Here is a 57142-nt window from a genome sequence, read left to right on the forward strand (position 1 = left end):
CAGCCCGGCCAATAGGCAAAGACGCCAGACTGACGGGAACCATTTCGTTTCGCGGCGATGACGCGTATTGGCAGGCATGGACGAAGTCTTTGTCACAGTTCGGCATCCTCACCCTTGAGCGGATAGTTGGGATGCCAGTAGCCCATCATGGTGACGAACACCTTGACCTCCCCGCTGCGCAGGAAATGCACGGCAAATGCACCGCCTTCATCTGGTCCATACCGTGGCACTTCCACAATGCGCTCCATGGCGTTTTCCCCACCCCAGTCACTCCACCAGACAGTGACCGTCATCCCAGGTCGGTAGGCGCGTGGAATGCTGATGCAACAGGTATGTCCCCCGCCGCCGCGGTGTGCTCCCAGGTAGCCACCGCCATATTCGTTGACGCCAAAACTGTAGATGCTCCTGTTGGTATGGTTGTGGCCCACCAGATTCAACGTCATCCGGTCTTCGGTGCACCCGGTCAGTGGCAGGCACAGCCCGGCCAATAGGCAAAGACGCCAGACTGAGGGGAACCATTTCGTTTCGCGACGATACCGGACATTCGCAGGCATGGACGAAGTCTTTGTCACAGTTCGGCATCCTCACCCTTGAGCGGATAGTCCGGATGCCCGAGGCCCATCATGGTGACGAACACCTTGACCTCRCCGCCRCGCAGGAAATGGACAGCGAACCGGCCGCCCTCGTCGGGGCCATACCGTGGCACTTCCACGACGCGCTTTATGGCGTTCTYYCCATCCCAATCRCTCCCCCAGACCGTTACCGTCATGCCGGGCTTGTAGGCGCGTGGAATGCTGATGCAGCACGTGAAACCCCCGCCGCCGCGGTGTGCCTGCAGGTGGCCGCCGCCATACTCATTGACGCCATAGCGGTGGATGCTCCTGTCGGTATGGTTGTAGCCCACCAGATTCAACGTCATCTGGTCTTCGGTGCATCCTGTCAGTGGCAGGCACAGCCCGGCCAATAGGCAAAGACGCCAGACTGAGGGGAACCATTTCGTTTCGCGGCGATGACGCGTATTGGCAGGCATGGATAGAGTCTTTGTCACAGTTCGGCATCCTCACCCTTGAGCGGATAGTCCGGATGCCCGAGGCCCATCATGGTGACGAACACCTTGACCTCGCCGCCACGCAGGAAATGCACGGCAAAATGTCCGCCTTCATCCGGGCCATACCGTGGCACTTCCACGACGCGCTCCATGGCGTTTTCCCCACCCCAATCGCTCCACCAGACGGTTACCGTCATGCCTGGCTTGTAGGCACGCGGAATGCTCATGCAACACGTAAATTTTCCACCACCGGTGTGTGCTCCCAAGTAGCCGCCGCCATACTCATTGACAGCCGAAGCTGTAGATGCTGCGGTCGGTATGGTTGTATCCAAGAATGTCCAGTCCCATCTGGTCTTCGGTGCACTCTGTCAGCGGCAGGCACAGCCCCGCCAGCAGCGCCAGACGAAGCGTTCCCTTCCACCCTGCAGTACGGCCGATCGCGTGTGCCATCGATGAATCCCCCGGTTGCCATGGCATTGCACCTTAAACGCTGACCGGGGCACTGAAAATGCGTGAACGTTCACTTGCTGCGGRAGATCAGCAAGGRCGTTGATTTCATCGAACTACGATTCCCATTGATGGAGACGTTGTGTAGGCGCGCGCTGCGCTACACTCGAAGGTTGCCGCGCGCCATCCTTGCGCGGGTCCAAGCCACGCAGAAGGAGGGCCCTGATCCCATGTACGACAACCAGAACATCTTCGCCCGCATCCTGCGTGGCGAACTCCCGTGCTTCAAGATCTACGAGGACGCGGACACCATCGCGTTCATGGACATCATGCCGCAGACCGACGGCCACGCGCTGGTCGTGCCGAAGGAGCAGGCAGTGGACCTGTTCGGCCTGTCCGAGGCCGGCGCGGCGGCGGCGATCAAGTCCACGCAGCGCGTGGCGCGTGCCGTGCGCGAGGCCTTCCAGCCGGACGGCATGGTCATCACCCAGTTCAACGGCGTGGCGGCGGGACAGACCGTGCCGCACATCCATTTCCACATCGTGCCGCGCTACGCGGACCAGCCGATTCGCGGCCATGCGCGCGAGCAGCAGGACATGGCCGTGCTCAAGGAGCACGCCGAGCGCGTAATCGCGGCGCTGGCGAASCTGSCGGCCTGATCGGTCCCGATTTCATTCCCGGATACACGTAACGACACAAGGAAGTTCGACATGGCAATCAAGACAGTAGGCATCGTCGGTGCCGGCACGATGGGCAACGGCATCGCCCAGGCCTGCGCAGTAGCTGGCCTGGACGTGGTGATGGTCGATATCAGCGACGCCGCCGTGCAGAAGGGCATCGCCACGGTGGCCGGCAGCATGGACCGGCTGATCAAGAAGGAGAAGGCGACCGAGGCCGACAAGGCGGCGGCACTGGCGCGCATCCACGGCAGCACCGCCTACGACGACCTCAAGAAGGCCGATATCGTCATCGAGGCTGCCACCGAGAACCATGAGCTGAAGCTCAAGATCCTCAAGCAGATCGACAGCATCGTCGGCGCGCACGTGATCGTGGCGTCGAACACCTCGTCGATCTCGATCACCAAGCTGGCTGCGGCGATCTCGCGCCCGGACCACTTCATCGGCATGCACTTCTTCAACCCGGTGCCGATGATGGCGCTGGTGGAACTGATTCGCGGCCTGCAGACCAGCGATGCCACGCATGCSGACGTCGAAGCGCTGGCCAAGCGGCTGGGCAAGTATCCGATCACGGTGAAGAACAGCCCGGGCTTCGTGGTGAACCGCATTCTCTGCCCGATGATCAACGAGGCGTTCTGCGTGCTGGGCGAGGGCCTGGCGTCGCCGGAAGAAATCGACGAGGGGATGAAGCTGGGCTGCAATCATCCGATCGGGCCGCTGGCGCTGGCGGACATGATTGGCCTGGATACGATGCTGGCGGTGATGGAAGTGCTCTACACCGAGTTCGCCGATCCGAAGTACCGTCCGGCGATGCTGATGCGCGAGATGGTCGCCGCCGGCTACCTCGGCCGCAAGACCGGGCGTGGGGTTTACGTGTACAGCAAGTAAGTCGATAGCCTTGCCCCCTCTCCCCAGCGGGAGGGGGACTCACTCCCCGTACTGCCGCAATCCCTCCAGGTCGAGCACCTCGATCACCCCGTAGTCCACCCGCACCAGCCCCTGCTGTTCCAGCACCTTCAGCGCCTGGTTGGCGCGCTGCCGCGAGATGCCGGCGAGCAGGCCGATCTCCTCCTGCGAGATCTCCAGCGTATTCCCCAGCCCCGGATACAGGTGTTCGTTGAACAGCGACGACACCGCGCGCGCCACGCGCGAATCGATGTCCAGCAGCCGTTCGTACTCCACCGCCGCAATGAACTGCCCGAGCCGCTCGTTGAACTGCATCAGCAGGAAGCGCGTGAACGGCAGGCTGGTATCCAGCAGCCACTGAAAAGTCTCGCGCGGGATGAACGCGATGCGCGAGCGGCGCAGCGCCATCACGTCGTATTTGCGGATTTCCGACTTCAGCACCGCGCCTTCGCCGAACCAGCCGCCGGTCGGCACGCCGGTGAAGGTCACCGACTTGCCCGAGGGCGACACCGTGGTGATCTTGATGATGCCTTCCACCACCCCCAGCCAGTGTTCGGCCAGGTCGCCCTTGTGGCAGACATAGTCGCCCTGGCTGTACTCGCGCACGGTAGTCACGCGTTTGACACGCTCGCGCTGGGCCGGGCTGAGGTCCACGGCCCAGGCGCAACGGTCGATGAAATCATGGGAAATCGCCACTCGGTGCTCCCGTAGGGATTAACCCGGAATTGTCATCGGCGTGACAACCCGGGGGGATGGCATCGGCTATCTTACGATCACTACGGAACCGGCCCGGCCTGATGTCACAAGGCCTGGCGGCATGATGCGGTGCGAGAAGCGCCGCTTGGCGCCCAGTATAGCGACCGGTCCGGCGGCTTGATACCCGGCGTGGCCCCTACGCCCCCTGGGGGAGAGGAGACAGCGATGCAGGAATCGTCGGCAACGACCTTCCCGCGATGCCTGCTGGCGCACGCCACGCAGCGGCCGGACCATCCGGCCCATCGCGAGAAGGATCTCGGCATCTGGCAGACATATAGCTGGTCGCAAGCCGCGCGCGAGGTCCGCGCGCTCGCCTGCGGGCTGGCCGCGCTTGGGTTCCGGCGGGGCATGAACCTGGCCGTGGTGGGTGACAACCGCCCGCGTCTCTATTGGGCGATGACCGCCGCGCAGGCGCTCGGCGGCGTGCCGGTGCCGCTCTACCAGGACGCCATCGCCAACGAGATGGTCTATGTGCTGGAAGACGCCGAGATCGAATTCGCCGTGGTCGAGGACCAGGAGCAGGTGGACAAGCTGCTCGAGGTGGAGGCCCAGCTCGCCGCGCGCGGCCGCGCCGTGCGCCATCTGATCTACGAAGACCCGCGCGGCCTGCGCGACTACGACCATCCCTCGCTGCTCTCCTACGAACGCCTCCAGGAGATCGGCCGCGAGTACGATGCCGCGCACCCCGGATTCTTCGATGAGCAGGTGCAGGCCGGCCAGCCCGACGACACCGCGATCATCCTCTACACCTCCGGCACCACCGGCAAGCCCAAGGGGGTCTGCCATTCGCACGGCGGCCTGATCGGCGCGGCGCGCAACGGCTGCCAGTTCGACAAGCTCGGCCCCGCCGACGACGTGCTCTCCTACCTGCCGATGGCCTGGGTGGGCGACAACCTGTTCTCGTACGCGCAGGCGCTGGTCGCGGGCTTCACGGTGAACTGCCCGGAGTCCCGCGAGACCGTGATGACGGACCTGCGCGAGATCGGCCCCACCTACTACTTCGCGCCGCCGCGTATCTATGAAGGGCTGCTGACGCAGGTGATGATCCGCATGGAGGACGCTGGCTGGGTCAAGCGCCGCCTGTACGACTGGGCGATGGGCGTGGCGCGCCGCTGCGGCGCGGACATCCTCGACAAGCGCCCGGTGCCACTGGCGGACCGGCTGCGCTACGCGCTGGGCGAATGGGTGATCTACGGCCCGCTGCGCAACGTGCTCGGCATGAGCCGCATCCGCGTGGGCTACACCGCTGGCGAGGCGATCGGCCCGGACCTGTTCCGCTTCTATCGCTCCATCGGCGTGAACCTGAAGCAGTTCTACGGCCAGACCGAGACCTGCGCCTACGTGTGCCTGCAGCCGGACGGGCAGGTCAAGTTCGACTCGGTCGGCCCGGCCGCGCCGGGCATGGAGATCCGCATCGCCGACAACGGCGAGGTACTGGTGCGCGGCGTGGGGCTGCTGAAGTCCTACTACAAGCGTGACGACGCCACGCGGGAGGCCATCAACGACGAGGGCTATTTCATGACCGGCGACGCCGGCGTGATCGACGCCGACGGCCACCTCAAGATCATCGACCGCGCCAAGGACGTCGGCAAGCTGGCCGACGGGTCGATGTTCGCGCCGAAGTACATCGAGAAYAAGCTCAAGTTCTTCCCGTACATCAAGGAGGCGGTGGCCTTCGGCACGGACCGCGAATCGGTCTGCGCCTTCATCAACATCGATTTCGATGCGGTGGGCAACTGGGCCGAGCGCCGCCACCTGGCCTATGCCGGCTACGTGGACCTGGCCGCCCAGCCGGAAGTGATCGCGATGATCGCCGAATGCGTGGAACAGGTGAACRCCGACCTGGCGGCGGACGCCATGCTGGCCGGCTCGCAGGTGGCGCGCTTCCTGATCCTGCACAAGGAGCTGGACCCGGACGACGACGAACTGACGCGCACGCGCAAGGTGCGGCGCGGCTTTATCGCCGAGAAATACGCGGTGCTGGTCGAGGCGCTGTACGCGGGCAAGCCCGAGCAGTTCATCGAGACGCGCGTGAAGTTCGAGGATGGTCGCGAGGGCAGTGTCTCGGCCACGCTGAAGCTGGTGGACGTCAAGCGTTTCCCGCCCACGGGCGGCGCGCGCGCGGCATGAACAGGGGAATGGCATGACGCAGATGGCATGGCGCGTGGACGCCACGGGCACGATGGCGCCGGCAGGCACGATCACCGCGCCGGGGCACGCCGATGGCGTGCAGCACGAGGGGCTCCGCACCGGCGACGCGCTGGAGCCGGACTCCACCCTGCACACCCGCACGCGCGGCGACGTGATCCTGGACCTCCAGAACATCTCGCTCGCGTTCGGCGGCGTGAAGGCGCTGACCGACATCTCGTTCGATGTCTGCGAGCACGAGATCCGCGCGATCATCGGCCCGAACGGCGCCGGCAAGAGTTCGATGCTGAACGTGATCAACGGCGTCTATCACCCCCAGCAGGGCCGCATCGTGTTCCGGGGCGAGGAGCGGCGCCAGATGCATCCGACCGCCGCCGCGCGGCAGGGCATCGCGCGCACGTTCCAGAACATCGCGCTGTTCAAGGGCATGACCGTGCTGGACAACATCATGACCGGCCGCAACACCCAGTTCCGCACCGGCCTGTTCGCGCACGCGCTGTGGTGGGGCCCGGCGCGCGCCGAGGAGATCCGGCACCGGCACAAGGTGGAGGAGGTGATCGACTTCCTCGAGATCCAGGCCATCCGCAAGACCCCGGTGGGGCGCCTGCCGTACGGCCTGCAGAAGCGCGTGGAGCTGGCGCGCGCGCTGGCGGCGGAGCCGTCGATGCTGCTGCTGGACGAGCCCATGGCCGGCATGAACGTGGAAGAGAAGCAGGACATGTGCCGCTTCATCCTCGACGTGAACCAGCAGTTCGGCACCACCATCGTGCTGATCGAGCACGACATGGGCGTGGTCATGGACATCTCCGACCGCGTGGTCGTGCTCGACTACGGCAAGAAGATCGGCGACGGCACGCCCGAGGAGGTCAAGGCCAACCCCGACGTGRTTCGCGCCTACCTCGGCACCTCGCACTGAGCATCGGACCCCATCATGACCTTCTTCTTCGAAATCCTGATCGGCGGGCTGCTCTCCGGGCTGATGTACTCGCTCGTGGCGCTGGGCTTCGTGCTGATCTACAAGGCGTCCGGCGTGTTCAACTTCGCGCAGGGGGCGATGGTCTACTTCGCCGCGCTGGCCGTGGTGGGGCTGATGGACAAGGGCATGCCGATGTGGGCGGCGTTCATCGGCGCCTTCGTGGTCATGATCATCGTGGGCATCAGCACCGAGCGGCTGGTGCTGCGMAAGCTGGTCAACCAGCCGCCGATCACGCTGTTCATGGCGACCATCGGGCTGTCGTTCTTCCTGGAGGGGCTCGGGCCGCTGCTGTTCGGTAACGAGGTGCGGCCGATCAACCTCGGCATCGTGGACGAGCCGATCGAGGCCATCCTCACCCGCTTCAACATCGTTATCTCGAAGTTCGACCTGGCCGCCGCCGCGATTGCCGCCGTGCTGGTGGCCGCGCTGGCGCTGTTCTTCCAGTACACCAAGGTGGGGCGGGCGCTGCGYGCGGTGGCGGATGACCACCAGGCGGCGCTCTCGCTCGGCATTCCGCTCCAGCACATCTGGGCGATCGTCTGGGGCGTGGCCGGCTTCGTGGCGCTGGTGGCGGGCATGCTCTGGGGCTCGCGCAACGGCGTGCAGTTCGCGCTGACGCTGACCGCGCTCAAGGCGCTGCCGGTGCTGATCCTGGGCGGCTTCACCTCGGTGCCGGGGGCCATCGTCGGCGGGCTGATCATCGGCGCCTCAGAGAAGCTGGCCGAGATCTACATCCCGCCCGTGTTCCAGGCGATGTTCGGCGGCAACTTCGGCGGCATCGAAGGCTGGTTCCCCTATGTATTCGCGTTGCTGTTCCTGCTGGTGCGGCCCGAAGGGCTGTTCGGCGAGAAGCACATCGACCGCGTGTAACCCGTCCGGAGACCGACACCATGCTCTATCGTGAAGCCGGGCAGTTCAAGACCAGCTACATCGCCGACAGCCAGATCTTCCCGATCCGCCAGGACCGCATCGGTTTTGCCGTGCTGATGGCAGTGGCCTTCGTCGCGGTGCCGTTCACCGCCTCGGAATACTGGTTCAACGCGATCCTGATCCCGTTCCTGATCTTCTCGCTCGCGGCGCTGGGGCTGAATATCCTGACCGGCTACGCCGGCCAGCTCTCGCTGGGCACGGCGGCCTTCATGGCCGTGGGCGCGTACGCGGCGTACAACTTCCAGTTGCGGATCGAAGGCATCCCGGTGCTGGCCACCTTCCTCCTGGCCGGGCTGTCGGCGGCACTGGTGGGCGTGGCGTTCGGGCTGCCCTCGTTGCGGATCAAGGGCTTCTATCTCGCCGTGGCCACGCTGGCGGCGCAGTTCTTCGTGGTCTGGGCGCTGACCAAGTTTCCCTGGCTGTCGAACAACAGCTCGTCGGGCGTGATCACGGCGCAGCGGCTGGACCTGTTCGGCTTCACCATCGACACCCCGGTGCGCAAGTACCTGTTCGTGCTCGCCTTCGTCACGGTGCTGGCCTTCGTCGCCAAGAACCTGGTGCGCTCGGCCACCGGCCGCGCCTGGATGGCCGTGCGGGACATGGACGTGGCCGCCGAGGTCATCGGCATTCCGCTGATGCGCACCAAGCTGCTCGCCTTCGCGGTCAGCTCGTTCTACTGCGGCGTGGCCGGCGCGCTCTATGCGTTCTGCTACCTCGGCTCGGTGGAGCCGGACGGCTTCTCGCTCGACCTCTCGTTCCGCATCCTGTTCATGATCATCATCGGCGGGGTAGGCAGCATCCTCGGCTCCTTCCTCGGCGCCGCGTTCATCCTGCTGCTGCCGATCTTCCTCGACAACGTGCTGCCCGGCCTGGCCGCGCTGCTGCACCTGCCGTTCACGAACGCCACGGTGTCGCACATCCAGCTGATGGTGTTCGGCGCGCTGATCATCTTCTTCCTGATCGTGGAGCCGCACGGGCTGGCGCGGCTGTGGCAGATCGCCAAGGAGAAGCTGCGGCTCTGGCCGTTCCCGCATTGATTCATCGTCGTAGCCCATAACAACGCCCGTCTACGAGGCGAAAGGTCAAGGAGACTGTCATGACAACCCTGATTCGCAATGTGCAGCGCGCCGCCCTGGTGGTTGGYGTGGCGGCGGCGCTGCTGGCGCCGTCGCTGCCGGCGCTGGCGCAGGCCAACGAGCAGTTCGTGGCGTTGCCGAGCTACCGCGTGGGGCCCTACGGCGCCAACGGCCAGTCGTTCTACGGYGGCTTCATCGACTACCTGAACTACGTCAACCTCAAGGATGGCGGCATCAACGGCGTGAAGCTGAGCTGGGAAGAGTGCGAGACCGAGTACAACAACGCCAAGGGCGTGGAGTGCTACGAGCGGCTCAAGTCGAAGAACGCGACGACCAAGGGCACCGCGTACCACTCGATGTCCACCGGCATCTCCTACGCACTGGTCGACAAGACCGCCGCCGACAAGGTGCCGCTGGTGATGATGGGCTACGGCCGCACGGACGCCGTGGACGGCTCGGTGTTCCCGTACGCGTTCCCGCTGGTCACCACGTACCAGATGCAGGTGTCGGCCATCGTCAAGTACCTGGCCACCAAGAGCGGCGGCTCGCTCAACGGCAAGAAGATCGTCTACCTGTACCACGACTCGGCCTACGGCAAGGAGCCGATCGTCGCCCTGCAGGCGGAGGCGCGGCTGAACAAGTTCAACCTGGTGGAGATTCCGGTGGCGCACCCCGGCAACGAGCAGGGCGCCCAGTGGCTCAAGATCCGCCAGGAGAATCCGGACTACGTGATCTTCTGGGGCTGGGGCGTGATGAACCAGACCGCGCTGAAGGCGGCGCAGAAGGTGGGCTTCCCGCGCGACAAGATGATCGGCTCCTGGTGGGCTGGCTCCGAGGAAGACACCGTGCCGGCCGGCGACGCCGCCAAGGGCTACATGAGCGCGACGTGGAACGTGGCGGGCCGCAACGTGCCGCTGATCGCCGACATCGACAAGGTGGTGTACGGCGCCGGCAAGGGCAATATGCAGGACCGCAACAAGGTCGGCTCGGTGCTCTATAACCGCGGCGTTTCGGCGGCCGTGGTGACCGTGGAGGCGATCCGCGTGGCGCAGGACAAGTTCGGCAAGGGCAAGATGATGTCCGGCGACCAGATGCGCTGGGCCTTCGAGAACCTGAACGTGACCAACGCGCGCCTGCAGCAGCTGGGCGCCACCGGCCTGCTGCCCGAGATCAAGACGAGCTGCGACAACCACGAGGGCTCCGGCAAGGTGAAGATCCAGCAGTGGGATGGCGCCAAGTGGGTGGTGGTGTCTGACTGGATCGAGGGCAACAAGGCGCTGATCCACCCGCTGTTCAAGGCCAACGCGGCGCAGTACGCGAAGGAGAAGGGCATTACGCCGGCCTGCGCGAAGTCGTAAGCGCGGCCTGCGGTTGTCTCCCCTCTTCCGCAAGCGGGAGAGGGGAGCGCAAAACCAGCGGCATTTGAGGTGTCCATCCATGTCCCTGCTATCCGTCAACAACATCGAAGTCATCTACGACCACGTGATCCTGGTGCTCAAGGGGGTCTCGCTGGAGGTGCCCGAAGGCCGCATCGTGGCGCTGCTCGGCGCCAACGGGGCCGGCAAGACCACCACGCTCAAGGCGATCTCGAACCTGCTCCACGCCGAGCGCGGCGACGTGACCAAGGGCTCCATCGAATATCGCGGTAATCGCGTGGACCAGCTCACGCCCAACGACCTCGTCAAGCGCGGGGTGATCCAGGTCATGGAGGGGCGCCATTGCTTCGCCCACCTGACCATCGAGGAAAACCTGCTCACCGGCGCCTACACGCGCGGGCTGTCGCGCGCAGACACGCGCCACGAGCTGGAGAAGATCTACACCTACTTCCCGCGCCTGCAGACGCGGCGCAAGTCCCAGGCTGGCTATACCTCGGGCGGCGAGCAGCAGATGTGCGCGATCGGGCGGGCGATGATGGCCAAGCCGGCGATGATCCTGCTCGACGAGCCGTCCATGGGCCTGGCCCCGCAGATCGTCGAGGAGATCTTCGAGATCGTGCGCGACCTGAACACGCGCGAGAAGGTCAGCTTCCTGCTGGCCGAGCAGAACACGATGGTGGCGCTGCGCTACGCCGACTACGGCTACATCCTSGAGAACGGCCGCGTGGTCATGGACGGCGAGGCCGAATCGCTGCGCACCAACGAGGACGTCAAGGAGTTCTACCTGGGCGTGGCCGCCAACGATGCCGATGGCGCCGCGCGCAAGTCGTTCCGCGATGTGAAGAGCTATCGGCGCCGCAAGCGCTGGCTGGCCTGAATTCCTACCCCTCCCGCACCATGGCTGACTATTTCGATTCGCTGGAAACGCGCACGCCGGCCGAGCGCGAGGCCGCGCTGCTGGCCGCCCTCGCGCGCCAGGTGGCGCACGCGCAGGCCCACGCGCCTTACTTCGCCGAGGTGCTGTGCGATGTGGACCCGCGCGACCTCACCTCCCGCGCCGCGCTGGCGGCGCTGCCGGTGACGCGCAAGTCGGAGTTGACCGCCCGCCAGCGCACCGCGCCGCCGCTGGGTGGCCTCAACGCTACGCCCATCGGCGGGCTGCGGCATGTGTTCCAGTCGCCGGGACCGATCCATGAGCCGGACGGCCATGCCGATGACTGGTGGCGCATCGCGCGCGCCATGTTCGCGGCCGGTTTCCGCGCCGGCGAGCTGGTCTACAACACCTTCTCGTACCACTTCACGCCGGCCGGCATGATGATGGAATCGGGCGCACACCGGTTGGGCTGCTGCGTGTTCCCGGCGGGCGTCGGCCAGACCGAATCGCAGGTGCAGGCCATGGCGGCGCTGCAGCCGTCCGCCTATGCCGGCACGCCATCGTTCCTGAAGCTGCTGATCGAGCGGGGCGCCGAGCTGGGGCTGCCGTGCGCGAGCCTGTCGAAGGCGCTAGTCACCGGCGAAGCCTGCCCGCCGCCGCTGCGCGCATGGCTGCAGGACCATGGCGTGACCGTGCGCCAGATGTACGGCACCGCCGACGTGGGGCTGATCGCCTACGAAACCGAGGGCGGCGACGGCTGGGTGGTCGATGAAGGCGTGCTGGTGGAGATCGTCGAGCCGGGCGGCACGCAGCCGATGCCCGAGGGCGAGACCGGCGAGGTCGTGGTGACGGTGCTCGGCAACGGCGACTATCCGCTGATCCGTTTCGGCACGGGCGACCTGTCGGCCATCGTCAGCGACTCCTCGCACCGCGCCAGCCCATGCGGGCGCACCAATATCCGGCTCAAGGGCTGGCTGGGGCGCGCGGACCAGACCACCAAGGTCAAGGGGATGTTCGTCCATCCCGGGCAGGTGGCGGATGTGGTGCGCCGCCATCCCGAGATCCGCGCCGCAAGGCTGGTGGTGACCGGCATGGTCGGCGCGGACACCATGACGCTGCACTGCGACGCCACGCGCGAGGACGACGGACTGGCGCACGCCATTGCCGATTCGATCCGCGACGTCATGCGCCTGCGYGGCGAGGTGCGCTTCGTGGCGGCAGGGTCGCTGCCGCAGGATGGCAAGGTGATCGAGGACGCGCGCAGTTACGACTGAGGGGATTGGGGCGGCTCCGCCGCCTCACCATACCCACCCCGGGGCCGGGTCGGCAGCCGCACCATCCAGATGGTCACGGYGGCGCCCACCGCCAGCAGCGTCAGCGAGGACACCGGCCGCCCGCGCAGCAGCCAGGCGGTGGTCCCCATCGAAATCCACATCATCGACAGCGCCAGGCACTTGGCGCGCAGCGGAATGCTGCGATGCGCCTGCCAGTCCCGCACCAGCGGGCCGAAGCGCGGGTGCGAGATCAGCCAGTCGTGGAAGCGCTCCGAGCCGCGCGCGAAGCAGGCGGCCGCCAGCAGGACAAACGGGGTGGTGGGCAGCAGCGGCAGGAAAATGCCGATGAAGCCGAGCACCAGCGACACGACGCCGCAGGTGACCCAGAATGCCCGGATCACGCGCTCGCGGTGCGTGAGCGCGTCGCTGGCGTTGCCTGGGGAGCGGGGCCGGCGGGTGTCGCCGGCGGGGCGTTCGGAGTCGGTCGGGTGCAAAGGAAGGGGCGAAAAGGAGCGAGGGCGAAAAAACGCCCCTATCGTACCAGTCCGAGCCGAGCGCGCGCGGCGTCGTACTCTTCCTTCATGCGCGCGATGATCTCGCCGGCCGTGGCAATGTCCTCGATCTGGCCCACGCCCTGGCCAGCGCCCCAGATGTCCTTCCACGCCTTGGTCTTGGAGCTGCCGCTCGAGAAGTCCATCTTGGTCTTGTCCGCCACGGGCAGGTTGTCCGGGTCGAGCCCCGAATTGCTGATGCTCTCGCGGATGTAGTTGCCGTGCACGCCCGTGAACAGGTTCGTGTAGACGATGTCCGAGGCCGCCGCGCTGGTGATCGACTGCTTGTACTCCGCGCTCGCGTGGGCTTCCTGCGAGGCGATGAAGCGCGTGCCCACGTAGGCGAAATCGGCGCCCATGGCCTGGGCGGCCAGCACGGCGTCGCCGGTGGCGATGGAGCCAGACAGCGCGATGGGACCGTCGAAGATCTTGCGCACCTCGCCCACCAGCGCGAACGGCGAGAGCATGCCGGCATGGCCGCCGGCGCCAGCCGCCACCAGGATCAGGCCGTCCACGCCCGCCTCGATGGCCTTCTCGGCGTGGCGCAGGCTGATCACGTCGTGCAGCACGATGCCGCCATAGCTGTGCACGGCATCGATCATTTCCTTGACCGGCGCGCGCAGCGAGGTGATGAAGATGGGTACCTTGTGGTCGACGCAGACCTTCACGTCGTGCTCCAGCCGCGCGTTGGACGCATGGACGATCTGGTTCACGGCGATCGGGCCGACGCGCTTGCCCGGGTTTGCGGCCTGGAACGCGGCCAGGTCCTCCTGCATCWGCGTCAGCCATTCGTCGAGCAGCTCCGCCGGGCGTGCGTTGAGCGCGGGGAAGGAGCCGACGATGCCGGCCTTGCACTGCGCCAGCACCAGTTCCGGATAGCTGACGATAAACATCGGCGAGGCGATGACGGGCAGGGCCAGGTTCTGCAGGATCGGCGGCAAGGTCGTGGCGGCGGGCATGGGGTCTCCTCTGATCGGGTCGCAAATTGAACGATCGTTCGATTATAGGGACTTTCGCTCCGGATGGCGCCGCCCGGACCGYCGCCCGGCCTAGAGGCCCGCTTCCATTCCGCCAGGAGAGACGGACAAAAAAATGCCCCGCCGGGTAGGCGGGGCAATTACCACGAAGACTGATAAGAAGAGGCAGTGAGACACCTGCCAATGCCTCACCGCGAGACGAAGCATAGACGGTGAATATGACCGTCAGAAGTCAAAACCGAGGGTTTATACCGGGGTGCCCGGGCGCCCTCGGCCCCTGTCACACCTTCTCGAGCAGCAGGCCCTTCAGGTATTCCCCTTCCGGGAAGGCCGCCGACATCGGATGGTCGGTGCCCGCCGAGAGCCGGCGCAGGATGCGCGCGTCGCAGCGGGCATCGGTGGCCGCGCCWGCCACGATCTTCTGGAACAGYTCCATGCTGATGGCGCCCGAGCACGAGTACGTGAACAGCAGGCCGCCCGGCCGCAGCAGTTGCATGCCGACAAGGTTGATTTCCTTGTAGGCGCGCGCGGCGCGGTCGATGTGCTGCGCCGACGGGGCGAACTTGGGCGGGTCCAGCACGATCAGGTCGAACTGGCGGCCCTCGGCGCGGAACTCGCGCAGCGTCTTGAACACGTCGGCGTCGAGCCAGGTCGCCCGTTCGGCGTCGAAGCCGTTCAGCGTGACGTTGTTCGCGGCGATCTTGAGCGCCTCGCCCGACGAGTCGATCGACGTCACCGCCGTGGCGCCGCCCCGCAGCGCGGCCAGCGAGAAGCCGCCCGTGTAGCAGAAGCAGTTCAGCACCTCRCGCCCTTCGGCCAGATCGCCGACGAGCTTGCGGTTGTCGCGCTGGTCGACGTAGAAGCCCGTCTTGTGGCCGTTGCGCACGTCCACGTAGTAGCGCACGCCGTGTTCGGTCACGGACAGCTCCGGGTCCGGCTCGGCGCCAGCCAGCACGCCGGTCACCAGCGGCAGGCCCTCGCGCTGGCGCACGGCGGCGTCGGAGCGCTCGTAGACATTCGGGCAGCCGGTCTCCTTGACCAGCGCCTGCACCAGCGCCTCCTTCCACTGCTCCACGCCGGCCGAATTGAACTGGCAGACCAGCTGGCCCTTGTCGCCGCTGCCGTAATAGTCGACAACCAGCCCGGGCAGGCGGTCCGCCTCGCCGAAGATCAGCCGTACCGCGTCGGTATCGCGCACCCACTGGCGCCGATGGGCCACCGCGGCGGCCACGCGGCGCTTGAACAGCGCGTGGTCGACCGGCTCGTTCTCGTCGAACGTCCACACCCGTGCGCGGATCTGCGACTCGGGGCTGTAGGCGCCGCGTGCCAGGAAACGGCCGTCCGCGGCGCGGATGACCACCGTGGTGCCGGTCTCGCAGCGGCCTTCGGTGGAGGCGATGCCGGTGGCGTACACCCAGGGGTGGCGGCGGAGCAGGGATTTTTCCTTGCCCGGTTTGAGCGTGATGGCGTTCATGCGCTTACAGCACCACCTTCACCATCGGATGCGACGTCAGCGCGCGGTAYAAATCGTCCAGCTGCTCGCGGCTGGTCACCCAGACCGTCACGGTCAGGCCCAGATAATTGCCGTTGCGCGATGGACGCATCTCCATCTTGCCGGCGTGGAAGTTCGGGTCGAAGTCCTGCACCAGGGTCACGATCGCCTCGGCAAAGCCGTCCTGCATCGCGCCCATGACCTTGATGGGGAAGTCGCTCGGGTACTCGATCAGCGAGGCCTGCGGCGGAATGCTGCCGGGCTGCTGACCATCGTTCGAATCGGTCGTCATGTTCGTGCTCTCGCGTGTGTGCGGATTACTTGCGCTTGAACCAGAGGCGGATGGTGTCCCACAGGCGGCCGAAGAAGCCGGCCTCGGGCACGTCCTCGAGCGCCACCACCGGGAACTCGCCCACCTTCGTGGTGCCGTCCATCAGCTTGACCGTGCCGACCTGCTGGCCGACCGCGATCGGGGCCAGCAGCAGTTCCTGGCGCTCCAGCACCGGCTTCAGGCGGCTGCCCGTGCCCTTGGGCACCGTGACGAAGGTCTCGTTGGACACGCCGATCTTGACCGTGCCGGCGGCGCCCTTGTAGATCTCGGGCGTGGCCAGGACCTGGCCCTTGTCGTACAGGCGCAGGGTGTCGAAGAACTGGAAGCCGTAGTTCAGGATCTTCAGGCTTTCCTGCGTGCGCACCTGCTCGCTGGTGGTGCCGATCACGATCGACACCAGGCGGCGGTTGCCGTTCGGCACGTTGGCGAGCGGGCGCTGCGCCGACGAGATCAGGCAGTAGCCGGCCGACTTGGTGTGGCCCGTCTTCACGCCGTCCACGGTGGGGTCGATGTACAGCAGGCGGTTGCGGTTCGGCTGCTTGATCTTGTTATAGGTGAACTCCTTTTGCGAGTACATGCCGTAGTACTCGGGGAAGTCCTTGATCAGGCGCGTGGTCATCGTGGCCAGGTCCACCGCCGTGGTGTAGTGCTCCGGGTCGGGAATGCCGTCCGTGTTCGTGAAGTGCGTGCCCTTGAGGCCCATGCGCTGGGCCTCGCGGTTCATCATCGCCACGAAGCCTTCCTCGGAACCGCCCACGGCCTCGGCCAGCGCCAGCGCGGCGTCGTTGCCGGACTGGACGATCAGGCCCATCAGCAGGTCCTGCACGCTGACCGGCTTGTTCGGCTCGATGAACATGCGCGATTCGTCGCTTTTCACCTTCAGCACGACGTTGGTCGGCACCACGGTCTGGTCCATCGTCAGGCGCTTTTCCTTGACCGCCTGGAAGGCCAGGTAGGCCGTCATGATCTTGGTCAGCGAGGCCGGCTCGATGCGCAGGTCCGCGTTCTGCGAGGCCAGCGCCTGGCCGCTCGTCACGTCGTACAGCATCCAGGACTTGGCGGCGACCTGCGGGGTCGGCACGCCCTGCGCCAGCACGGCGGCAGGGGCGGCGAGCGCGACAGTAACGGCAATAGCGACGGGGGCAAGGGCGGACGCGAAGCGCGGCGTGGCTCTGTTCATAGGTGCGAATTCCAACGGATGAGGGTTGCGCGGACGGGACGGATCACCGGTCCCACGCGTTGACGACAAGCTGCTTGATCAGATGCAGCTTGCGATGAAAAAAATGGTCGGCGCCAGGAATGACGATGATCGGGAGTTCCTGCGGCCGGACCCAGTCCAGCACGCTGGCCAGCGGCACGGTCTCGTCCTGCTCGCCATGGATGACGATGGTGTCGGCCGGCACCGGCGCCACGTCCCAGCGGCTGGTGGCGGTTCCCACCAGCACCAGGCGCTGCGCCGGCGTGCCGGCCTCGGCCAGCCGCCGCGCCACGTGCGTCTGCACGAAGCTGCCGAACGAGAACCCGCCCAGCGCCAGCGGCAGCGTGGCGGCGTCCGGGGACCACGCGGTCTGGGTGCGCATCCAGTCCACCACGGCCAGCAGGTCGTCCTGCTCGCCGATGCCCTGGTCATGCTCGCCCGCCGAGTTGCCCACGCCGCGGAAGTTCGGCCGCACCGTGGCGTAGCCGAGGGCGACGAAGGTGCGCGCCAGCGTCTGCGCCACCTTGTTGTCCTTGGTGCCGGCGAACAGCGGGTGCGGGTGCGCCACCAGCGCCAGGCCGCGCACGGGCATGCCCTGCGGCAGGTCGATCGAGATATCGATGGCGCCGACGGGGCCGGGAATCGTGGTGACCTGGGTATGCGCGTTCATGGTGGCAGGAGCAGGAGTGAAAGCGGGACGAAGACGGGCAACAAAAAAACCGGGCGGACCCGGCGGGCACGGCGGAGGCGGATCAGCGGTCGAGCATCAGGCGTTCGACCGGCTTGCCGTTCACCAGATGGCTGTCGATGATCTCGTCGATGTCCTGCTCGTCGACGAAGGTGTACCAGACGGCCTCGGGGTAGACCACCAGCACGGGCCCGAGTTCACACCGGTTCAGGCAGCCGGCCTTGTTGATCCGCACGCGGCCTTCGGCGCCGGAAATGCCAAGCTGCTTGCAACGCTTCTTCGCGTATTCCTGCATCGCCTTGGCATTGTGGTCGGTGCAGCAGGCTTTGCCGTCGTCGCGCTCGTTCAGGCAAAAGAAGACGTGGTGTTGGTAGTAGCTGCTCATGCTCGGGCGCGCTCGCGGGGGCGGATGCGTCGATGGCGTTAGGGAAGCACGGAATTATACGTCGTCAGACTCCGCGTTCCGCCATGCGGGGCTGCCTGGATTTCCGGAATGGGGCGGGCGATCGGGCCCTGCTGCATCGGCCGATTTGGCTAAATGTGATGCGATATGCCCTTGCAAGGCGATCCCCACGTCGCATCGGCTTCCGGAAACCCGGAGCGGCCCGGTCCGGAATTCCGGAAAGCCGGACCCGTCGGCCGTCCGGAAAATCGAAAGTCATTCCAAATCAATGGCTTGCGGACAAGTGCCTCGGTGGCACGTCTGTTGCAAATAGTTACCTTCAGACGCGCCGCAATCCGCCAGGCGTGCATAGCGGGCGCCCCGAGCGCCCGGCACCGGTCAAAAAACACCGAGGACGACATCATGAGGAAACCCTTCTACAAGATCCTGTACGTGCAGGTGCTGTTCGCGATTGCCGTGGGCATCCTGCTGGGCCATTTCTGGCCCGACACAGGCGTGGAGATGAAGCCCCTGGGCGACGCCTTCATCAAGCTGATCAAGATGATCATCGGCCCGATCATCTTCTGTACCGTGGTGTCCGGCATCGCCGGCATGCGCGACATGAAGAAGGTAGGCCGCGTGGGCGGCAAGGCGCTGCTGTATTTCGAGATCGTCTCGACCTTCGCGCTGCTGATCGGCCTGCTGGCCTCGCACGCGCTCAAGCCGGGCGTGGGCTTCAACATCGATCCGGCCACGCTGGACACCAAGTCGATCTCGCAATACGTGTCCAAGGCCCACGGCCAGAGCACGACCGAGTTCTTCATGCACATCATCCCGGACACGGTCTTCAGCGCGTTCGCCAATGGCGACATCCTGCAGATCCTGCTGGTCTCGCTGTTCTTCGGCTCGGCCCTGGCGGTGCTGGGCGACCGCGCCAAGATCGTGCATGAGATGGTGGACCAGGTCTCGAAGGTGTTCTTCCACATCGTCCACGTGATCACCAAGGTGGCCCCGATCGGCGCGTTCGGCGCCATGGCGTTCACCATCGGCAAGTACGGCCTGGGCTCGCTGGTGCCGCTGCTGAAGCTGATCGGCACGTTCTACTTCACGGCCATCGTGTTCGTGCTGGTGGTGCTGGGTACCGTGGCCAAGTTCACGGGTTTCTCGATCATCCGCTTCGTCGCCTATATCAAGGAAGAACTGCTGATCGTACTGGGCACCAGCTCCTCCGAGGCCGCGCTGCCGCACCTGATGGAGAAGATGGAGCGCCTGGGCTGCTCGAAGTCGGTGGTGGGGCTGGTGGTGCCCACGGGCTACTCGTTCAACCTGGATGGCACCAATATCTATATGACGATGGCGGTGGTCTTCATCGCCCAGGCGACGGGCATCGAGCTGACGCTGCTCCAGCAGCTGACGATCCTGGCCGTGGCCATGGTGACGTCCAAGGGCGCCAGCGGCGTGACCGGCTCGGGCTTCATCACGCTGGCGGCGACGCTGGCCGTGGTGCCGACCATCCCGGTGGCCGGCATGGTGCTGATCCTCGGCATCGACCGCTTCATGAGCGAATGCCGCGCGCTGACCAACATCATCGGCAACGGCGTGGCCACCGTGGTGGTGTCCGCCTGGGAAAAGGAACTGGATCGTGCCCGCCTGAACCGCGTGCTGCGTGGCGAAGATGACACCGTCGGACTGGCCGACGCGGCCCGCTGACCTGTCCCGGCAACGGGTATCATCGGCGCGAGACCCTTCGTGCGCGCCGATGCCTCATTCCGACGATTTTCTAGCCGTACATGACCCTGCGGCGCCGGGTTCCGTGCATGCGCCCGGACCCGGCCCGCGCTGGTATGGCTTTGCCGGCGCCCTGCTGGCCGGCCTGCTGCTGCTCTGCGGGCTGACCTGGCTGCTGTCGGTGCAGCGCGGGATCTCCGCGCTGCAGCAATCCACGGCCATGCGCGCCGAGCGCTACGCCGCCACGCTCGAGTCCACGCTCGACCGCTACGAATTCCTCCCCGCGCTGGTTTCCCTGCATCCCTCGGTGCGCGGGCTGCTGGCCGCCCCCCAGGACCCCGCACGGATTGCCGCGGTCAATGACTATCTTGTCGATGTGAACCGGCGCGCGCGCGCCTCCGCCACCTATGTGATTGCCGCCAATGGCATGGCGCTGGCTGCCAGCAACCACGGCGAGCCGGGCAGCTTCGTCGGCACCGACTACCGCTTCCGGCCGTACTTCCAGCGCGCGGCGCGGGGCGAGGTGGGCCGCTTCTACGCCATCGGCATCACCAGCGACGAACCGGGCTACTACATCGCCCAGCCGATCGAGTCGGGCGGCAAGGTCATCGGCGTGACCGTGGTCAAGCTGAACCTGGAGTGGTTCCAGCGCGCCGGCGCGGGCCGGGCGGAGCCGCTGATGGTGGCCGACGACCATGGCGTGATCTTCCTCTCATCCGTGCCGGCCTGGCAGTACCGCACGCTGCGCACGCTGCCGCCCGAACTCCAGGCCGAGTTGCACAACACCCGCCAGTACCACGATCAGGCGGTCACGCCGCTGCCGCTGCTGGCGCTGGATTCGCCGGTCACGCGCTGGCTCGGCGACACCGTGCTGGGCGAGAACGCGCGGCTGGTGCGGCTGGGCGCCGATGGCGAGGCCGGCAGCCCGGCCGGCGGCATCGGGCTCACCGCCGACCGGGGCGACCGCTATCTGGAGATCAGCCGCGATGTCGGTCCGGCCGGCTGGACCATGCAGGTCATGGCGCCGCTGGACCCGGTGCTGGCCAGCGCGCGCGGCGCCACCGTGGGCGCGGCGCTGGCCTACGCCTGCGTCGGCCTGCTGCTGGTGAACCTGCGCCAGCGCCGCCAGCGCGCGCGCGACATGCAATACAGCCGCCGCATGCTCGAAGCGGCCTATGACGAACTCGAACGCCGCGTGGAGGCCCGCACGGCCGACCTGATGGCGATCAACGAACAGCTCGAAGCCGAGGTGGCCGAGCGTACCCGCGCGGAAGGCGAGCTGCGCGCCACGCAGGACGAACTCGTGCAGGCCAGCAAGCTCGCCGCGCTGGGGCAGATGGCCGCCGGCATCACGCACGAGCTGAACCAGCCGCTGGCCGCGCTGCGCACGTTCTCGGACAACACCCGCGTGCTGCTGGAGCGCGGCCAGCTGGACGCCGCCACCGGCAACCTCGGCGCCATCGCCGATCTCACCACCCGCATGGGCAAGATCACCGGCCAGCTCAAACTGTTCGCCGGCAAGGCGCGGCCCCGGCGCCACGCCGTGCGCGTGCGCGCGGCCATCGACCACGTGCTGCAACTGATGGCGCCGCGCCTGGCCGGCGTGGGGCTGACCGTGCGCGGGCTGGAGGGCGATGAGACCGAAGGGGCCGACGGCGCCGAGATCGCGGTCTGGGCGGACGAACTGAAGCTGGAGCAGGTGCTGCTGAACCTCGTCGGCAATGCGCTGGACGCGATTGCCGGCGAGGGACCGGAAGCGCGGCAGGCCGGCCACATCGACATTACGGTGTACGTCGCCCCCGAGGCGGTGAGCGTGTCCGTGCGCGACAATGGCCCCGGCATTGCGCCCGATGTGCTGCCGCGCCTGTTCGAGCCGTTCTTCACTACCAAGGAGATCGGCCAGGGGCTCGGGCTGGGGCTGGCGATTTCCTCGTCGATCGTGCGCGAGTTCGGCGGCCAGCTGGCGGCGCAGAACGCGGATGGCGGCGGCGCTGAATTCGTGGTGACTTTGCGGCGGGCGTACCAGCCCGCCACCACTGCCTGAGAAGGCGAGCAGGAATAAGGGATGGCGATGCAAGACGGATTGCGCGTGCTGTTTGTGGAGGATGAGCCGCTGGTGCGGCRGGCCACGGCGCAGAGCCTGGAACTGGCCGGGTTCGCGGTACTGGCGCTGCCCTCGGCGGAGGCGGCCATGCCGCACCTCAGCGCCGACTTTCCCGGCGTGCTGGTGACCGATGTGCGGCTGGGCGGCGCGAGCGGGCTCGACCTGCTGCACCACTGCCGCAACGCCGCGCCCGGCGTGCCGGTGATCCTCGTCACCGGCCACGGCGACATCACGATGGCCGTGCAGGCCATGCGCGAGGGCGCCTACGACTTCATCGAGAAGCCGTTCGGGGCCGACCGCCTGACCGACACCGTGCGCCGCGCCCTCGAGCGCCGCGCGCTGGAACTGGAGAACGTGGCGCTGCGCCGCCAGCTGGCGGGCCCGGCGGCGGGCACGCGCATCATCGGCCGCTCGGCGGCGATGGCGCGCGTGCGCGACCTGATCGCCAACGTGGCGCCCACCGATGTGCCGGTGATGATCAACGGCGAAACCGGCACCGGCAAGGAACTGGTGGCGCGCAGCCTCCACGCGCTGTCCACCCGGCGCGACGCGCCCTTCATCGCCCTGAATTGCGGCGCGGTGCCCGAGGCGATCTTCGAGAGCGAGATGTTCGGCCACGAGGCCGGCGCCTTCACCGGCGCGGGCAAGCGCCGCGTGGGCAAGCTGGAGCATGCGTCGGGCGGCACGCTGTTCCTGGACGAGATCGAGAGCATGCCGCTGGCGCTCCAGGTGAAGCTGCTGCGGGTGTTGCAGGAGGGCACGCTGGAGCGGCTGGGTTCGAACACCTCGGTGCCGATCGACGTGCGCATCGTGGCGGCGGCCAAGGGCGACATGGAGGGGCTGGTAGCGCAGGGCGCCTTCCGCCAGGATCTGCTCTACCGGCTCAACGTGGTGACGATTCCGCTGCCGCCGCTGCGCGACCGCCGCGAGGACATCGTGCCGCTGTTCGAGCACTTCATGCTGGTGGCGGCCGTGCGCTACCAGCGCCCCGCGCCGATCCTCTCGGAGATGCAGCGCCAGTCACTGATGCAGCGCCCGTGGCCCGGCAATGTGCGCGAGTTGCGCAACGCGGCGGACCGGCTGGTGCTGGGCGTGCCCGAAGGCGTGAGCGGCAAGCCGGACGTCGCGGACGACTCCGCACCGCTGCGCGAGCGCATGGAGCACTACGAGCGCGCCGTGATCGCCGATACGCTCGCGCGCACCGGCGGCGCGGTGAGCCAGGCGGCGGATCTGCTGCAGGTCGGCAAGGCCACGTTGTACGACAAGATCAAGCGCTACGGACTGTAACGGGCTTGGTACACTCGGGGCCCTTCGCCTCGTGCACCCCTGTGATTGCTGATCCGCCCCATGTCCGAAGTCACCCGCTCCGCCTTGCCTGCCGCCGACATCGACGGCCATCACCTTACCGCGCCCGCCGTTGTCGACGTGGCGCGTGGCCGCCGCCCCGGTCGAGTGCCGGGCGCCGTGCTCGACAAGGTGGGCGAAGCCCGCGCGCGCTTCGAGCAGGTAGCGTCGGCCAATGTGCCGATCTACGGCGTCTCCACCGGCTTCGGCGAGCTGGTCCATAACTGGGTCGATATCGAGCACGGCCGCGCGCTGCAGGAAAACCTGCTGCGCAGCCACTGCGCCGGCGTCGGCCCGCTGTTCTCGCGCGACGAAGTGCGGGCGATGATGGTGGCGCGCGCCAACGCGCTCTCGCGCGGCTACTCGGCCGTGCGCCCGCTGGTCATCGAACAACTGCTGAAGTATCTGGACGCCGGCATCACGCCGGCCGTGCCGCAGGTGGGCTCGCTCGGCGCCAGCGGCGACCTCGCGCCGCTCTCGCACGTGGCGATCACGCTGATCGGCGAAGGCAAGGTCCTGACCGCCGATGGCGGCACCGCGCCCACTGCCGAGGTGCTGCGCGAGCATGGCATCGCCCCGATCGCGCTGGCCTACAAGGAAGGGCTGGCGCTGATCAACGGCACCTCGGCCATGACCGGCGTGTCCTGCCTGCTGCTGGAGACGCTGCGCGCCCAGATCACGCAGGCCGAGATCATCGCCGCGCTGGCGCTGGAGGGCTTGTCCGCTTCCGCCGATGCCTTCATGGCCCACGGCCACGACATCGCCAAGCCGCACCCGGGCCAGATCCGCTCCGCCGCCAATATGCGCGCGCTGCTGGCCGATTCCGACCGGCTGGCCGGTCATGGCGAGCTGTCCGCCGAGATGAAGACGCGCGCCGGCGACGAGAAGAACACCGGCACCGGCGTCTTTATCCAGAAGGCCTACACGCTGCGCTGCATCCCGCAGGTGCTCGGCGCCGTGCGTGACACGTTGGACCATTGCGCCACGGTGGTCGAGCGTGAACTCAATTCGTCGAACGACAACCCGCTGTTTTTCGATGATGGCGCGCTGTTCCACGGCGGCAACTTCCACGGCCAGCAGGTGGCGTTCGCGATGGACTTCCTCGCCATCGCCGCGACGCAGCTGGGCGTGGTGTCCGAGCGCCGCCTGAACCGGCTGCTGAGCCCGCACCTGAACAACCGCCTGCCGGCCTTCCTGGCGGCCGCCAACGAGGGGCTGTCGTGCGGGTTTGCYGGCGCGCAGTACCCGGCGACGGCGCTGATCGCCGAGAACCGGACGATCTGCAGCCCGGCCAGCATCCAGAGCGTGCCGTCCAATGGCGACAACCAGGACGTGGTGAGCATGGGGCTGATCGCGGCCCGCAACGCGCGCCGCATCCTCGATAACAACCAGTACATCCTCGCCATCGAGTTGCTGGCCGCGTGCCAGGCCGCCGAACTGGCCGGCGCTGTGGAGCAACTGGCGCCGGCGGGCCGCGCCGTGTTCCACTTCGTGCGGACACGCGTGCCGTTCCTGGCGATGGATCGCTATATGACCGATGACATCGAGGCCGTGGCCGCGCTGCTGCGCGACGGCGCCTTGCTGGATGTGGTGCGGCAGGCCGGCATCGAACTCGTCTGATCCCGGCCGGCTACTTCCACATATCGCGCATGCGGCTGGCCAGGTCTACCTGGGGCAGGGGGGCCTTGGTCGGCGCGTCGCCGGGCATCGGCGGGGGCGGCCAGGACCGGCTGTAGAAGTTCGGCATCACCCGGTTCGGCAGGAAGCGCGTGCGCGACGCGTAGACGTGGCGGTCGCCAAATCCCACCTGCTGATGAACGTAGAAGCGCTGCGGCACCACGATGTCGAGGTGGTCCTTGGCGCGCGTCATCGCCACGTAGAGCAGCCGGCGTTCTTCCTCGATTTCTTCCGTGGTGCCCGTGGCGAGGTCGGACGGCATGCAGCCATCCACCGCATTGAGCACGTAGACCGCCTTCCACTCCTGGCCCTTGGCCGAATGGATCGTGGACAGGATCAGGTAGTCCTCGTCGCGCGACGGCACGCCGGATTCATCGCTGGACGCGCTCGGCGGATCGAGCGTCAGCTCGGTCAGGAAGCGCTCGCGCGAAGCATAGGTGGCCGCAATCCGCTCGATCTGCTGGAGATCGGCCTGCCGCGCGGCGGCATCGTCGTGAATCCGCTCCAGATGGGGCAGGTACCACGCCACCACCTGCTCGAACTCCGACGGCCACGGCGAGGTGGGCGCCATCAGCCCGCGCGCCAGCGCGATCAGCTCGGCCCAGGCCGGCGCGGCGGCGGGCGGCGGCTCGAAGGCCTCCAGCGCCAGCAGTGGCTCGGTGGCCGCTTCCAGCCCCTCCAGCACGCGCGCGGCGGTTTTCGGGCCCACGCCGGGCAGCAACTGCAGGGTGCGGAAGCCGGCCATGCGGTCGCGCGGATTCTCCAGCCATCGCACCACGGCCATCACGTCCTTGACGTGGGTCGATTCCAGGAATTTCAGGCCGCCGAACTTCACGAACGGGATGTTGCGGCGGGCCAGTTCGATCTCGACCTGCGCGCTGTGGTCGGCCGCGCGGAACAGCACGGCCTGCGCCATCAGCGTCAGCCCGGCCTCGCGCCGCGCCAGCACCTGCTCCACCACGTAGCGCGCCTGATCGGCTTCATCGTTGACCACCACCACGCCCGGCTTCTCGGCCGACTCGCGCAGCGACCACAAATCCTTGGTGAACCGCTCTGCGGCCAGCCCGATCACAGCGTTGGCGGCGGCCAGGATCGGCTGGGTGGAGCGATAGTTCTGCGCCAGCGTCACCTGATGCGCGGGCGGCGAGAAATGCTGCGGAAAATCGAGGATGTTGCGGACGGTGGCGCCCCGGAACGCGTAGATCGACTGGGCGTCGTCGCCGACCACGGTCAGGCCGCGCCCGTCCGGCTTCAGCGCGAGCAGGATCGACGCCTGCAAGGCATTGGTGTCCTGGTATTCATCCACCAGCACGTGGTCGAAGCGCGCGCCCATGTCCTGCGCCAGCGACGGCTCGATCAGCGCCTGCGCCCAGTAGAGCAGCAGGTCGTCGTAGTCGAGCACCTGCTGCTTCTGCTTGGCGGCCACGTAGCCGGCGAACAGGGCCTTGAGCGCGTCCGCCCACATCGCATAGCGGGGAAATTGCGTCTTGAGAATCACTTCCAGCGGGAGCTGGGTGTTGACCACGCGCGAATAGATCGCGAGGCAGGTTTCCTTGCGCGGGAAGCGCGAGGTCTGCTCCGAGAGGCCGAGGTCGWGCCGCACCACGTGCATCAGGTCGGCCGAATCGCTCCGGTCGCTGATGGTGAAGGTGGGCGCCAGCCCCAGCGTTTCGGCGTACTCGCGCAGCAGCCGCGCGCCGATGGCGTGGAAGGTGCCCGACCATTGCAGCGCGGCCCGGCCCGCCCCGGTACTGGTGCCCAGCGCCTGATCGACGATGCGCTCCACACGGCGACCCATCTCGGCGGCAGCCCGGCGCGAGAACGTGAGCAGCAGGATGCGCCGCGGATCGGCCCCGCCCAGCACGAGGTGGGCCACGCGATGCGCCAGCGTATTGGTCTTGCCCGAGCCGGCGCCGGCAATGATCAGCAGCGGCGCATCCCCGGCATGCGACGCCGCCGCACGCTGCTCSGGGTTCAGGCGGGTCAGGTAGGCAGGGACGTCAGCAGGGACGTCGGGGGCGTCGGCTTCGAGAACAGGATCCGGGGACACGGGCAGGGGCAGGGGCGGCTGAGAAAATTCTGGCGCTCACTGTATATCCATACAGCCTGGAGAGGCAAGCGGGTCGTGAGGGCCCCACAACACAAGAGTGCGGTGCTGGGCGCAATTCGCCGGCGCCCTGGGGAATCAGCCCTTGATCGCCTTGCGTTGCCGCTTGAATGCCTTCAGATCCGCTACGGAAAATAACTGGCTACGGCCGACCGTTGCATGCGAAGTCAGCTTCCCATCGCGCACGAAGCGGCGGAAGGTGGCCATCGAGATCTCAAGATATTCCGCCGCTTCGGCTGCCGTGAAGTCGTCCTCTGCCAGGTGGCCGAAGACCTCCTCGTGGCTCAGATTCTCGTCGCGGAACGCACGTTGACCGATCATGGCGAAAAACTTCAGCCGCTCCTGCGCAGGCATCTCGCCAAGATGCCTCATCAGTTCTTCTGCGGTTGCAATATTCACGATTTCCTCTCTGCTTTCAGATACATCTTCAACTCGGCGTAGAAATTCTCGTGCGAGCCCACTTGGTAAAAATCAATCAGCAACAGTTCAATGTCGATGCCGGCACCTTTCTGCGCTTCAGTGGGCGGCCGGTAGGCCATCAAGTATTCCTGGCGGTTGAACTTGAACTTATGGACCCAGATCCCCGCCAGATCCGCCACTTTCGCTTGGCCGACTTCCGGGTTGTTGCAAACGACTTCCACTTCATCCTCGATGGTCAGTTGAAGTGGCYTATGCGCCTTTTTTACAAACTGGCTGAAAGGCTTCTTGTAGTTCGGCGTCATGACCCTTTATTTGATCAGAATTGATTCTATAACGAATCAACCATGGTTGGTGACCGCCCGCGGCGGCGAGGGCATCAGCTTGACCAAACTGGAGTGAATCCGACTTGAGCGGGCGCAGCCGATCGCAAAAAAAGAAAGGCACCCACATGGGGTGCCTTCTGTCAGTCAGCGATGTCCGCCGACGGCGGACGTTTGGGCGCTTCAGGCCGCGCTGGCCAGCGCGCCGTCGAGCAGCTTGTGGAGCGACTCCCATTCGGGCTCGCCGACGTAGCGCTTGAGAATCTTCCCGTTCTTGTCGACCACGAAGGTCGTCGGGGTGAGTTGCACGTCACCGAAGGCCTTGGCGGCCGTGCCGTCGGAGTCCATTGCCACCTTGAACGGCAGGTCGCGGGTCTTGGCGAAGTTGGCGACGTACATCGGCGGGTCGTAGTTCATCGCCACGGCCACGAAGTCCAGGCCCTTGTCCTTGAACTGCTGGTAGGTCTTGATCATGTCGGGCATTTCCTTGACGCACGTGGTGCAGCTCGTGGCCCAGAAGTTGATCAGGTAGACCTTGCCCTTSAGGTCGGCCGTGCTGACCTTTTCGCCCGAGAGCAGCGTGAAGGTGGCGGCGGGTACGGTGCTGGCCGGCGCCAGCGCGCGGAAGCCGAAAAAGCCGAGCACGGCGAGGATGACCACGGCGACGGCGATCGGCACGATCGGGCGGCGCTTCGGTGCGGTGGAGACGGTGGAGTCAGACATGGGAGGCAGTCCCGTGAGATGGATCGGCGGAAAATCGTCGAAGAACGTCGCTATTCTACTTCCGGGCGATCTTGGCGCGCGCGGTGTCCAGCGCCTGCTCCAGGTAGGCGCCGTAGAAATCGCCCTGCAAGCCCAGCAGCGCGTTGGCCACGGGCTGGCCGTTGGCGTCGAGGAACAGCACGGTCGGTGCCACGGACACATTGTGAGCACGCGCCCACTTCTTGGCGGTGGTCATGGTGCCGTCGATGTCGCGCATCGGCGTGTCGGCGGTCATGTCCACTTCCCGCGCGGCGATCTCGCCGGCGGCGGCCTGCGGCGCGAGGTAGTTGCGGCGCACCGTCTCGCAGTAGCTGCAGCCGGGCAGGCTGACCAGCACCACCAGCGGCTCGCCGGACTTGGCGGCGGCGGCGGTCTGGGCGGCCACGTCGGTCACGGCAGGCAGGTGGCCCGCCGCGTTGGCGGCGCCGCTGGCCAGCAGCAGGGCCGCGAGCCAGGGCAGGGCCGCGAGCCAGGGCAGGGCACGAAGGGTGGACAGGCGTGGACGCATAGGGGGGGAACTCGCAGAAAATCGATGCGGCGACGAGCGGTCGCGCGCGGCTTCCCGGATAATACCGGCTTGCGCCAGCGGGCGTGCGAGTGGTCAAAGACGCACCCGTCAGCCCCGTCGCCTGATAAGAATGTTCTCCATGCTCCGCCAACCCCGCCGACCGCTCCGTTCGCTTCCCCACGCCATCCTGCCGTCCCTTGTCCTCGCGCTGCTGGCGGCGCTGGCCGGCTGCTCGCCGCGCTATGACTGGCGCACCATCCAGTCCGACGAYGGCCRGTACGCYGCGCTCTATCCCGGCAAGCCGACCAGCKCCGCGCGYGACGTRGCGATTGCCGGGCGCAAGCTGCCGATGACGATGGAAGCGTCCCGCATCGACGACACGCTGTTCGCCGTGGGCGTGGTCACGCTGCCCGCCGATGACGCCGCGCTGCGCCGCGAGGCGCTGGCGTCGATGCAGGCCGGCCTCGTGGCCAACCTCGGCGCCCATCCCGAGGCCCCGGCGCGCACGCGCGCGATCACGGTGACGTCGGCCGCCAAGCCGCCCRTGGCGCTGGAGGGCGTGGAGCTGACCGTAACCGGCGTCTCGCCGCAGGACAAATCGCCGCGCCGGCTTACCGCGCGGCTGGTGGCGTCCGGCACGCGCGCGTATCAGGCCGTCGTGCTCGAGTCGGGCGACGCCGCCCGTGACGCGCGGCAGGCCGAGCAGGTGGAGCAGTTTCTGACCGGATTCCATCCGTTCTGACCGATTTTTGTGAGTTGACTGACGTTCCAAGGAGAACAAGATGCGTTGGGAAGTGTGGCTGGCGTATTTCGCCGCGTGCTGGGTGATCGCGATTTCGCCGGGGTCGGGCGCCGTGCTGTCGATGAGCCACGGGCTCTCGTACGGGCTGAAGAAGACAACGACGACGATCATGGGCCTGCAAACGGGCCTGGTGATCATCCTGCTGATCGCGGGCGGCGGGCTGGGCGCGCTGCTGCTGGCCTCCGAAGAGGCGTTCGTGGTGGTCAAGACCATCGGCGCGGCCTACCTGATCTACCTCGGCATCCAGCAATGGCGGGCCAAGGTCGAGTCGCAGGGGGAAGGCAATGTTGATGGCGAGGGCGCCCCGGGCCGCGCGCGCGTCGCCGTGATGAGCCGCCGCCGCCGGTTCGCCACGGGTCTGCTGACCAACGTGACGAACCCAAAGGGGATCATCTTCATGGTGGCCGTGCTGCCGCAGTTCATCGACCCGACCCATCCGCTCGGCCCGCAGCTCGCCATCCTGGCCGCGACGATGTGCGGCGTGGATCTGGTCGTCATGCACGGCTACGCGCTGTTGGCCTCGCGCATGCAGGGCCTGTTCCGCAACGCCCGCGCGGTGCGCTGGCAGAACCGCTTCTTCGGCGGCGTGCTGGTGGCCGTGGGCACGGCGCTGTTCTTCGTGCGCCGGCATCCGGCCTGAAGTCGCAGCAAGATGGTCGCGATCCGGCTGGCGCCTGCCGGCCGGGTTTGCTTCAATGGGGAGAGACCGTTGCCGGAGATCCCCGATGCCTGCTGTACTGCGTTCTGCCCTGATCGCCCAGAGCGCCCTGAGCGCCCTGAGCGCCCTGACTGCCGCGCACCGGGAGCCCCCTCCCGAGCCCCCGCCGCCCGGCCACCCGCCTGACCTGCCSCCRATCGAGGAGCCGCCGCCCCCGCCGGTGGAACCCCCGGTCTAACCCGCCCGCAACGCGCGCCGGTACTGGATGGCTTCCGCCACATGCGCGGCGGTCAGTACCGCCGCGTCTTCCAGGTCCGCGATCGTCCGGGCCACCTTCAGCACCCGGAAATACGCCCGCGCCGACCAGCCCAGCTTCTGCATCGCCCCGCGCAGCAACGCCTGCGCGTCGGCCGCCAGCGGGCAGTGATCGTCGATGGCGCGCCCGGACAACTCCCCATTCGGCATGCCTTGCCGCCCCAGCTGCCGCGCCCGCGCTGCCACGGCCCGTGCGCGWACCGCCGCGCTGCCCTCGCCGGGCGGGCCATCGAAAATCTCCTGCTGGCTTTGCGCCGGCACCTCGATCTGCAGGTCCACGCGGTCCAGCAGGGGCCCGGACACCTTCGACTGGTAACGCTGGATCTGGTCCGGCGTGCAGCGGCACGGCCGCGACGGGTGGCCGAGGTAGCCGCACGGGCACGGGTTCATCGCCGCCACGAACTGGAAGCGCGCGGGGAAGTCCGACTGGCCCGCCGCGCGCGAAATGGTGATGTGGCCGGTCTCCAGCGGCTCGCGCAGGACTTCGAGCACGCGGCGCTCGAACTCTGGCAATTCGTCGAGAAACAGCACGCCGTGATGGGCCAGCGAGATCTCCCCGGGACGCGGATTGCCGCCGCCGCCGACCAGTGCCGGCGCGCTGGCCGTGTGGTGCGGGCTGCGGAACGGGCGCCGGCCCCATTGCGCCGGCTGGAAGCCGCCCGGCGTCAGGCTCAGCACGGCGGCGGCTTCGAGCGCCTCGGCAGCCGTCATCGGCGGTAGCAATCCGGCGAATCGTTGCGCAAGCATCGACTTGCCGGTGCCGGGCGGCCCCACCAGCAGGGCGGAATGCTGGCCCGCCGCCGCGATCTCCATCGCCCGCCGCGCCTGTAGCTGGCCGCGCACGTCGCGCATGTCCGGACCGATATTGACGCCATCGGGCCATGCGGCCAGCCCCGGCGGCTCGGCGCGCGGCAGGCGCCGGTCGGGCAGGGGGCCGAGGTGGTCGCAGACATCGCGCAGGGTGGCGCCCGCGTGGACGGTCAGGCCATCGACCAGCGCGGCTTCGGGGCCGTTGCCGTCGGCGACGATAAAGGCGCGCGCCGGCTGGCCCTGGGCGGTGCGGCGGGCGTTGTCGCGGGCGAGCCCCATCGCCATGACCAGCGCGCCGCGCACCGGGCGCAGGTCGCCGGCCAGCGACAGCTCGCCCGCAAATTCGCAGGCATCGAGCCCGTCCCCCGGCAGCTGGCCGCTCGCCACGAGGATGCCCAGCGCGATGGCCAGATCGAAGCGACCGGACTCCTTGGGCAGGTCGGCCGGGGCGAGGTTGACGGTGATGCGCCGGGCTGGAAACTCGTAGGCGCTGTTGAGCAAGGCGGCACGCACGCGCTCGCGGCTCTCGCGCACCTCGGTGTCGGCTAGTCCGACGATATTGAACGCGGGCAGCCCGTTGGCGATGTGGATCTCCACGGCCACCGGCGGCGCCTCCACCCCGGTCAGCGCCCGGCTGCGCAGCACGGCGAGACTCATGGTGCGGGCCGCTCCCGATTTGCGAAAGTGTTAACGAAAAAGGCCGCCGGAGTCCGGCGGCCTTTCTGGCCTGCTGAGGTGGCGCTGGATCGGCGCCGGGGCGTCATACCCCTGCCGTCGGCGCGCCGCCCTGGGGCGCTGCCCCCGGCGTGGCGCGGCGCTCAAGCTCGGTCACGCGGGCTTCCAGCTCCTCGAGCCGGGCGCGCGTGCGGGCCAGCACCTGCGACTGCACGTCGAATTCCTCGCGCGTGACCAGGTCCAGGCGCGCAAAGCCCTGCGTCATCATGCTGCGCACGTTTTTCTCGATGTCCTTGGCCGGCGAGTTGCGCAGCGCCTCACTGACCTTCTGCTGCAGGTCGTTGAACAGATCGGTCGGTTTCATGGTGGAACTCCTCGTGGTGACCAATGCAATGGATTCGGGGTCCGCTGCGCTGCTATCCGCACTCCCGCACCGGAATGGTGCTGACGGACCCGGCGAGCGCCGGGATCGACGCATGCCGGTGCACCCGACTGGGGCGCGGTGCGTCCTGGCACCCATCTTGTGTCCGTCATGCGTCCGCCGGCCGCCTTCGCGCCTGGGGGATCGCGCCAAGCGCGCAGCACTTGACCCTGTATGGGCGGATTATGACCCCTCGGCGCCCGCCATGAAAGCGCCGGCAAGGCCCGGACACATCTTTTAACGGATTCGGCGGGGGCGAAATGTCTGCTTCGATCGTCGACAAAGTGGTGTGTCGGGCGCCCGCGAACGATCCGGAAGCCCCCCAGGACGATGCACCGCAGGCGGGGAATCGGGCTGGCACGGCTGTTGCAGTAATCGGCTCAGGAGCGTCAMTGYCCGAGGCAGCGGAAAAAGCCGCCCGGGCACAAACAAAGGTAGCAAACACCTCAAATCGAGCCCGCGAAGACCACAASGAAAAGGAGAAACCCCGATGAAGACGTTCAGCCTCGCAGTCAGCGCCAGCGCCGCCGCACTTCTGCTGGCAGCCGCCCCGGTCATGGCGCAGACCGCCCCGGCCGAGCCGGCCCCGGCCGCCGCCCCGGCTGCAGCCCCCGCCGAGGAAGCATCGCCGCATACCTTCACGGCGAACGTCTCGCTGGTCAGCGACTACCGCTATCGCGGTATCAGCCAGACCAACCGCCGTCCGGCCATTCAGGGTGGGTTCGATTACGCGCATTCGAGCGGCTTCTATGTCGGCAACTGGAACTCGAGCATCAGCTGGCTCGAAGACGCCGACTCGACGGTCTCGGCGCCCGTGGAAATGGACTTCTACGGCGGCTTCAAGAACACCTTCAGCGCCGGCGGCGCCGATTTCAACTATGACGTGGGCGTGCTCGARTACTACTACCCGGGCGGCTACAACACCCCGCGCCCCTACACCACCGAGCTGTACGCCGGCATTGGCTGGGGCCCGGTCTTCCTGAAGTATTCGCACTCGCTGACCAACCTGTTCGGGTTCAACGACTCGAAGAACAGCTACTACATCGACCTGACGGCCAACGTGCCGCTGAATTTCTGGGACCTGACCTTCAACGCCCACGTGGGCTACCAGGGCGTGAAGAATTTCAGCGATGCGTCGTACACCGACTGGAAGGTCGGTCTGACCAAGGACCTGGGCAAGGGTTTCGCGGTGGCGATTGCGTACGTGGACACCAACGCCGACAAGGCCGTGTACACCAACACGCGCGGACGCTACCTGGGCAAGTCGACGTTCTGGGCGTCGCTCACCAAGACTTTCTAATTAGTGCATCGAGGCGGGCGGCCTGCCAGACCGGGTCGCCCCGAGGAGAAATGGGATGAAACTCATCATTGCAGTCATCAAGCCGTTCAAGCTGGACGAGGTGCGCGAGGCGCTCTCGGACGTCGGCGTGTCCGGTATCACCGTGACCGAAGTCAAGGGGTTTGGCCGCCAGAAGGGCCATACCGAGCTGTACCGGGGCGCCGAGTACATCGTGGACTTCCTGCCCAAGGTGAAGATCGAGGTGGCGGTGCCGGACGACGTGGTGGAACGCGCCATCGAGGCCATCGAGAAGTCGGCCCGCACCGGCAAGATTGGCGACGGCAAGATCTTTATCGCGCCGATCGAACAAGTCATTCGCATCCGCACCGGCGAGACCGGCGGCGACGCGCTCTGACACGAGATAAAAGACACGAGACAAGAGGTTAAGCTCATGACAACCTGGTTCAAGCGAATCCTGACGGCCGGCGCGATGTCGCTGGCGCTCGGCACGGCCGGCCTCGGCCTGTCCACCCATGCCGTGGCGCAGGACAAGCCCGCCGCCGAGGCTTCGGCCCCGGCAGCGGCCACCGCCGCTGCCCCCGCTGCCGCCACCCCGGCTGCCGCGGCCCCTGCCGCCGCCGCTGCTGCGCCGGCCGAGGCTGCCCCCGCCGCCGCGCCCGTGCCGAACAAGGGCGATACCGCCTGGCTGCTGGTCTGCACGGCCTTCGTCATCCTGATGACGCTGCCCGGCCTGGCCCTGTTCTACGGCGGCCTGGTCCGCTCCAAGAACATGCTCTCGGTGCTGATGCAGTGCCTGGTGATCTTCTCGGTGGTGTCGATCCTGTGGGCCGTCTACGGCTACAGCTTCGCCTTCACCGAAGGCAACGCCTTCTTCGGCGGCACGGACCGGCTGTTCATGAAGGGCCTGACGGTGGACGCCGTGGCCGCCACGTTCAGCAAGGGCGTGGTCGTGCCGGAACTGGTGTTCTTCGCCTTCCAGTGCGCCTTCGCCGCCATCACCTGCAGCCTGATCATCGGCGCCTTCGCCGAGCGCGCCAAGTTCTCGGCCGTGCTGGTGTTCGTGGTGCTCTGGTTCACCTTCGCCTACATCCCGATGGCCCACATGGTCTGGTTCTGGCCGGGTCCGGACGCCTACACCGACGCCGCTGCCGGCACSGCCGCCACGGCCAAGTCGGGCTGGCTGTTCCAGAAGGGCGCGCTGGACTACGCCGGCGGTACCGTGGTGCACATCAACGCCGCTGTCGCGGGCCTGGTGGGTGCCTTCATGTACGGCAAGCGCATCGGCTTCGGCCGCGAAGCGATCCGTCCGCACAGCCTGACCTTCACCATGGTCGGTGCCTCGCTGCTGTGGTTCGGCTGGTTCGGCTTCAACGCCGGCTCGGGCCTGGAAGCCAACGGCGGCGCCGCCCTGGCCTTCGTCAACACGCTGCTGGCTACCGCCGCCGCCGTGTTGTCGTGGACCTTCGGCGAGTGGATCGGCAAGGGCAAGCCGTCGATGCTGGGTGGTGCCTCGGGCGCCGTCGCCGGCCTCGTGGCGATCACCCCGGCAGCCGGCTTCGTCGGCCCGATGGGCGCCATCGTGATCGGCCTGCTGGCTGGCCTGCTGTGCCTGTGGGGTGTGACCGGCCTGAAGCGCCTGCTCGGCATGGACGACTCGCTGGACGTCTTCGGCGTGCACGGCGTGGGCGGCATCCTGGGTGCGCTGCTGACCGGCGTGTTCGCCGCGCCCAGCCTGGGCGGCACGGGCATCTACGACTACGTGGCCAACAAGGTGGCGGACGATTACTCGATCGCCGGCCAGGTTTGGATCCAGTTCGAAGGCGTGCTGACCACCATCGTGTGGTCGGGCGTGGTGGCCCTGGTGGCCTACAAGCTGGTCGACATGCTGATTGGTCTGCGCGTTCCGGAAGAGGAAGAGCGCGAAGGCCTGGACATCACCTCCCACGGCGAAACCGCCTACGAGGTCTGATATCCACGACAGAGTTGTGCTGGAGAGCTGATTGGGAATCTTCTCTCAGGAGTTTCGCCCGGCCTCGTGCCGGGCTTTTTTCTGCCCGAAWGCCGCCCGAACGGGCGCAGGGCCAGCCCCGACAAGGCCTCGCGGGGTATTCGCAGAGTGCTTAAATCGGATCTTAAAAAGTCTCAATTGTCTTTAAGGGGAGCCGCACATACAGTGCGAGTGAGGCAGTTTCCTCCACCTGCAGAACGCTCCCCGTATCTGTCAGGCCATTTGAAAGCGCGGCACACGCCGCGCTTTTTTTTTGCCCGACCGCCCCCACATCCCGGATTATTATGCTGACCGCCGCATATGGTTATACGGCGGGCGTCAGCAGCCTATTGGCCGTTCCTCTACAATCGGGGCGGACAATAAAGACGATCAATTAGGATGGATATGGTCCCGCATCTCATCACCGCGCTGAACGGTCCGCTGCTCGAACTCGAAAAGAAGATCCTGGACGCGACGCCGTCCATCGAGCGCTGGTTCAGGCTGGAATGGCAGGAGCATACGCCGCCGTTCTACTGTTCCGTGGACCTGCGCAATGCCGGGTTCAAGCTGGCGCCGGTGGATACCAACCTGTTCCCGGGCGGGTTCAACAACCTCGCCCCGGAAATGCTGCCGCTGGCCGTCCAGGCCGCCATGGCCGCGATCGAGAAGATCTGCCCGGACGCCAAGAACCTGCTGCTGATCCCCGAGCGGCACACCCGCAACATGTTCTATCTGCAGAACGTGGCGCGGCTGTCGCTGATCATGCGCCAGGCGGGCCTGAATGTGCGCCTGGGGTCGCTGTCCGAGGACATCACCGAACCCACCCCGATCGAGCTGCCCGACGGCCAGACGCTGGTGGTGGAGCCGCTCGCGCGGCTGGGCACCAAGGGCCGCCGGCTGGGGCTGAAGGACTTCGACCCCTGTTCGATCCTGCTCAACAATGACCTCTCGGCCGGCATTCCGCCCGTGCTCGAGAACATCAACGAACAATATCTGCTGCCGCCGCTGCACGCGGGCTGGTCCACGCGCCGCAAGAGCAGCCACTTCGCCGCCTACGACGAGGTGGCCAAGAAGTTCGCCAAGCTGATCGATATCGACCCGTGGATGGTCAATCCCTACTTCGCCCGGACCACYGGCGTGGACTTCCACGAGCGCGTGGGCGAGGAAGAGCTGGCCGATGCCGTGGAAGGCGTGCTGAAGAAGATCGCCAAGAAATACCGCGAGTACGGCATCAAGGAAACGCCTTACGTGGTGGTGAAGGCCGATGCCGGTACCTATGGCATGGGTATCATGACCGTGCGGGACCCGTCCGAGGTCAAGGGCCTGAACCGCAAGGAACGCAACAAGATGAGCGTGGTGAAGGAGGGGCTGGAAGTCTCCGACGTCATCATCCAGGAAGGCGTGCACACCTTCGAGAAGGTGAACGAGGCGGTGGCCGAGCCGGTGGTCTATATGATCGACCGCTACGTGGTGGGCGGCTTCTACCGCGTCCACACGGGCCGCGGCAACGACGAGAACCTGAACGCGCCGGGCATGCACTTCGTGCCGCTGGCGTTTGCCCCGAACGGCATTCCGGACAGCCACGCCAAGCCGGGCGCGGCCGTGCCGAACCGCTTCTATATGTATGGCGTGGTGGCGCGGCTGGCGCTGCTGGCGGCCTCGCTGGAACTCGAGAAGACCGATCCGAACCCGATCATCTGAGCCAGGAACCCAGATCCCACCATGCGCATCCTGTTCATTACCGACCCGCTGGAGACCTTCAAGACGTACAAGGACTCCACCTACGCCATGATGAAGGAAGCGGCGGCGCGGGGGCACGAGCTGTCGTTCTGCCTCCAGTCGCGGCTGTCGCTGGCCAATAACGTGGTGGAGGCGGTGACGCAGCCGCTGCGCGTCACGGACGATGCCACCGACTGGTTCCGCCTCGGCGAGCCGGTGCTGACCCCGCTGGCCACGTTCGACGCGGTGCTGATGCGCAAGGATCCGCCGTTCGACATGGAGTATGTGACKAGTACGTGGCTTTTGGAGYTGGCCGAGGCGCAGGGTGCCCGCATCTTCAACAAGCCGCAGGCGATTCGCGACCACTCGGAGAAGCTGGCCATCGCCCGCTACCCGCAGTTCGTCACGCCGACGCTGGTCACGCGCGATGCGGACCGCATCCGCGCCTTCCATGCCGAGCACCAGGACATCATCGTCAAGCCGCTGGACGGCATGGGTGGCATGGGCATCTTCCGCGTGGGGCCCGATGCGATGAATCTTGGCGCGATCGTCGAGACGCTGGGCGACAACGGCGCCCGCACGCTGATGATCCAGCGCTACATCCCGGCCATCAAGGAAGGCGACAAGCGCATCCTGCTGATCGGCGGCAAGGCGGTGCCGTACTCGCTGGCGCGGATTCCGCAGGGCACCGAGATCCGGGGCAACCTGGCGGCCGGCGGGCTGGGGCGCGCCCAGGAACTGAGCGCGCGCGACCGCGAGATCGCCGAGACGCTGGCGCCGGGCCTGTTCAAGCAGGGCCTGCTGCTGGTGGGCCTCGACGTGATCGGCGACTGCCTGACTGAAGTCAATGTGACGAGCCCGACCTGTTTCCAGGAAATCACGCAGCAGACCGGCTTCAACGTGGCCGCGATGTTTGTCGATGCGCTGGAAGCTGCCGTCAACAACAAATAAGACAACCGGGCGACGCTAAGGCACCACACTCCGGGGACGCCGGGCGGTATCGCGGGATTTGGCCGCGAGGCCGCCTGCTACAATTCGGGCAGTCCAACGGATTCACATCATGGCCGGAATTCTGATCATCGCGCACGCGCCGCTGGCTTCGGCGCTGCGGGATTGCGCTGCCCACGTCTATTGCGGCCAACCGCCGCGCGTGGAGGCCATCGACGTCCTTCCCGACGCCGACCCTGCCGTGGTGCTCGCCGAAGCCCGGCGCCGCCTGGCCGCGGTCTCCGAGGTCAACGGCGCCCTGGTGCTCACCGATATTTTCGGGGCCACGCCGGCCAATATCGCCGCGCGCCTGGCCGATCCCGGCAAGGTCAAGGTGCTTGCCGGCGTCAATCTTCCCATGCTCGTGCGCGCGATCTGCTACCGCACCGAGGTGCTCGACCAGCTTGCCACCAAGGCGCTGGCCGGCGGCGCGCAGGGCGTGCTGCAGGTCGGCAACACCACTGTCCAGAACCAAACCGCCAATCATCCCGACAAATATGCTGCTGAGGGACACAACCATCATCAATAAGCTCGGGCTCCAYGCCCGCGCCTCCGCCAAACTGACGCAACTGGCGGGGAGTTTCGCCAGCCAGGTCAAAATGTCCCGCAACGGTCGCCAGGTCGATGCCAAAAGCATCATGGGCGTCATGATGCTTGCGGCGGGCATTGGTTCGACGGTCACGATCGAGACCGATGGCCCCGACGAGAACGAGGCGATGGACGCGCTGCTGGCGCTGATCGCCAACCGGTTCGGCGAGGGCGAGTGAGTATCGACGCACAATACCGAATTCCTAAACGTTCCTGACGGAGCGGTTCATGCCTTTTGCCTTGCACGGCATTCCGGTTTCGCGTGGGGTCGCCATCGGGCGGGCCCACATCCTCGCACCGGCTGCGCTCGACGTTTCGCACTATCTGGTCGATGAAGACCGGCTCGATGCGGAGGTGGAGCGATTACGTTCGGCGCGCGCCGCCGTGCGCGCGGAACTGGTGACGCTCAAGCGTGACCTGCCGCGCGACGCGCCCGAGGAAATGGGCGCGTTCCTGGACGTGCACGCGATGATCCTCGACGACGAGGCGCTCTCGCGCGAGCCCGAGGCCCTGATCCGCCAGCGGCGCTACAACGCCGAGTGGGCGCTCACCACCCGCCTCGAGGAACTGATGCGTCAGTTTGACGAGATCGAGGACGAGTACCTGCGTGAGCGCAAGGCCGACATCCAGCAGGTGGTGGAGCGGATCCTGAAGGTGCTGGCCGGCGCGCCGGTGCTGGCCCCGGCGCCCGTGCCGGCCCTGGCCCCGGACGGCGAGCCCGCGCCGGGCGTGATCGTCGTGGCGCACGATATCGGCCCGGCGGACATGCTCCAGTTCCGCCAGACCGTGTTCCATGGCTTCGTGACCGACCTGGGCGGGCGCACCTCGCACACGGCCATCGTCGCGCGCAGCCTGGACATCCCGGCCGCCGTGGGCGTGAAAAGCGCCAGCGAGCTGATCCGCCAGGACGACTGGATCATCATCGATGGCGATGCGGGGCTGGTCATCGTCGATCCGTCGGCAATCATCCTCGAGGAATACCGCCACCGCCAGAGCGAGCGCGCGCTGGAGAAGAAGCGCCTGCAACGGCTGCGCCACACGCCGTCCGTGACGCTGGACGGGCTCGAGATCGAGTTGCTGGCCAATATCGAACTGGCCGAGGACGCCACCGCCGCGCTGGCCGCCGGCGCAGTCGGCGTGGGGCTGTTCCGCTCCGAATTCCTGTTCATGAACCGGCGCGACGCCATGCCCGACGAGGAGGAGCAGTTTGCCGCCTACCGTCGCGCGGTGGAGGCGATGCACGGCCTCCCCGTGACCATCCGCACCATCGACGTCGGCGCCGACAAGCCGCTGGACCTGCGTGGCGACGACTTCGAGACCGCACTGAACCCGGCGCTCGGGCTGCGCGCGATTCGCTGGTCGCTGTCCGAGCCGGGGATGTTCCTGACCCAGCTCCGCGCGCTGCTGCGCGCCTCGGCGTTCGGCCCGGTGCGGCTGCTGATTCCGATGCTGGCCCACGCGAGCGAGATCGACCAGACGCTGGACCTGATCGCCCAGGCGCGGCGCCAACTCGACGAGCGCGGCCAGCCATACGACCCGAGCATGAAGGTCGGGGCGATGATCGAGATCCCGGCTGCCGTCCTGCTGTTGCCGCTGTTCCTCAAGCGGATGGACTTCCTGTCGATCGGCACGAACGACCTGATCCAGTACACGCTGGCCATCGACCGCGCCGACAACGCCGTGGCCCACCTCTATGACCCGCTCCACCCGGCCGTGCTGCAACTGATTGCCCGCACCATCCAGGAAGCCAACCGGGCCGGCGTGCCCGTGGCCGTGTGCGGCGAGATGGCGGGGGACCCGGCCATGACGCGGCTCCTGCTGGGCATGGGCCTGCGCGAGTTCTCCATGCACCCGGCGCAGTTGCTGCGCGTGAAGCAGGAAGTGATCCATGCTGACTGCGAGAGCCTGGGGCCGCTGGTGGACCGCGTGCTCAACTGCTACGAGCCCGAGGAACTGGCGGCGGCGCTGAAGCAGATCGCGCCCTGAGGCACATCCTCCCAAGTCTCATACAACCCTCTGATTCTTAGGGTTTCTGTCTGCAATGTTGGCGAAGCCGGGGTCACTTTCCTGTCGGAAAAGTGACCCCGAAAGTCCATGCTTATCGCCTGTGTGACGCCATACCCCCAAAGCGATTAATGGGAATTGTTATCATTCTGCTTCTCTGATATTCTGGCCTCCATCGCTGTTCGGCATGCCGGTGCCGACACCGCCCCCAGGAGGTATTTGTGTACGTTTGCATCTGCAACCAGGTTACCGACCACGAGATTCATGGCGCCGTTCACCTTGGCGTCTCGACCATGGACGAACTCGCCGAGACCCTCGGCGTGGGCACCTGCTGCGGCCGTTGCCGCGACTGCGCGAAGCAAGTGCTGTGCGAAGGCGTGGCCGCCGTGCAGACGATGCGTGCCTCCTCGCTATCGACCATTCAGGTCGTCGAGATTTCTTCCTGTTCCACGACTACGTCACGTGCGATAATGGACGCTCGTGACCCGGCAGTCGCGAACGATCAGCGTACCGCGCTGGTGGCCTGATCGATTCAGGCTTTACCGCGGTTCCGACTGCAATGGGGCGCCACTTGGCGCCCCTTCGTGCTTTTGCGCGGGTCCGGTTGTCATGACAGGAGCCCCCCTATGAAAGGTGACAAGAAGGTCATCCAGCATTTGAACGCCCAGCTCAAGAACGAGCTGACCGCGATCAACCAGTATTTCCTCCACGCCCGCATGTATCGGCACTGGGGCCTGAAGAAGCTCGGTGATGTCGAGTACAAGGAATCGATCGGCGAAATGAAGCACGCCGACCGCCTGATCGACCGCATCCTGATGCTTGACGGCCTGCCGAACCTCCAGGACCTGCACAAGCTGCTGCTCGGCGAAGACACGCCCGAAATGCTCAAGTGCGACCTGAAGCTCGAGCAGACCGCGCACGCCACCGTCAAGGAAGGCGTTGCGTACTGCGAGTCGGTGGGCGATTACGTGAGCCGCGAGATCCTCGTGGACATCCTCACGGACACCGAGGAACACATCGAATACCTGGAGACGCAGCTCGACCTGATCGACAAGGTTGGCCTGCAGAACTATCTGCAGTCGCAGATGGAGCCGGGCGAGCAGTAAGCCGCCGGCCCACCGCGCGGTGCCTGGCGGCATCGCGCATCCGTGCGGGACGGGTTATTAACCGTTCTCATTCGGATTCTTTTCTTCATCCAGCATTTCCGGCAGCACATCGCGCCAATCAGGCGAACCGGCGGGGAGGGGGCTCCACCGCCGGGATCGCCGGGTCGATGGCCCGCTAGCGCTTTCGTTAGTGGTGCCCGCCGCAGACCTCGCAGGCCGGCGTGCGCGCCAGCCGCATCGTGGTCCACTCCATCGACATTGCATTGACCATCAGCAGCCGGCCGGCCAGCGTCTGGCCGACGCCCGTCAGCAGCTTGAGCGCCTCCGCCGCCTGCACYGTGCCGACCATGCCGACCAGCGGGGCGAACACGCCCATCGTCGCGCAGGCGGCTTCGGGGGCGGGTTCCGAGGGCGGGAACAGGCAGCCGTAGCACGGGGCATCGGCATCGCGCAGGTCGAACACGCTGACCTGGCCGTCGAAGCGCAGCGCGGCACCCGACACCAGCGGCTTGCGATGGGCGAGGCAGGCGCGGTTCACCGCGTGCCGTGTGGCGAAATTGTCACAACAATCGAGCACGACATCGGCAGCAGCCACCAGCGCATCCAGCTCGGCATCGCCCACGCGCTGGGCCACGAGCCGCACATCGACATCAGGATTGATCCGCAGCAGCCCTTCCCGCGCCGACTCCACCTTGGGCCGGCCCACGTTGGCCGTGGTGTGAAGGATCTGGCGCTGGAGGTTGGTCAGGTCCACGTCGTCATCGTCGACGATGGTGATGCGCCCCACGCCGGCCGAGGCCAGGTAGGGCAGCGCGGCCGCCCCGAGCCCGCCCGCGCCGATCACCAGCGCATGGCCCGCCAGCAGCCGTTCCTGGCCCTCGATGCCGAGTTCGTCCAGCAGGATATGGCGCGAGTAGCGCAGCAGTTGGTCGTCGTTCATGGTGCGAGGGGTGCGGTCGTGCGATGTCATGCGCTGGAAACAACAACGGCCCGTCGGTGAACACCGCGGGCCGTCGTCGGACTTACCAGATGTAACGCGTCAGCGATTCTTGCCGGTCGGCGTGCCCAGCGGGTCGCCCATCGGCGCGCTGGCCGGCGGCTGGCTGGCGGGTTTCGCTGCCGGCTTGGAGGCGGGCTTCGCCGGGGCCTTGTCGGCGGCCGGCTTGGCCTTGCCCTTGTCCGCATCGGTGTCCGGCTTGCCAGCGGCCTGCGAGGCCTCGAGCCGCGACTTCGAACGCTGCACCGGCTTGCCGTTGAGCTGCGCGATAGCCTGCTGGAGCATGAAGTCGTCGGCCGTGCCGAATTCCACCGGCTTCTTGCGGCGATCCTTCTCGCGCTCTTCCGGCGTCTTCTTGGCGTTTTCTTCCTCGAGGCGGCGCAGTTCGTCCACCCGGCGCTGCTCGCGCGCATTCATTTCCGGCTCTTCCGACTCCTGCTTGTTGTGCAGGTGGCGTTCGGTGTCGATTTCGCGCGTGATCAGCGCGTCGTCCGGATCGCCCTCGGGGTTCTGGTCGACCGGGATGTCCGGGCGGATGCCCTTGGCCTGGATCGACTTGCCCGTCGGCGTGTAGTAGTACGCGATGGTCAGCTTGATGCCGGTGTCATTGGTCAGCGGCCGCACGGTCTGCACCGAACCCTTGCCGAACGTGGTCTTGCCCATCAGCGTGGCGCGATGGTGATCCTGGAGCGCGCCGGCCACGATTTCCGATGCCGAGGCCGAGTAGGCGTTCGTCAGCACGATCATCGGAATCTTCTTGAACAGCGGCGGCAGGTCCTTGAGTGGATCGTCCTCGAGCGACGAGAGGCGGTAGTTGTTGAAGGTAGCCTTGTAGACGCGCTTGGCGTCCGGCACCTGGCCGTTGGTGGAGACCACGGTGGCATCGTCGGGCAGGAACGCCGCGGCCACGCCGACCGCGCCCTGCAGCACGCCGCCGCCGTTGTTGCGCAGGTCCAGGATCACGCCCTTGAGGCCCGGGTTCTTCTCGGCCATCTCGCGCAGGCGGCGGCCCAGGTCGGACACCGTGCGCTCCTGGAAGCTCGTCAGGCGGATCCAGCCGATGGTGTTGTTGTCCAGCATCTTGGTCTTGACCGACTGCACGCGGATCTCCGCGCGCGTGATCGAGACCGGGAACGTGCGTTCCTCGCTCTTGCGGTAGATCGTCAGCGTGACCTTGGTGCCGGGCTCGCCGCGCATGCGCTTGACCGCCTGCTCCAGCGGGAGGCCGCGCACGGGCTTGTCGTCGATGCGGGTGATCAGGTCGCCCGGCTGGATGCCGGCGCGGAAGGCGGGGGTGTCCTCGATCGGGTTGATGACCTTGACCAGGCCTTCTTCCTGCGAGATCTCGATGCCCAGGCCGGCGAAGCGGCCGCGCGTGCCTTCCTGCAGTTCCTTGAAGTCCTTCTCGTCCAGGTAGGCCGAGTGYGGGTCGAGGCTGGCGACCATGCCCTTGATGGCTTCGGTCAGCAGCTTCTTGTCATCCACCGGCTCCACGTACTCACGCTTGATCTGGCCGAAGATGTCGGACATCAGCCGGAGCTGGTCGAGCGGCAGGGGCCCGGACGAGTTCTGGGCCGTCGCCGAGATCTGCAGCGTCGCGAGCACGCCGGCAACGACGCCGACCGAGACTAGGCTAATGTTCTTGAGCGTCTTACGCATGTGGGGCAGCCTGAACAGTATGAGGATTGGCTAGGGGGCGATCCGGGTGCCCGGCCTTAAGGCCGGCGGCGCCGGATTTGTCCGACAGTATAAGAGGGTGCGCAGAAAAAGGCCTGCGGGGGCTTGCGCGCCGGGTGGGCGCGGTCACACATGGCCGCGGGCAAGCTGCCCGCGCCTACCCGGTCCAGACCGGGGCGGGCGCGGGTTGCGGCCTGTCGTCAGCGGGCCTTGCCCTGGTTGGCCACGGCCGCCAGCGAGGCAGCCAGGGCTTCCTGGTCGCCCAGGTAGTAATGGCGCAGCGGGCGCAGGTTGGCGTCCAGTTCATAGACGAGCGGGATGCCATTGGGAATGTTGAGGCCGACGATGTCGTCATCCGAAATCTGATCGAGGTACTTCACCAGCGCGCGGATGCTGTTGCCATGGGCGGCAATCACCACGCGCTTGCCCGATTGGATGTCCGGAGCGATCGATTCGTTCCACAGCGGCATCACGCGGGCCACCGTGTCCTTGAGGCACTCGGTCAGCGGCACCTGGTCGCGCGGCACGTTGGCGTAACGCGGGTCGTTGAACGCGGCGCGTTCATCGTCCGGCTGCAGCGCGGGCGGCGGGGTGTCGTAGCTGCGGCGCCAGACCAGCACCTGATCGTCGCCGTACTTGGCGGCAGTCTCGGCCTTGTTCAGGCCCGACAGCGCGCCGTAGTGGCGTTCGTTCAGGCGCCATTCGTTGCGCACCGGAATCCACATTTCGTCCATTTCGTCCTGCACGTACCAGAGCGTGCGGATGGCGCGCTTGAGGACCGAGGTGTAGGCGATGTCGAAGCCATAGCCCGCTTCCTTGAGCAGCTTGCCGGCCTGCTTGGCCTGGGCGGCGCCGGTGTCGGTGAGGTCGACATCGACCCAGCCGGTGAAGCGGTTTTCGAGATTCCACGTGGATTCGCCGTGGCGGATGAGAACGAGCTTGTACATGCTGCTTCCAGGGTAGTAAGTGACCTGCGGCGCTCGCCCGCAAATAATGACGGGGGCGCGAAACCGCGTATTTTATAATGCCGCCGACCCAACCCAACGGAATGCCATTGTGAATTTCTTCGCCGATTACAACAACCTGGCCCTGATCGCCATCGCCGTGGTCTCCGGCGGCCTGCTGGCGTGGCCCCAGATCAAGAGCGGTACGGGCGGCAAGCGCCTCAATACGGCGGCCGCCACGCAGATGATCAACCGGCGCAACGCGGTGGTCGTGGACATCCGCGACGCCGCCGAATTCGCCAAGGGCCACATGCCGCAAGCGAAGAGTGCGCCACTTGCCGACCTGCCGTCGCGCGCCAGCGGCCTGGCCCGCGACAAATCCGTCCCCATCATCGTGATCTGCCAGACCGGCCAGCGCTCGGGCAAGGCCCAAGCAGCGTTGAAGGAAGCCGGGTACAGTGAGGTCTACGCGCTCGAAGGCGGCATGACAGCCTGGCAACAGGCCGGCCTGCCGGTCGTCAAGTAAGCGCGACAGCCCCATTTACAGCAGCGAAGCGGCGCGGTTCCGCCCGGGGCGGACCGCGCCGCCGCATTTTGAAGACAAGGAGATTCCGCATGGCCCGCGTCGTCATGTACAGCACGGTGGTGTGCCCCTATTGCCAGATGGCCGAACGGCTGCTGAAGCAACGGGGCGTCGAAGCGGTCGAAAAGATCCTGATCGACCGCGAACCGGGAAAGCGCGAGGAAATGATGTCGCGCACCGGCCGCCGCACCGTGCCACAGATCTATATCGACGAGACCCATGTGGGTGGCTTCGACGACCTCTCCGCGCTGGACCGCCAGGGCGGCCTGGTGCCGCTGCTGGCCGCCTGACCTGCCGGGTCTCCGGTAGCCCGCCGCCCATCGGATATCTGAGACGATTCTGATTCGGCGGCGAGCGGGTGAAATCGCCATCGGCGTCATGTACCATATGCGCTTTCCAGCCGGGCCCCGCGCCCGGCAGAGACCAAAAATCGATTCCAAACCGATTCAACCGGGAAGCCTTTCATGAGCGACGAGCAACAAGCCACCCAGCAGGACGATCAGCCCTTCTTCAACATCCAGCGCGTGTACCTGAAGGACATGTCGCTGGAGCAGCCGAACTCGCCGGCCATCTTCCTCGAGTCGGAAGCGCCGGCCGTGGAAGTGCAGGTCAACGTGGCCGCCGCGCAACTGCAGGAAGGCATTTTCGAAGTCGTGGTGACCGGCACGGTGACCACCAAGGTGCAGGACAAGGTAGCGTTCCTGGTGGAAGCCCATCAGGCCGGCATCTTCGACATCCGCAACGTGCCGGTGGAGCAGCTGGACCCRCTGCTGGGCATCGCCTGCCCGACCATCCTGTACCCGTACCTGCGCGGCAACGTGGCCGACGTGATCACGCGCGCCGGCTTCCAGGCGATTCACCTGTCGGAAATCAACTTCCAGGCACTGTACGAGCAACGCCTGCAGCAGGCCATGGAAGAAGCTGGCCAGCAGGGCGGCGAGTCGGGCATCGTGATGCCCGACGGCAGCCAGGCGCGCCACTGAGGCACCGGCAAAACGATTCTGGCGTCGTTGCGCGGCCTTGCCGTACCACTTGTACTGTCTGCGGCCGCGCGCCTAGCCAGAACCGCTTCGCTTCGTTTTGCCGGCGCCTCAGGGTGCCAGGCAGAACGGGCGACTTAAAACGGGGCTTCGGCCCCGTTTTGATTTCCCCCGCCATACTGACGTTATCCGCCATTCCGCCAGAATCGCCATGAAACTGACCTTCCTCGGCGCCGGGGCCTGGGGCACTGCCCTGGCCAGCCACGCGGCCACCGTGCACGATGTGGTGCTCTGGGGCCGCGATGCCGCGCAACTGGCCGATATCGCGCAAACCGGCATGAACGCGGCCTACCTGCCCGGGGTGGCGTTATCCCCCCGACTGGCCTGCGAAGCCGATTTCGATGCCGCCGTGGATCATGCGCTGGCTGACCCGGACGGGCTCCTGGTGGTGGCCACGCCGGTTTCCGGCCTGCGCGAGATGACGCGCCGGCTGGCCGCGCGCCATGCCGGACGGCCTGCGCCGCTGGCCATGCTCTGGCTCTGCAAGGGCTTCGAGGCCGACACCCACGCCATGCCGCACCAGATGGTGCGCGAGGAACTCGATGCGCTCGGCGTGACGCCGGGCCAGATCGAATATGGCGTGCTGACCGGGCCCAGCTTCGCCAAGGAAGTGGCTCAGGGGCTGCCGTGCGCGCTGACCGTGGCGGGCACGTCCCATGCGCTGGCGGACCGCGCGCAGGTGGCGTTCCATCACCATGCCATGCGGATCTATGGCAGCGATGACCTGATCGGCGTGGAGGTGGGCGGCGCGGTCAAGAACGTGCTGGCGATTGCCACCGGCGCCAGCGATGGTCTGGGCCTGGGCCTCAACGCGCGCGCGGCGCTGGTCACGCGCGGGCTGGCCGAGATGACCCGGTTCGGGCTGGCGCTCGGCGGCCGCGTGGAGACCTTCATGGGCCTCGCCGGGATGGGCGACCTGATCCTGACCGCCACCGGCGACCTCTCGCGCAACCGCAAGGTCGGACAGCAATTGGCGGGCGGCAAGACGCTCGAACAGGTGCTCGCCGACCTCGGCCACGTGGCCGAGGGGGTGCGATGCGCCCAGGCGGTGGCGGCGCTGGCCGCCCGGCATGGCGTGGAGATGCCGATCACGCGCGCGGTCTGCGCGGTGCTGTTCGAGGGCCTGTCYGCYGCCGACGCCGTGGCGCAACTGCTCCAGCGCGACGCGCGGGACGAATAACCGCAAATCCCCCAAGATTAGATGCCTAGCCGCCGCCAAGCCCTCGGGGCGATGATCGCCACGCTTTCCACGCTGTGCCTGGGCGCCGCGCCGGCGCTGGCGGAGACGTGGCCGTCGCGCCCCATCCGCATGATCGTGCCGTTCCCGGCGGGCTCCTCGCCAGACCTGATCGCCCGGATCGTCACCGAGAAGCTGGCCGTGGCGCTGGGCCAGCCGGTGGTGGTGGAGAACCGGCCCGGTGCAGGCGGCAATATCGGCACCGGCATGGTCGCCAAGGCCGTGCCGGACGGCAATACGCTGCTGTTTACGATCAACGGCCCGCTTGTCACGGCGCCGGCGCTCTACCGCCATCTTGGTTATGACCCGGTGCGCCAACTGGCGCCGGTGACGCTGGTGGCCACCTCGCCGAATGTGCTGGTGGTCGATGCGCGGCTGCCGGTGCACACGCTGGCCGACTTCGTCGCGCTGGCCAAGGCCCGGCCGGGCGCGCTGAACTATGGGTCGGTGGGCAACGGGAGTGCGGCGCACCTGGCCATGGAGCAGCTCAAGGCCATGGCTGGCATCGACCTCCAGCACGTGCCGTATCAGGGGTTTCCGCAGATCACCACCGCCATCGTCGGTGGGCAGGTGCAGGCCGGTTTCATGGTGCCCGCGATTGCCATGCCGATGGTGACGGCCGGCAAGCTGCGCCTGCTCGCCGTGACCTCCACGGGGCGTACCGGGCTGCTGCCGCAGGTGCCGACCGTGGCGGAATCGGGCTATCCGGGCTTCGAGGCCATCTCGTGGCAGGCCGTGCTGGCGCCAGCCGGGACGCCGGCGCCGGTGATCGACCGCCTGTACCGGGAACTCGTGACGATCATCGGCAGCGCCGACGTGCGCGAGAAGATGCGCGCCCAGTATTTCGTGCCGGCTGGTACCGCGCCGGCCTCGCTGCGCCAGACCATGGCCACCGAGACGGCCCGCTGGGCCAAGGTGATCCGCGCGGCGGGCGTGCAGCCCGAGGGCTAGGCGTCGCCCAGGCCGTCAGGCGCTCCTCTCCTGTCAGGCGCCGCCGGCGAAGCCGTTCTGGCGCCAGGCCTCGAACACCACCACGGCCACGGTATTGGAGAGATTCAGGCTGCGGTTGTCCGGCCGCATCGGCAGCCGGATGCGCTGCGTGGCCGGGAACCACTCGCGCCGCTCGGGCGCCAGGCCGCGGGTCTCCGATCCGAACACGAACCAGTCCCCGGGACGGAAACTGACTTGCCCGAACGGCGTGGAGCCGTGCGTGGTCAGGGCGAACATACGGTCCGGATCAGGCTGCTCGGCCGCCATCAGGGCGTTCCAGCTCTCGTGCACGCGCATCGTCGCGAATTCGTGATAGTCCAGGCCCGCGCGGCGCATGCGGGCGTCCTCGAGCGGAAATCCGAGCGGCTTGACGAGGTGCAGCTGCGCCCCCGTGTTGGCGCACAGGCGGATCACATTGCCGGTATTCGGCGGAATTTCGGGCTCGACGAGGACGACGTTGAACATGGCGCGATGGCTGGAAAATCGGCCCCGAGCTTACCGCGGCAGGGGGTGGCTGTCATCCCGTCGCATTTTTACGGGGTGCGCAGCGCGGGCAGGGCGGTGACGCGCCGGGCGCCATGGGCCTTGAGGACGGCGGCAGCGGCGCGCAGCGTGGCGCCGGTGGTCATCACATCATCGACCACGGCGATGTGGCGGCCGTCGAGGCACATGGGGCGGGCCAGTGCGAAGGCATCGCGCAGATTGGCCTGGCGGGCGGGCAGGTCCAGCATGAGCTGGGTGGCGGTGTCGCGCCGRCGGGTGAGCAGGGTCGCATCGGCGCGCACGCCGAGCCGCCGGGCCAGCGGGCGGGCAATCTCCCACGCCTGGTTGAAACCGCGCGCGGCCAGCCGTTGCGGCGCAAGCGGCACGGGGACGATGAGATCGGGAAGATTGGGAAGATCGGGCAGGGCGCGCAGGCTTTCGGCAAGCTGCGCGGCGATCCAGCCGGCGACGGGCAGCGCGGCGCCGAACTTGAGCCGCAGGATCAGGCGATCGAGTGGCTCGGCGTAGTCGGCCAGCGTCACGGTGGCGTCGATTGGGTCGTCGGGCACGCAGGCCGGGCAATGGCTCCCGCCCGGACTGGCACAGCGCGGGCAGCGGGGCCGCGCCGCCAACAGGGATCCGGCGCAGGCGGCGCAGACCACATCGCGCTGCACATCGCCGCAAATCGCACAGGCGGAGGGGAGCAAGGACGGGAGCAGGGACGGCAGCAGCCCAGCGAGGCAGCGCCCGGCAGCCCCGGCGGCGCGCGCGTATACTTGCGATCCTCGCGGTCCCGTCCGACCGCTCCCCACTGGTTCCGATTGTCCGTGTCCTTGCATGCCGCTGATTCTCCCGATGCCTGGTTGCCGCCCGCGCGGCTGACCCGGCTTGCCTTCGACCGCCGCAGCGCCGCCTTCGGCAAGCTGGATTTCCTGCTCGGCGAGATCGGCCGGCGCATGCAGGAGCGCATGGAGGTGATCCGGCTCGCGCCACGGCGCGCGCTCGATATCGGCTGCGGCCATGGCCAGGGCCTGGCGGGTTTGCGCGCGCGGTTTCCCGATGCGCAGATCGCCGGCCTCGATATTTCCGGCGCGATGCTGCACGAAGCCGGCCAGCGCGATCCGCAGCGCCGCCCGGGGTGGATCGGCCGCATGCTCGGCAAGCGTCCGATGTTCGACCTGGTGCAGGGCGATCTTGCCACACTGCCGTTTGATGGCGCCAGCTTCGATCTGCTCTGGTCCAACCTCGCGCTCCACTGGCATCCCGAGCCGCACCGCGTGTTCCCCGAGTGGCATCGTGTGACGGCCGACGAGGGGCTGGTGCTGTTCTCGCTGTTCGGCCCGGACACGCTGCGCGAGCTGCGCACGGCGTTCGGCGAGGTCGACCTCGATGCGCACACGCTCCGTTTCGTCGACATGCATGACATTGGCGACATGCTGGTCCACAGCGGCTGGTCCACGCCCGTGATGGACATGGAGACGCTGACCATCACCTACGAGTCCCCCGAGACGCTGCTGCGCGAGGTGCAGTCCTTCGGCGGCTTCCGGCGCCCCGGCCCGGCCGGGCTGCGCGGGCGCCGCTGGCATCGCGCCGTGCTGGACGCGCTGGAGCGCCAGCGCAACAGCGATGGGGTGATCCCGCTGACCTTCGAGATTGTCTACGGCCATGCGTGGAAGCTGGCGCCGCGTGGCCGGCAGGCCACCGACGATCAGGGCCGCGCGGTGGTGCCGATCGACAAGATCGGACGGGCTTCGCCACGCCGCTGACACACCGTGCGGACGGTCGCCCGGACCGTCGCGCAACATTGCGCACACACCGATTGTGTTGACTATCGGGGCTGTTGCAGCCATGCACAAAAACTTGAACTAGGCAAGCCCTCCGGTCAAATCCTCCCTTGTTCGAGTATGCGAAGCGCCATATAATGCGCCAGTTTGTCGCAGTGGTCCCCTGGCACAAGAACGCCCCCGGAATGCACTCCGCACGTGCCCGGGCGCGCCATTCGTCCCGGGTGTGCATCCGATGCAAAGTGGTTGGGCGATGCAAGACTTGGGTATCGCATTCCAGACGGCAGGAGTTGACTCCGGCGGTAATCACGACGGACGTCCCCCCTTGCCGAGCAACGACTGGCTGATGAAGCGGAATTGCTCGCTCTCCCCACGCCAGGTCGGCTGGTTCTACTTCTCCATCGTATGTATTTCCACTGCCATCGCGGTGTTCCTTGCCGCGTGGCATGGGGCCTGGCTCGTGCTGCCTTTCGCGGGGCTCGAGCTGCTCGGGCTGGGGATTGCCCTGCTGGCGTACGCACGCCATGCGACGGATTATGAACGCGTGAGTGTGACCGACGGTATGCTGGTCGTGGAGACAGCCAGCGCCAGTCGGGTCACGCGTGAGGTATTCAACCCGCGATGGGTGCGGGTGGAACTGGGTGAATCGTTCCGGGCGCTCGTGGTTCTGCGGTCGGACAAGCGCGTCGTGCGGGTGGGGTGTCATCTGGACCCGATACGGCGGCGCAAGTTCGCGCAGGAACTCGCGGCAGTCCTGCATTGCTTCTGAGAGGAAGGGAGGCAGGGCACGGCGGGGACAGATTTGAATCTGTAAATTGGGTAGATAAACAATGAAAATGTGGAAGAAGGCATCCGCAGCATGTCTGGCAGGTGCGTCCCTGCTTGCCAGCCAGGCGGCCTCCGCGGTCAGTGATATGCCAGGCGGCCCGGCCGTCCGACAGCTGAACCTGACCGAACCCGTTACAAAGATCGCCGAACAGATTCACTGGCTGAACTGGATGATGCTCATCATCTGCACGGTGATTTTCATCGCCGTGTTCGGCGTGATGTTCTATTCCATCTTCACGCACCGCAAGAGCCGTGGTGCCAAGTCGGCCGCGTTCCACGAAAGCATTACCGTGGAAGTGGTGTGGACCATYGTCCCGTTCCTGATCGTGATCGCAATGGCGCTTCCCGCCACCAAGACCGTGGTCGCGATGAAGGACACCACCAACTCCGACATCACCATCAAGGCCACCGGCTACCAGTGGAAGTGGGGTTACGACTACCTGAAGGGCCAGGGCGAAGGCATCTCGTTCGTCTCCACCCTGACCACGCCGCGCGAGCAGATCAACAACGAGCAGCCGAAGTCGAACACCTACCTGATGGAGGTGGACAACGAGCTGGTGGTGCCGGTCAACAAGAAGATCCGCATCGTCACGACGGCCAACGACGTGATCCACGCGTGGATGATCCCGGCCTTCGGCGTGAAGCAGGATGCGATTCCCGGCTTCGTGCGCGACACCTGGTTCCGCGCCGAGAAGATCGGCGTCTACCGTGGCCAGTGCGCCGAGCTGTGCGGCAAGGAACACGCGTTCATGCCGATCGTCGTGCGCGTGGTCTCGGACGCCGACTACACCAAGTGGGTCGACGAGAAGAAGAAGGCGCTGGCCGCAGCGGCGGACGATCCCAACAAGACCTGGACGCTCGATGAGATGAAGGTGCGTGGGGAGAAGGTCTACGCGTCGAACTGCGCGGTCTGCCACCAGCCGAACGGCAAGGGCGCCGGCGCGTTCCCGGCGCTGGACGGCTCCAAGGTAGTGAACGGTCCGAAGGCCGGCCAGATGCACATCCTGCTGGAAGGACGCGGCGGCATGCCGTCCTGGAAGCAGCTGTCCGACACGGAACTGGCCGCGGCCATGACCTACACCCGGAATGCGTGGGGCAACCGGACTGGCGAGGTAATCCAGCCGGCCGACTTCGTGAACGCCCGCGCGGGCAAGTTCCCCGAAGGCGGTGGCGCACCGACGGCGGGTACCGCCGAGGCGGCGCCGAAGGCCAAGGCCGATCCGGCCCCGGCCACCTCCCCCGACAAGCAGGCCAGCCTCGCGGGCAACCGCGTCGCAGGCTGACCCGCAGCCGCACCGCATACAGGAATTCAGGAGTCAACGCGATGAGTACCGCTACCCCGGAGACGCTGGGTCATCCGCACGACCACGCCCATGATCATGGACATGGCCACGGCCATGACGATCATGCGCACGATCACCCCCATGGCTGGCGCCGCTGGCTGTTCGCCACCAACCACAAGGACATCGGTACGCTGTACCTGCTGTTCTCGTTCACGATGCTGCTGTCCGGCGGCGTGCTGGCACTGCTGATCCGCCTGGAGCTGTTCGAGCCGGGCCTGCAGTTCTTCCGCCCCGAGCTGTTCAACCAGTTCACCACGATGCACGGCCTGATCATGGTGTTCGGCGCGATCATGCCGGCGTTCGTCGGCTTCGCGAACTGGATGATTCCGCTCCAGATCGGCGCCTCGGACATGGCCTTCGCGCGGATGAACAACTTCAGCTTCTGGCTGATGCCCCCGGCGGCGCTGCTGCTGGCCGGCTCGTTCTTCGCCCCGGGCGGCGCCACCGCCGCCGGCTGGACGCTCTACGCGCCGCTCTCGGTGCAGATGGGCCCCGGCATGGACATGGCCATCTTCGCCATGCACATCATGGGCGCCTCGTCGATCATGGGCTCGATCAACATCATCGTCACCATCCTCAACATGCGCGCGCCCGGCATGACGCTGATGAAGATGCCGATGTTCTGCTGGACCTGGCTGATCACCGCCTACTTGCTGATCGCCGTGATGCCGGTGCTGGCTGGCGCCATCACCATGGTGCTGACCGACCGCCACTTCGGCACGAGCTTCTTCTCGGCCGCCGGCGGTGGTGACCCAGTGATGTACCAGCACATCTTCTGGTTCTTCGGCCACCCCGAGGTGTACATCATGATCCTGCCCGCGTTCGGGATCATCTCGCACGTGGTGCCGGCGTTCGCGCGCAAGCGCCTGTTCGGCTACAGCTCGATGGTGTACGCCACGGCGTCCATCGCCATCCTGTCGTTCATCGTCTGGGCGCACCACATGTTCACCACCGGCATGCCGGTGACCGGCCAGCTGTTCTTCATGTACGCGACGATGCTGATCGCGGTGCCGACGGCCGTGAAGATCTTCAACTGGATCGCCACGATGTGGCGCGGCTCGATGACCTTCGAGACGCCGATGCTGTTCGCCATCGGCTTCATCTTCGTGTTCACGATCGGCGGCTTCACCGGCCTGATCCCGGCCGTGGCCCCGATCGACATCCAGATTCAGGACACCTACTTCATCGTGGCGCACTTCCACTATGTGCTGGTGGCCGGTTCGCTGTTCGCGCTGTTCGCCGGCTTCTACTACTGGGGGCCGAAGTGGAGCGGGTTCATGTACAACGAGACGCGCGGCCAGATCCACTTCTGGGGCTCGCTGATCTTCTTCAACGTGACCTTCTTCCCGATGCACTTCCTGGGCCTGGCCGGCATGCCGCGTCGCTACGCGGACTACGCGGTCCAGTTCACGGACTTCAACGCGGTTGCGTCGATCGGCGCGCTGGGCTTCGGCCTGATGCAGGTGTATTTCTTCTTCTTCGTGGTGCTGCCGTCCTACCGGGGCGGCCAGGCTGCCGGCGACAAGCCGTGGGATGGCGCCGAGGGCCTGGAATGGACCGTGCCGTCGCCGGCGCCGTTCCACACCTTCGAAGAGCCGCCACAGGTGCGCTGAGTGATTGACGCCATGAAGCCGGAAACCCCGTCGCGCACGGACAGCCAGGGCCGCCAGGCCACCCAACGAGCCGCCAACCGGCGGCTGGGCCTGATCCTGCTGTCCATCGTGGTGGTGTTCTTCCTGGGATTCTTCGCCAAGATGGTGTTCCTTGGCGGTTGAGCGGAGATAGACGTGGACGCGCAGCAGAAGGCGGAAGACCGGGCAATCGAGCGACGCTTCAACCGCGGCATGCTGCTGCGGCTGCTGGTGGTGGTGGGCCTGATGTTCAGCTTCGGCTATGCGCTGGTGCCGCTGTACAAGAAGATCTGCGAGGTCACCGGCATCAACGTGGTGACCACGCGCGATCTGTACGGCGGATCGCTGAAGAAGAACACCCAGGTGGACAAGAGCCGCACGATCACGGTGGAGTTCGACTCCAACGCGCGCGGGCCGTTCGCGTTCCGCCCGGTGAAGTCCTCGATGGAAGTGCATCCGGGCGAGCTGACGACCATCGTCTACGAAGTGGCCAACGGGCAGTCGCGCGATATTTCCGCGCAGGCCATCCCGAGCTACGCGCCCAAGCAGGCCACCGAGTACTTCAAGAAGGTGGAGTGCTTCTGCTTCAAGCAGCAGACGCTCAAGGCCAGCGAGGCGCGCGAGATGCCGGTGGTGTTCGTGATCGATCCGAACCTGCCCAAGGATGTGAAGACGATCACGCTGTCGTACACCTTCTTCGAGATCGGCACGCCGGTGGCGCAGACGGCGGCGCCGGCGGGGCAGGGAAGCTGAGATGGGTGTGACGCCAGAGCCGCAGGATCCGCTTCAGCGCAAGGCGTCGTTCGCGCAGACGGTGCGCGCGGTGCTGTGGTCGTTCATCGGCCTGCGCAAGGGGTCGGAGCACGAGACCGACATGGCGCGGCTGAACCCGGTGCACGTGATCATCGCCGGCCTGATTGCCGCGGCGCTGTTCGTGGCGATTTTGATCGGCATCGTGAAGACCGTGGTGGGATGAAGCTGTCCCCGAAAAAATAAGAGAAGTACGAGCACACCACCGGCAGGGAGGTCGGCCGGCGGTGCGGAACTACAACGAATCAGAGACACTGAGCTGGAGATAGAAGAATGAGTGCGAATCGCGCAAATGCTCCGTACTACTTCGTACCGGGCCCGTCGCGCCACCCCATCACGGCGGCCT

Annotated in this window: 62 protein-coding genes (1 of these 62 cut by a window edge); 38 read left to right on the forward strand and 24 right to left on the reverse strand. The window is 66.7% G+C overall.

Annotated elements, in window-relative coordinates; translation table 11 throughout:
- Positions 1-92 precede the first annotated feature (92 nt).
- The 4 genes from AB4Z27_RS12820 to AB4Z27_RS12835 all read right to left on the reverse strand — a co-directional run bounded on the left by AB4Z27_RS12820 (position 93) and on the right by AB4Z27_RS12835 (position 1498).
- Positions 93-443 carry a DUF3304 domain-containing protein gene (locus AB4Z27_RS12820; RefSeq protein WP_222944701.1) on the reverse strand — a complete coding sequence of 117 codons (351 nt, stop codon included), beginning with the start codon at positions 441-443 and terminating at the stop codon, positions 93-95.
- A gap of 125 nt (positions 444-568) precedes the next feature.
- Positions 569-1030 carry a DUF3304 domain-containing protein gene (locus AB4Z27_RS12825; protein WP_441644572.1) on the reverse strand — a complete coding sequence of 154 codons (462 nt, stop codon included), beginning with the start codon at positions 1028-1030 and terminating at the stop codon, positions 569-571.
- Between the two features lie 14 nt (positions 1031-1044).
- Entirely contained in the window at positions 1045-1380 is a 336-nt protein-coding gene (locus AB4Z27_RS12830) for a DUF3304 domain-containing protein (RefSeq protein WP_441644573.1), read from the reverse strand.
- Positions 1331-1498, reverse strand: a complete 168-nt coding sequence (locus AB4Z27_RS12835; protein WP_441644574.1) for a hypothetical protein — start codon at positions 1496-1498, stop codon at positions 1331-1333. The genes AB4Z27_RS12830 and AB4Z27_RS12835 overlap by 50 nt, the downstream gene beginning before the upstream one ends.
- Positions 1499-1725: 227 nt before the next feature.
- Between AB4Z27_RS12835 and AB4Z27_RS12840 the strand changes: the two genes are divergently transcribed.
- Together AB4Z27_RS12840 and AB4Z27_RS12845 are read left to right on the forward strand one after the other, a co-directional pair.
- Positions 1726-2154, forward strand: coding sequence for an HIT family protein (locus tag AB4Z27_RS12840; RefSeq protein ID WP_441644575.1), 429 nt, complete (start codon positions 1726-1728; stop codon positions 2152-2154).
- A 51-nt stretch (positions 2155-2205) separates the two neighbouring features.
- Positions 2206-3060, forward strand: coding sequence for a 3-hydroxybutyryl-CoA dehydrogenase (locus AB4Z27_RS12845; protein WP_441591381.1), 855 nt, complete (start codon positions 2206-2208; stop codon positions 3058-3060).
- A 39-nt stretch (positions 3061-3099) separates the two neighbouring features.
- Here AB4Z27_RS12845 and AB4Z27_RS12850 read toward each other — a convergent pair whose 3' ends face one another.
- A complete protein-coding gene (locus AB4Z27_RS12850; protein ID WP_092292105.1) occupies positions 3100-3768 on the reverse strand; it encodes a Crp/Fnr family transcriptional regulator in 669 nt (222 codons plus the stop codon).
- Between the two features lie 231 nt (positions 3769-3999).
- Between AB4Z27_RS12850 and AB4Z27_RS12855 the strand changes: the two genes are divergently transcribed.
- The 7 genes from AB4Z27_RS12855 (at position 4000) to AB4Z27_RS12885 (ending at position 12488) form a co-directional block, all read left to right on the forward strand.
- Positions 4000-5964 carry an AMP-dependent synthetase/ligase gene (locus tag AB4Z27_RS12855; protein ID WP_441644576.1) on the forward strand — a complete coding sequence of 655 codons (1965 nt, stop codon included), beginning with the start codon at positions 4000-4002 and terminating at the stop codon, positions 5962-5964.
- A gap of 13 nt (positions 5965-5977) precedes the next feature.
- The gene (locus AB4Z27_RS12860; protein ID WP_441644577.1) at positions 5978-6898 is read left to right on the forward strand and encodes an ABC transporter ATP-binding protein; all 921 of its coding nucleotides are present in this window, start codon (positions 5978-5980) and stop codon (positions 6896-6898) included.
- 15 nt (positions 6899-6913) lie between these two features.
- Entirely contained in the window at positions 6914-7828 is a 915-nt protein-coding gene (locus AB4Z27_RS12865) for a branched-chain amino acid ABC transporter permease (RefSeq protein ID WP_092291543.1), read from the forward strand.
- A gap of 20 nt (positions 7829-7848) precedes the next feature.
- The gene (locus AB4Z27_RS12870; RefSeq protein WP_092291545.1) at positions 7849-8925 is read left to right on the forward strand and encodes a branched-chain amino acid ABC transporter permease; all 1077 of its coding nucleotides are present in this window, start codon (positions 7849-7851) and stop codon (positions 8923-8925) included.
- 59 nt (positions 8926-8984) lie between these two features.
- Positions 8985-10322, forward strand: a complete 1338-nt coding sequence (locus AB4Z27_RS12875; protein WP_092291547.1) for an ABC transporter substrate-binding protein — start codon at positions 8985-8987, stop codon at positions 10320-10322.
- A 79-nt stretch (positions 10323-10401) separates the two neighbouring features.
- Entirely contained in the window at positions 10402-11217 is an 816-nt protein-coding gene (locus AB4Z27_RS12880) for an ABC transporter ATP-binding protein (RefSeq protein WP_092291549.1), read from the forward strand.
- A gap of 20 nt (positions 11218-11237) precedes the next feature.
- Positions 11238-12488: a phenylacetate--CoA ligase family protein gene (locus AB4Z27_RS12885; RefSeq protein ID WP_441644578.1), complete on the forward strand. Its 1251-nt coding sequence runs from the start codon at positions 11238-11240 to the stop codon at positions 12486-12488.
- Here AB4Z27_RS12885 and AB4Z27_RS12890 read toward each other — a convergent pair.
- From AB4Z27_RS12890 to AB4Z27_RS12920, 7 genes are all read right to left on the reverse strand, one after another.
- Positions 12479-12982 (reverse strand): YbaN family protein, encoded by a 504-nt coding sequence (locus AB4Z27_RS12890; RefSeq protein WP_441644579.1) that lies wholly within the window; start codon positions 12980-12982, stop codon positions 12479-12481. The genes AB4Z27_RS12885 and AB4Z27_RS12890 overlap by 10 nt on opposite strands.
- Positions 12983-13020: 38 nt before the next feature.
- Positions 13021-13998: an NAD(P)H-dependent flavin oxidoreductase gene (locus tag AB4Z27_RS12895; RefSeq protein WP_441644580.1), complete on the reverse strand. Its 978-nt coding sequence runs from the start codon at positions 13996-13998 to the stop codon at positions 13021-13023.
- A 298-nt stretch (positions 13999-14296) separates the two neighbouring features.
- Positions 14297-15490, reverse strand: a complete 1194-nt coding sequence (locus AB4Z27_RS12900) for a class I SAM-dependent rRNA methyltransferase (RefSeq protein WP_092291555.1) — start codon at positions 15488-15490, stop codon at positions 14297-14299.
- A 4-nt stretch (positions 15491-15494) separates the two neighbouring features.
- The gene (locus AB4Z27_RS12905) at positions 15495-15800 is read right to left on the reverse strand and encodes a YbeD family protein (RefSeq protein WP_092291557.1); all 306 of its coding nucleotides are present in this window, start codon (positions 15798-15800) and stop codon (positions 15495-15497) included.
- Between the two features lie 25 nt (positions 15801-15825).
- Complete coding sequence (locus AB4Z27_RS12910; protein WP_092291560.1) at positions 15826-17019, reverse strand: D-alanyl-D-alanine carboxypeptidase family protein; 1194 nt, start codon at positions 17017-17019, stop codon at positions 15826-15828.
- 43 nt (positions 17020-17062) lie between these two features.
- Positions 17063-17707, reverse strand: coding sequence for an alpha/beta hydrolase (locus tag AB4Z27_RS12915; protein ID WP_092291562.1), 645 nt, complete (start codon positions 17705-17707; stop codon positions 17063-17065).
- A gap of 82 nt (positions 17708-17789) precedes the next feature.
- Positions 17790-18110 carry a (2Fe-2S) ferredoxin domain-containing protein gene (locus AB4Z27_RS12920; protein WP_092291564.1) on the reverse strand — a complete coding sequence of 107 codons (321 nt, stop codon included), beginning with the start codon at positions 18108-18110 and terminating at the stop codon, positions 17790-17792.
- Between the two features lie 420 nt (positions 18111-18530).
- On the opposite strand from AB4Z27_RS12920, the gene AB4Z27_RS12925 reads away from it, so the two are divergent.
- From AB4Z27_RS12925 to cmdF, 4 genes are read left to right on the forward strand one after another with little or no spacing between them, the layout of a single operon-like run.
- Entirely contained in the window at positions 18531-19817 is a 1287-nt protein-coding gene (locus AB4Z27_RS12925; RefSeq protein ID WP_092291566.1) for a dicarboxylate/amino acid:cation symporter, read from the forward strand.
- Positions 19818-19866: 49 nt separating this feature from the next.
- Positions 19867-21879, forward strand: coding sequence for a sensor histidine kinase (locus AB4Z27_RS12930; protein ID WP_092291568.1), 2013 nt, complete (start codon positions 19867-19869; stop codon positions 21877-21879).
- A 27-nt stretch (positions 21880-21906) separates the two neighbouring features.
- Positions 21907-23226, forward strand: coding sequence for a sigma-54-dependent transcriptional regulator (locus AB4Z27_RS12935; protein WP_441644611.1), 1320 nt, complete (start codon positions 21907-21909; stop codon positions 23224-23226).
- A gap of 60 nt (positions 23227-23286) precedes the next feature.
- Complete coding sequence (gene cmdF, locus AB4Z27_RS12940) at positions 23287-24903, forward strand: tyrosine 2,3-aminomutase (protein WP_441644581.1); 1617 nt, start codon at positions 23287-23289, stop codon at positions 24901-24903.
- 10 nt (positions 24904-24913) lie between these two features.
- Here the strand turns inward: cmdF and AB4Z27_RS12945 are convergent, their stop codons facing one another.
- From AB4Z27_RS12945 to AB4Z27_RS12965, 5 genes are all read right to left on the reverse strand, one after another.
- Positions 24914-27010 (reverse strand): ATP-dependent helicase, encoded by a 2097-nt coding sequence (locus AB4Z27_RS12945; RefSeq protein WP_441644582.1) that lies wholly within the window; start codon positions 27008-27010, stop codon positions 24914-24916.
- Positions 27011-27145: 135 nt separating this feature from the next.
- Complete coding sequence (locus AB4Z27_RS12950; RefSeq protein WP_441644583.1) at positions 27146-27466, reverse strand: helix-turn-helix domain-containing protein; 321 nt, start codon at positions 27464-27466, stop codon at positions 27146-27148.
- Positions 27463-27789, reverse strand: coding sequence for a type II toxin-antitoxin system RelE/ParE family toxin (locus AB4Z27_RS12955; protein WP_441644584.1), 327 nt, complete (start codon positions 27787-27789; stop codon positions 27463-27465). The genes AB4Z27_RS12950 and AB4Z27_RS12955 overlap by 4 nt, the downstream gene beginning before the upstream one ends.
- A 201-nt stretch (positions 27790-27990) precedes the next feature.
- Entirely contained in the window at positions 27991-28530 is a 540-nt protein-coding gene (locus AB4Z27_RS12960; protein ID WP_092291578.1) for a TlpA disulfide reductase family protein, read from the reverse strand.
- A 55-nt stretch (positions 28531-28585) separates the two neighbouring features.
- Positions 28586-29077 (reverse strand): thioredoxin fold domain-containing protein, encoded by a 492-nt coding sequence (locus tag AB4Z27_RS12965; RefSeq protein WP_441644585.1) that lies wholly within the window; start codon positions 29075-29077, stop codon positions 28586-28588.
- A gap of 139 nt (positions 29078-29216) precedes the next feature.
- Between AB4Z27_RS12965 and AB4Z27_RS12970 the strand changes: the two genes are divergently transcribed.
- Together AB4Z27_RS12970 and AB4Z27_RS12975 are read left to right on the forward strand one after the other, a co-directional pair.
- Entirely contained in the window at positions 29217-29819 is a 603-nt protein-coding gene (locus tag AB4Z27_RS12970) for a hypothetical protein (RefSeq protein WP_441644586.1), read from the forward strand.
- A 40-nt stretch (positions 29820-29859) separates the two neighbouring features.
- Positions 29860-30519, forward strand: a complete 660-nt coding sequence (locus tag AB4Z27_RS12975) for a LysE family transporter (RefSeq protein ID WP_441644587.1) — start codon at positions 29860-29862, stop codon at positions 30517-30519.
- 252 nt (positions 30520-30771) lie between these two features.
- On the opposite strand, the gene AB4Z27_RS12980 is transcribed toward AB4Z27_RS12975, so the two are convergent.
- Positions 30772-32319, reverse strand: coding sequence for a YifB family Mg chelatase-like AAA ATPase (locus AB4Z27_RS12980; protein WP_092291584.1), 1548 nt, complete (start codon positions 32317-32319; stop codon positions 30772-30774).
- Between the two features lie 103 nt (positions 32320-32422).
- Positions 32423-32701 carry an accessory factor UbiK family protein gene (locus tag AB4Z27_RS12985; protein ID WP_092291586.1) on the reverse strand — a complete coding sequence of 93 codons (279 nt, stop codon included), beginning with the start codon at positions 32699-32701 and terminating at the stop codon, positions 32423-32425.
- A gap of 547 nt (positions 32702-33248) precedes the next feature.
- On the opposite strand from AB4Z27_RS12985, the gene AB4Z27_RS12990 reads away from it, so the two are divergent.
- From AB4Z27_RS12990 to bfr, 10 genes are all read left to right on the forward strand, one after another.
- Positions 33249-34058, forward strand: a complete 810-nt coding sequence (locus tag AB4Z27_RS12990) for a TorF family putative porin (protein ID WP_092291588.1) — start codon at positions 33249-33251, stop codon at positions 34056-34058.
- A gap of 55 nt (positions 34059-34113) precedes the next feature.
- On the forward strand, positions 34114-34452 hold the full coding sequence (locus AB4Z27_RS12995) for a P-II family nitrogen regulator (RefSeq protein ID WP_092291590.1): 339 nt from the start codon (positions 34114-34116) through the stop codon (positions 34450-34452).
- 36 nt (positions 34453-34488) lie between these two features.
- Entirely contained in the window at positions 34489-36027 is a 1539-nt protein-coding gene (locus AB4Z27_RS13000; RefSeq protein WP_441644588.1) for an ammonium transporter, read from the forward strand.
- A gap of 423 nt (positions 36028-36450) precedes the next feature.
- Entirely contained in the window at positions 36451-37746 is a 1296-nt protein-coding gene (gene gshA / locus AB4Z27_RS13005; protein ID WP_092292113.1) for a glutamate--cysteine ligase, read from the forward strand.
- Between the two features lie 21 nt (positions 37747-37767).
- Positions 37768-38715 carry a glutathione synthase gene (gshB, locus tag AB4Z27_RS13010; protein ID WP_092291595.1) on the forward strand — a complete coding sequence of 316 codons (948 nt, stop codon included), beginning with the start codon at positions 37768-37770 and terminating at the stop codon, positions 38713-38715.
- Positions 38716-38824: 109 nt separating this feature from the next.
- Positions 38825-39280: a PTS sugar transporter subunit IIA gene (locus AB4Z27_RS13015; protein ID WP_092291597.1), complete on the forward strand. Its 456-nt coding sequence runs from the start codon at positions 38825-38827 to the stop codon at positions 39278-39280.
- Positions 39249-39518: an HPr family phosphocarrier protein gene (locus AB4Z27_RS13020; protein ID WP_092292115.1), complete on the forward strand. Its 270-nt coding sequence runs from the start codon at positions 39249-39251 to the stop codon at positions 39516-39518. The genes AB4Z27_RS13015 and AB4Z27_RS13020 overlap by 32 nt, the downstream gene beginning before the upstream one ends.
- A gap of 49 nt (positions 39519-39567) precedes the next feature.
- The gene (gene ptsP, locus AB4Z27_RS13025) at positions 39568-41325 is read left to right on the forward strand and encodes a phosphoenolpyruvate--protein phosphotransferase (protein WP_092291599.1); all 1758 of its coding nucleotides are present in this window, start codon (positions 39568-39570) and stop codon (positions 41323-41325) included.
- 239 nt (positions 41326-41564) lie between these two features.
- Complete coding sequence (locus AB4Z27_RS13030; RefSeq protein ID WP_092291601.1) at positions 41565-41870, forward strand: (2Fe-2S)-binding protein; 306 nt, start codon at positions 41565-41567, stop codon at positions 41868-41870.
- A 99-nt stretch (positions 41871-41969) separates the two neighbouring features.
- Entirely contained in the window at positions 41970-42449 is a 480-nt protein-coding gene (bfr, locus tag AB4Z27_RS13035; RefSeq protein ID WP_092291603.1) for a bacterioferritin, read from the forward strand.
- 187 nt (positions 42450-42636) lie between these two features.
- Here bfr and AB4Z27_RS13040 read toward each other — a convergent pair whose 3' ends face one another.
- The 3 genes from AB4Z27_RS13040 to gpmA form a co-directional block, all read right to left on the reverse strand.
- Positions 42637-43389, reverse strand: a complete 753-nt coding sequence (locus tag AB4Z27_RS13040; protein ID WP_092291605.1) for a HesA/MoeB/ThiF family protein — start codon at positions 43387-43389, stop codon at positions 42637-42639.
- Between the two features lie 99 nt (positions 43390-43488).
- Positions 43489-45105, reverse strand: a complete 1617-nt coding sequence (locus AB4Z27_RS13045) for a S41 family peptidase (RefSeq protein WP_092291607.1) — start codon at positions 45103-45105, stop codon at positions 43489-43491.
- A gap of 218 nt (positions 45106-45323) precedes the next feature.
- The gene (gene gpmA, locus AB4Z27_RS13050) at positions 45324-46070 is read right to left on the reverse strand and encodes a 2,3-diphosphoglycerate-dependent phosphoglycerate mutase (RefSeq protein ID WP_092291609.1); all 747 of its coding nucleotides are present in this window, start codon (positions 46068-46070) and stop codon (positions 45324-45326) included.
- Between the two features lie 109 nt (positions 46071-46179).
- Between gpmA and AB4Z27_RS13055 the strand changes: the two genes are divergently transcribed.
- The 5 genes from AB4Z27_RS13055 (at position 46180) to AB4Z27_RS13075 (ending at position 49878) form a co-directional block, all read left to right on the forward strand.
- Positions 46180-46593: a rhodanese-like domain-containing protein gene (locus AB4Z27_RS13055; protein WP_092291611.1), complete on the forward strand. Its 414-nt coding sequence runs from the start codon at positions 46180-46182 to the stop codon at positions 46591-46593.
- A gap of 89 nt (positions 46594-46682) precedes the next feature.
- Positions 46683-46940, forward strand: a complete 258-nt coding sequence (grxC, locus tag AB4Z27_RS13060; protein WP_092291613.1) for a glutaredoxin 3 — start codon at positions 46683-46685, stop codon at positions 46938-46940.
- Positions 46941-47114: 174 nt separating this feature from the next.
- On the forward strand, positions 47115-47633 hold the full coding sequence (gene secB / locus AB4Z27_RS13065) for a protein-export chaperone SecB (RefSeq protein ID WP_092291614.1): 519 nt from the start codon (positions 47115-47117) through the stop codon (positions 47631-47633).
- Positions 47634-47841: 208 nt separating this feature from the next.
- Positions 47842-48870: an NAD(P)H-dependent glycerol-3-phosphate dehydrogenase gene (locus AB4Z27_RS13070; protein WP_441593647.1), complete on the forward strand. Its 1029-nt coding sequence runs from the start codon at positions 47842-47844 to the stop codon at positions 48868-48870.
- Between the two features lie 21 nt (positions 48871-48891).
- On the forward strand, positions 48892-49878 hold the full coding sequence (locus AB4Z27_RS13075; protein WP_092291618.1) for a Bug family tripartite tricarboxylate transporter substrate binding protein: 987 nt from the start codon (positions 48892-48894) through the stop codon (positions 49876-49878).
- A 33-nt stretch (positions 49879-49911) separates the two neighbouring features.
- On the opposite strand, the gene trmL is transcribed toward AB4Z27_RS13075, so the two are convergent.
- Both trmL and AB4Z27_RS13085 read right to left on the reverse strand, forming a co-directional pair.
- The gene (trmL, locus tag AB4Z27_RS13080; RefSeq protein WP_441593646.1) at positions 49912-50382 is read right to left on the reverse strand and encodes a tRNA (uridine(34)/cytosine(34)/5-carboxymethylaminomethyluridine(34)-2'-O)-methyltransferase TrmL; all 471 of its coding nucleotides are present in this window, start codon (positions 50380-50382) and stop codon (positions 49912-49914) included.
- 68 nt (positions 50383-50450) lie between these two features.
- Positions 50451-51239, reverse strand: a complete 789-nt coding sequence (locus AB4Z27_RS13085) for a ComF family protein (RefSeq protein ID WP_441593645.1) — start codon at positions 51237-51239, stop codon at positions 50451-50453.
- Here AB4Z27_RS13085 and AB4Z27_RS13090 point away from each other — a divergent pair.
- The 8 genes from AB4Z27_RS13090 to AB4Z27_RS13125 form a co-directional block, all read left to right on the forward strand.
- On the forward strand, positions 51228-52166 hold the full coding sequence (locus tag AB4Z27_RS13090) for a methyltransferase domain-containing protein (RefSeq protein WP_441593644.1): 939 nt from the start codon (positions 51228-51230) through the stop codon (positions 52164-52166). The two genes, AB4Z27_RS13085 and AB4Z27_RS13090, sit on opposite strands and share 12 nt — an antisense overlap.
- Before the next feature lie 271 nt (positions 52167-52437).
- The gene (locus tag AB4Z27_RS13095; protein WP_092291622.1) at positions 52438-52953 is read left to right on the forward strand and encodes a DUF2244 domain-containing protein; all 516 of its coding nucleotides are present in this window, start codon (positions 52438-52440) and stop codon (positions 52951-52953) included.
- Between the two features lie 61 nt (positions 52954-53014).
- Positions 53015-54295, forward strand: a complete 1281-nt coding sequence (gene coxB / locus AB4Z27_RS13100) for a cytochrome c oxidase subunit II (RefSeq protein WP_092291624.1) — start codon at positions 53015-53017, stop codon at positions 54293-54295.
- A gap of 41 nt (positions 54296-54336) precedes the next feature.
- The gene (gene ctaD / locus AB4Z27_RS13105; RefSeq protein WP_092291626.1) at positions 54337-55968 is read left to right on the forward strand and encodes a cytochrome c oxidase subunit I; all 1632 of its coding nucleotides are present in this window, start codon (positions 54337-54339) and stop codon (positions 55966-55968) included.
- Positions 55969-55980: 12 nt separating this feature from the next.
- Positions 55981-56130: a cytochrome oxidase small assembly protein gene (locus AB4Z27_RS13110; RefSeq protein ID WP_218158021.1), complete on the forward strand. Its 150-nt coding sequence runs from the start codon at positions 55981-55983 to the stop codon at positions 56128-56130.
- A gap of 12 nt (positions 56131-56142) precedes the next feature.
- Positions 56143-56739 (forward strand): cytochrome c oxidase assembly protein, encoded by a 597-nt coding sequence (locus AB4Z27_RS13115; RefSeq protein WP_092291628.1) that lies wholly within the window; start codon positions 56143-56145, stop codon positions 56737-56739.
- 1 nt (position 56740) lies between these two features.
- On the forward strand, positions 56741-56962 hold the full coding sequence (locus tag AB4Z27_RS13120) for a DUF2970 domain-containing protein (RefSeq protein ID WP_092291630.1): 222 nt from the start codon (positions 56741-56743) through the stop codon (positions 56960-56962).
- Positions 56963-57069: 107 nt separating this feature from the next.
- Positions 57070-57142 carry the 5' portion of a cytochrome c oxidase subunit 3 gene (locus AB4Z27_RS13125; RefSeq protein WP_092291632.1) on the forward strand. It continues 788 nt past the right edge of the window, so the window shows 73 of its 861 coding nt (coding positions 1-73); the start codon lies at positions 57070-57072; the stop codon falls past the right edge of the window.

The sequence above is a fragment of the Cupriavidus sp. KB_39 genome, from assembly GCF_052114485.1.
In the GTDB taxonomy this organism is placed as follows: domain Bacteria; phylum Pseudomonadota; class Gammaproteobacteria; order Burkholderiales; family Burkholderiaceae; genus Cupriavidus.

What these genes read in the sequence shown, in the direction of transcription:
- AB4Z27_RS12925 (WP_092291566.1), top strand. Translation starts at nt 18,531, where the DNA reads ATGAGGAAACCCTTCTACAAGATCCTGTACGTGCAGGTGCTGTTCGCG.
- AB4Z27_RS12975 (WP_441644587.1), top strand. Translation starts at nt 29,860, where the DNA reads ATGCGTTGGGAAGTGTGGCTGGCGTATTTCGCCGCGTGCTGGGTGATC.
- AB4Z27_RS12985 (WP_092291586.1), bottom strand. Translation starts at nt 32,701, where the DNA reads ATGAAACCGACCGATCTGTTCAACGACCTGCAGCAGAAGGTCAGTGAG.
- AB4Z27_RS13110 (WP_218158021.1), top strand. Translation starts at nt 55,981, where the DNA reads ATGAAGCCGGAAACCCCGTCGCGCACGGACAGCCAGGGCCGCCAGGCC.
- AB4Z27_RS12915 (WP_092291562.1), bottom strand. Translation starts at nt 17,707, where the DNA reads ATGAACGCGCATACCCAGGTCACCACGATTCCCGGCCCCGTCGGCGCC.
- AB4Z27_RS13095 (WP_092291622.1), top strand. Translation starts at nt 52,438, where the DNA reads ATGCAAGACTTGGGTATCGCATTCCAGACGGCAGGAGTTGACTCCGGC.
- ctaD (WP_092291626.1), top strand. Translation starts at nt 54,337, where the DNA reads ATGAGTACCGCTACCCCGGAGACGCTGGGTCATCCGCACGACCACGCC.
- AB4Z27_RS12835 (WP_441644574.1), bottom strand. Translation starts at nt 1,498, where the DNA reads ATGGCACACGCGATCGGCCGTACTGCAGGGTGGAAGGGAACGCTTCGT.
- AB4Z27_RS12930 (WP_092291568.1), top strand. Translation starts at nt 19,867, where the DNA reads ATGCCTCATTCCGACGATTTTCTAGCCGTACATGACCCTGCGGCGCCG.
- AB4Z27_RS12820 (WP_222944701.1), bottom strand. Translation starts at nt 443, where the DNA reads ATGACGTTGAATCTGGTGGGCCACAACCATACCAACAGGAGCATCTAC.
- AB4Z27_RS12870 (WP_092291545.1), top strand. Translation starts at nt 7,849, where the DNA reads ATGCTCTATCGTGAAGCCGGGCAGTTCAAGACCAGCTACATCGCCGAC.
- ptsP (WP_092291599.1), top strand. Translation starts at nt 39,568, where the DNA reads ATGCCTTTTGCCTTGCACGGCATTCCGGTTTCGCGTGGGGTCGCCATC.
- bfr (WP_092291603.1), top strand. Translation starts at nt 41,970, where the DNA reads ATGAAAGGTGACAAGAAGGTCATCCAGCATTTGAACGCCCAGCTCAAG.
- AB4Z27_RS13075 (WP_092291618.1), top strand. Translation starts at nt 48,892, where the DNA reads ATGCCTAGCCGCCGCCAAGCCCTCGGGGCGATGATCGCCACGCTTTCC.
- trmL (WP_441593646.1), bottom strand. Translation starts at nt 50,382, where the DNA reads ATGTTCAACGTCGTCCTCGTCGAGCCCGAAATTCCGCCGAATACCGGC.
- AB4Z27_RS12910 (WP_092291560.1), bottom strand. Translation starts at nt 17,019, where the DNA reads ATGAACAGAGCCACGCCGCGCTTCGCGTCCGCCCTTGCCCCCGTCGCT.
- AB4Z27_RS13015 (WP_092291597.1), top strand. Translation starts at nt 38,825, where the DNA reads ATGGCCGGAATTCTGATCATCGCGCACGCGCCGCTGGCTTCGGCGCTG.
- AB4Z27_RS13120 (WP_092291630.1), top strand. Translation starts at nt 56,741, where the DNA reads ATGGGTGTGACGCCAGAGCCGCAGGATCCGCTTCAGCGCAAGGCGTCG.
- grxC (WP_092291613.1), top strand. Translation starts at nt 46,683, where the DNA reads ATGGCCCGCGTCGTCATGTACAGCACGGTGGTGTGCCCCTATTGCCAG.
- AB4Z27_RS12995 (WP_092291590.1), top strand. Translation starts at nt 34,114, where the DNA reads ATGAAACTCATCATTGCAGTCATCAAGCCGTTCAAGCTGGACGAGGTG.
- AB4Z27_RS12920 (WP_092291564.1), bottom strand. Translation starts at nt 18,110, where the DNA reads ATGAGCAGCTACTACCAACACCACGTCTTCTTTTGCCTGAACGAGCGC.
- gpmA (WP_092291609.1), bottom strand. Translation starts at nt 46,070, where the DNA reads ATGTACAAGCTCGTTCTCATCCGCCACGGCGAATCCACGTGGAATCTC.
- AB4Z27_RS12965 (WP_441644585.1), bottom strand. Translation starts at nt 29,077, where the DNA reads ATGCGTCCACGCCTGTCCACCCTTCGTGCCCTGCCCTGGCTCGCGGCC.